Origin of the sequence: uncultured Eudoraea sp. (genome assembly GCF_947258925.1) — a bacterium.
GTDB lineage: Bacteria > Bacteroidota > Bacteroidia > Flavobacteriales > Flavobacteriaceae > Eudoraea.
Genome location: NZ_CAMYKG010000035.1, coordinates 1 through 41717 on the forward strand (window position 1 = coordinate 1; position 41717 = coordinate 41717).

A 41717-nucleotide genomic window follows, 5' to 3' on the forward strand; every position below is an offset into this window, starting at 1 on the left:
GAAAAAATAAAATAGAAATAATTTCGGGATGTGGCGCAGTCTGGTAGCGTACACGGCTGGGGGCCGTGTGGTCGCAGGTTCAAATCCTGTCATCCCGACGAACTGCTATTCCGGCAATGTCAAAACCCTGCTAATTTATTGATTGGCAGGGTTTTTATTTTTCTTGCAATCAAATTTTATCTTTTAAGATCAGACATTTTATGGGACAACAGCTTTATTCTTTATTCCGTTCTTTAAATCGACCTTTTTAAAGGACCTTAAAAATCGTATTCAATAATTCATATAGGCAGGATCTGATCATTAACTATATATCCCTATATTAGTTAATAACTATATGCAATTGTGGTTTTTAAAAGGACAACATGGAAACATTAAGGAAATTTTTGGAATTAGAGATTATTAGTGTAGGAGAATATAAGATTCGGGTTTATACATTAGTGACCATTTTAATAATTTTTCTGATTACTAAATTAATATTATGGTTAATTAAGAAAACAGTTTTTCGTAAAGGTAAGTTCAGAAAACTTGACAAAGGAACCGCTTATGCCTTATTTCAAATCGTTAGATATGTGATATGGGTAATTGCGATCGGGTTTATTTTAGAAACTATTGGTGTTAAAGTAACTGTATTAATAGCCGGTTCCGCTGCGTTGCTTGTTGGAATAGGATTAGGATTACAGCAAACATTCAACGACGTCATATCAGGAATTATTTTACTTTCAGAACAATCTATAAGAATAGATGATGTCTTGGAAATTGATGGCGATATTGTAAAAATCCAAAGTATTGGATTAAGAACATCAAAAGGCCTAAACACAAATGATATTTCTATTATAATACCAAATTCATTAATTACAACCAATAAAGTAATTAATTGGAGCCACCAGACAAAGAAAACCCGCTTTAGAGTTGATGTTGGTGTTGCTTATGGCAGCGATGTAGATTTGGTAATAAGAATTTTGGAAGAAAGTGCTTTTGAACATCCGGATATATCTAACCGGGAATTAACTGAAGCACGATTGGTAAATTTTGGTAATTCCTCACTGGATTTTCAAGTTTTGTTTTTTAGCAAAAATATATTCAGGATAAATAAAGTAAAAAGCGATATCCGTAGAATTATTAATCAAAAATTTGCCGAAAACAGGATCGCTATACCTTTTCCTCAAATGGACTTACATTTCAAATCAAATCATACCAACTTATTTAAAGAGGATAAATAACCTCACTACATTACCCTTGTAAGAAATCATAAACACCTTATCAATCGGATTGTTGTCTGCAGGAGTCGCAATTACACATCAGGAATTGATTCTTAGTATTACACTATCATTTTGCATCTTTATAGTGAAGCTCTCTAAACCGGGAGATCGAATTGAGATCTATGGGATCAGGTTAGATTTGATCGATTTGGAAAGTATTTACCCCACCGCATCGGAACTTTTTAAACTTCCTGAAATAAAAATTGACTTTAAAGACCATCAGGTTGATGAATAGGCTATAACCATTTTTTCCTTTTAAAGTAAAATAGCATGCCCAGGAATATTAGAAGCATTACTCCCAAAAGCACAAAATATCCTTTTTCAAACTTTAATTCCGGAATATTGTCAAAATTCATTCCATAGATTCCTGCGATGAAGGTCAAGGGTATAAAGATGGTAGCGATAATGGTCAATACCTTCATTACTTCGTTCATTTTATTGCTAATTGAAGTCATATACATATCCATCAAACCCCAGATCATTTCTCTATAAAGATCTATATTTTCGGATAATTGAATAATATGATCATAAACATCTCTATAGTAATGCCGTGTTCTATCCTGTATCAATACATTATCGCTTTTCTCTATGCGATTTACAACCTCCCTGAGCGGAAACACCGCTTTGCGGATCCTTAAGATTTCGCGCTTCAAATCCTGAATATTAGCGGCAATATCATCATTCTGTTTTTTCTCAAACAAATTATCTTCCAATTCTTCAATCTTGTCACTAATAACTTCGATAAGGTTAAAATAATTATCTACAATGGAGTCTATAAGCGCATATAACAAATAATCCGATCCCATTGTCCTTACTTTTCCTTTGCCCGAGCGCAATCGTTCTCTTAATGGATCAAAAACATCACCATCGGTTTCCTGAAAAGATAGTACGTAATTCTTTCCTAGGATGAAACCTATGTGTTCTATATAAAGGTTCTCGTTCTTGTCAAAATGGAGCATCTTAGCCACAGTGAAAAAGTATGATTCATACTCATCAAATTTAGGTCGTTGCTTTGTGTTTACGATGTCCTCCAATACCAACGGATGTATTTTAAAGTTGTTTCCAATTTTTTCAATTGCCTCGGTATGGTTCAGCCCATTAATATTAATCCATGTAATGGAATTGGAATCCACATAGTTAAATGCATCCTCTATATTTTTTAGTTCCTTTTCTTCAATGAAGTCTTTATTGTACTCAAAGACATCAATATATAGCTCACTGGAAGCTTTGTCTCCTACATAAATTACTGACCCAGGGGATAGACCTGCTTTATTTGCGTAATTGGATGAAGCTTTCTTTCCCATAATTTATGTGGTTTTCAATACAACAATTTAAGGTAATTATGATAGAATTTCCAATAGCCGCATGACTAATTCAAGATTAACTTTGTCCTCAGCGGTTTGGAAGCACCAAGCTCTATTGCTCTTTCTGTTGGTAAACTACCTGATATACCAAGGGTAAATTCGCCCTTCTCCAGAATCGCATCACCTTGGGTATTTATCAACTTGAGCATATCTGTAGAAATGTTGAAAACTATAGTTTTGCCCTCTCCTGGTTCCAAATGGACAGATTTAATTCCTTTTAAAGAAAATAGGGGCGCCTCAACACTGGCTTTATCATCAGTAATGTAAAGTTGTACTGTTTCAAGTGATGGATACTTGCCGACATTTTCTATCCGGCAACTTATCTCAACTATTTCTCCCTCTTTAATTTTTGAAGCCGATTGTTTTAGATCACTATATAAGAATGAACCATAACTTAATCCAAATCCAAATGGATACATAGGTTCCTTTGTCATATAGCGATAGGTCCTGCCTTTCATTGTGTAATCTTCGTATGGAGGTAATTGATCAAGTGATCTTGGAAACGTAATAGGTAATCTACCTGAGGGAGAAACCTTTCCAAATAGAATATCAGCAACTGCATTACCCCCCTCTTCACCCGGATACCATGCTAATAATACCGCATCAGCTATCTCATGGACTTCTGAAAGGTTCATTGGAGATCCTCCTGTGATAATTGCAATAACAGGTTTGTTGTGACTTTTAATTTTTCTAAGATAATCCAATTGATTTTCAGGAATATTGTAGTCTAATCGATCACCATAATACGGAGATGAGATAGATTCCCCCTCTTCTCCCTCAATATGTCTGGTTAGCCCCATTCCAACAATAGTTACATCCGATTCAGCAGCTTCTCCTGTTGACCAATCCACAGGATTAATATTCTTTCTGTCGAGCGTAGTTCCCGGACTATACTGAACCTGGCTACCGGGAGCAACTGCCGATGTGATACCTTCTAAAAACGTGACAATATTTGAATTAACACCAAAATAGTTACCCAGAAGGGCATCAATGGAGGCGGAATTAGGTCCCACTACGTAATACCTGTCCAGATCATTTTTCAAAGGAAGCACCCCATTGTTTTTTAGTAGCACAATAGATTTGGCTGCTGCTTCGCGAGCCAGAGCCCTGTTTTCCTTGCTATCAACAACATCATATGGAATTGAGTTATATGGATTAAGATCCTTAGGGTCAAACATACCAAGCTTAAATCTTGTTTTAAGCAAAGGTTTTAGTCTTTCATCTATAAGCGATTCGTTCACAAAACCCTTCTGTACAGCTTCTGCCAGAGCTGTATATGTATTTCCACAGTTAACATTAATACCACTTTCCAAAGCAAGTGCAGCAGCTTCAACCACATTGGAAACGGTGCCATGACCAATATCTGAATAGAAATCTACCAAAGCCCAACAATCACTTACTACATGTCCCTTAAAGCCCCATTTTTCAAATAATACTTCTTTAAGCAGATAATTACTTGCGCAACAGGGTTCACCATTGGTTCTGTTATAAGCACACATTACAGATTCGACACCTGCATTAACAAGGGCTTCAAAAGCCGGCAAATACGTTTCGTTTATATCTTTTGGACTTGCCACAGCATTAAACTCGTGCCTTAATTTTTCAGGGCCACTGTGAACAGCAAAATGTTTTGCACATGCCGCTGTTTTAAGATAATTAGGATCATCACCTTGTAATCCATTAACAAAAGCCACTCCTAATAAACCTGTTAAATAGGGATCCTCTCCATAAGTTTCCTGTCCACGTCCCCAACGTGGATCTCTAAAGATATTGACATTGGGAGTCCAGAAGGTTAATCCGGCATATCTCTTGTAATTTCCGGCAGCCTGGGCTGCGTTATACATGGCGCGAGCTTCATCAGATATAGCTGATGAAACCCTGTATATCAGATTGTTATCAAAAGTAGCCGCTAAACCAATAGCTTGGGGAAAAACAGTTGCTTTGCCAGAACGTCCAACACCATGAAGAGCCTCATTCCAATAATCGTAAGGAGGTATATTGAGGCGGGGAATACCGGAGGTATTCATCAGCATCTGATCCACCTTTTCCTCAAGGGTGAGCCTATTGATTAGATCATCTACTCTGCTATCCAGATCAACTTCAGGATTAAGATATTTGTATTGTGCACTTAAGGTTGAAATTCCTGGAATAACAAAGATGAGAATTACTAATAGTTTTTTCATGGCTAGCTCAATTGTTGAATTGTTATTAAAATTATGACTAACGGTTAAATTAAAAAACGTAGTAATATGTTGTATACATAGTTATAAGCTTTTTTGCCTTTTGAGTATTTTAATAATTCTATTATTTATGATTTCTGACAAGTTCCAATTGTATAGTTTAGGATCGGTTGTGCTGTAGAACTCAATAACAACAGCATTAGGGTCTTTATGATATTTTGCAAAACTCTGGTATCCCGGAACCCAACCGGAATGTTCATACTCATAAATAGAGGAGTATATTTCCTGTTCTCCCGGTTCAAACAATGTTCCGTCGTTCAATGCCCTCAGGAAAGTACCTACGTCTTCTGCTGTGGCATGCATGCCATAATCGTTTGTCTTTAAATCAAGGGGATATCCTACATGATAGCCACTCATCACATCATCTATATTCACTTCACTTAGCGAACTAAAGGTGCTGTTAAGATTTAACGGGATTAGAATTTCTTCCCGAATGAATTGAAAGTTCGGATAACCTAGCACATCATCCATTATTTTATTGATTAATAGATAATTAGTATTACAATATTCATAATCTTCACCGGGTTCAAAATTCGATGGCTTGTCCAGAATCAATGCAAGACTTTCCTCATAGGTCTCTGTAGGAGCTGCCCAAAAGTTCGGAGCGTCGGTAAAATTGGGAATGCCACTTCTATGTTGTATCATCAATCTCAAGGTAATTTTCTCAGCATTTTCAATTCTTCCCACAAGTTCCGGTAAATAATCGGCAATAGTTTTATCCAAAGAAAGACGTTTATCAATTACTAACTTGGTGACCGCCACGGCATCATATAACTTGCTGATGCTCGCAATCTTAAATAGGGCTTTAGGTTTGGCAGGGATCTTGGCTTCTCGATCGTGCCAGCCGGAAGCAAAATACTGAGGTGGTTTACCGGCCTGGTCTACATAAACAATCATTCCTTCAAATCCATGACCTATGGCCTCATCTAACTGTTCTTGAATTGTATCCGGTAGCGGAAGTATCCATGCCTTAACCAAAAGCCAAGGTACAAAGAACAGGGAGGATATGGATGTAATGATTAACGCTATTCTTAGAATTTGTTTTGTTTTTTTCTTGTCCATGATACTTTAGATTGGAGTTATTAATAATACAAATAAAGCTAGGAGTCCATTTTTCATTCTTTATAATTGATTGAGATTTATATAGGACTGTATTTAGGAGAGAATGTTACAGTAATTATGAATTGATGACAATGTTTAGGCTATGATTTTGGCTTGTCAGCCGTCCGGGTTATCGGTAGTGCGGATGGCGCCCTGGCCATAGAATTTTCAAGTATTGAAATTAAGCAATCTAAAAGTAAGAATTTTTAGGTTAGGAGAAGGGCAACAATGAATTATAACAATGACACGAAAATGTAAAAAACGTTGTTTGCAATAGTGCTGTTATTCCAAAATTAATCGATAGATTTTATCTGCAATCTCCTTTGAATAATACTGCAAACCATTACTGTGCAAACCATCTATTTCATAAAATTCCCTGGGATCATTTGCATTGCTGAATAGTTTACGCCCCTGCGATATAGGAACCATTTTGTCTTCCCTACTATGAATTACCAATAATGGTTTTTGGTTTTTATGTAGTTCTTGGTCTGCCGGAATTCCTTTTTTAACAAAGTTCCCAAAAATTCCTGCTTTATACCTTGCTTCTTCCCGAAATGAAGTAAACGCCCCTTCAATCACTATCCCGTCGATGTCTTGCTGGCTGTTGGCACCAATAATCGATGCTAAATAGCCGCCATACGATTGTCCATAAAGGATTAATTTACCATTATTGACACCAGCTTGTTCCTTTATGTATTCCAAAGCTGAATAGGCATCCTGCATTGCGTTCTTGTGTGTTGCGACTCCTTCAGAACACCCATAACCGCTATAGTCAAACAAAAAAATCTGGTATCCGTATTTTGTGAGGGGTGATATTAACTGATACTGGGTCAATAAATTTCCTGCACTTCCGTGTAAATGGAGTATGGTAGCTATTGATTTTACTTTCTTGGGGACCAAAAGCCAACCATTCAACTTGTTTCCATTGGAACTAGTAAAAAAATGGTTTCTGATGCTATAATTTTGGTTTAATACCTCAGGTCCTGCACCGTCAAACAATATTATTTCCTGATTTGCTGCGGTATATTCAATATGGATGGTATCCTTGGCAGAATCATAGCGGGTTAATTCTTCAAAAGATGCAATTTGATCCGGTTTATGAAAAGTACTATTAAAAGAACAAGACGACAGAATCAACCCAACAACCCCACAAAATATGGTTTTAAAATGATTCATTTTCAATTTTCCGATACACGTTTAAATTATTGACAACGGTTATATGTATAGTTTTTGTGGCAACTTTGGCATAATAAACCTCTTCTTCTTTGCAAGATCACAGGTCAGATAAGCAGGTCTTATTCTTTAATTATGCGACTAATGTTCATCATTTAGCAATTACTCGGGGAGTCTGCTTTGTACCAGTGCTATTTGGCCCATATGACTGGCAGAATGCTCTAAAACATGAAACCATGCCCAATGGTTGTTAACACCCTCATCTATATTTGCTGCAAACCATGCGTCATCTTTGGCTTTTAGACCTTGGAGTGTTTTTGATCGAACCTCATCCCAGAGGTCCAAATAATACTGTATCGGTTTTCCTTTTATTTTGTCTCTGGATTCTGTTCCCAATCCACCTGCAATTCCCCAAAATTTTCCTTCTTCATCTGTCCAACTGCGTTCTTCTATAGTTTCCACGTGTGTATATGATTCGGTGGCTATTATATGCATTAGCATAGCTCCAATACTATTGGCTTTTTCGTCGAACAGGTAATCTGTTTCCTCCCGGTTTAAATCCCGTGTCATGTCTGAAATACGATTTTTCAGATCCTCGAGCATATCCACCATAGTACCAATTTGAGGTGTATATCCTTCTTCCGGTTTAATTTCATATTGCGCGTTCACCAATGAATATGAAAAACATAGAACGACTAAGGAGACTATTTTCTTTATAGGCTTCATAATACTAGTTATAAGAATTAGAGCTTTATTTATAAAGGCTTTCAAGCCAAATATACTAAATTGAATCTAACATAAAATTGGGTGTAAAATGGGTTCAGTATATCTAATTTCTTTTCAATCAGGATTTATAGCAATATTGCGTTTAGGATTCCCAACCCAGACTTCTTATATTGTAATTATTAATAAAAAAGAAGACGTCATATCATATTTATTAGGGTAAATCCTCAATAATCTCATTAAGCATTGTTAGAATTAGTCTCATTAGAAGTTATCAATTTCCGATCCATTGAATATGCGTCGCTCAAGTTTGATGAGACTACACTTCTTATAGGGGAAAATGATTCGGGGAAATTTATCCTTATGGAAGCCCTTTCAGCTATACTTGATCCCCAATTAGAAGATAAACTCCCGGAATTTAGCACCTTTCAGTTTTATAAGGATCCCGAAAAAGAGGTCCCGGAAGAAAAACTGCAAATCAAGCTCTTATTTCAACTGAATTATAATAAAGCACTCAATGCATCTAAAGAACTGGAGTTGCTCATGGTAGACCCGCAGGAAGCGTTGAAAAAGAAACCGAAGTTGGAAGTTTCGTTTGTTTCGCACCTATCCGGTTCGGTAGGCACTTCAGAATGGAGCTGTACCAACTTGCAAAAAGGAACAGTTACTAAGGACACTCGAGCCCTTGGTGCTATCAGAAAGATCGTACCTGTGATTCATCTCCGGTTCGGGATTTTGACAGGGTTTTTAAATATGCCGGAATCTATAGAAGGTGATACCCATGTTGAAACGGATCATGAAAACCAGCTAAGGCATCAGATTTTCACATCGGTGAATGAAATAATTCTCGGCACTACGCAAGACACTGATATGTCTTTGAATAAAGGATTTGAAGCTGTGGAAACATTATTACAGTTCTATAGGCAACCCAATGAGGTACAGGAAGGTGAGGACGGTGTTATGCTAAGGATCAGGGAGATCCTACAGATGGTGGCCCTATCTGAGCAAGAGCATATAGCAGATACCCTAAAGCGATTTCACAGGCCTACGGAAAAACTCGCTGCATTGATGTTGGTCCATGCACTTCTTAAATCCAATAGCACAAAATTTGAAAAGTATACACGACCGATACTTATTTTGCAACATCCGGAAGCTTTCCTACATAAAACTACCCTTGCTACGATTGGCATTTTACTAAGTAGAATCCAATGGCAAAAGATTTTAACCACAAATTCGGGTATATTATTGAGCAGGGTTCCCTTAAAATCAATCAGAATGTTAAGGAGGAAGCAGGGTATTATCCAAGAAAGTCATATTGATTCACAGCTTTATACCAATGAAGATTTGCGCCGCTTATCCTATCATCTCAGGTCCAAGTATAGTTCAGCCTCATTTGATCGCTTCTGGATTTTAGTTGAAGGAGAATCTGAATTCTGGATTCTCCCACACCTGGCAAGGATTATGAACTATGAATTTTGGCAGGAAGGAATATCAGTTATCGATTTTGCGCAATCAGGACTAAAACCTTTATTAAAATATGCTACAGATCTAGGAATCGGCTGGCATGTGCTGGTAGATGGTGATGAAGCCGGTCTGTATTATGAAAAACAAATACAGGATTTCGCCAATAAGCACAACCTCAAGAATGTGATTACAAGGTTGAAGGAAAAGGATATTGAGCATTACTTCTGGCATCATGGCTTTGAAAAAGTGTTTATTAAAGCTGCCAAATCCAAATATGTAGTGGAGAATGAACTTAAGCCGGGAGTTACAATTCGCAAGGCCGTAAAGAACAAATCTAAACCCTACCTGGCCCTGAGCATTATTGAAGCTATTGCAGCCAAAGGCTCCTCTTCGATTCCGGATATGCTATACCAAATGATAGAATCCTGTATTGCTCTAGCCCGTAAAAACTAAACCCTGGATTGTTTTTATTTTCCTGTTAGGATTTGGCCAGTGTTTTCATAATCATATCACAACCACCATTTACTATAAAGTTCGTGTGTTCATCTATTGTATTGAAATTTAGTCCAGTAATGTCATTACATCGTATTTTTGATCCCGTAGCCTGGTAAAACGTTTCGAGTGTTTTTTTTGCATCCGGATTTTTCAATGATGATTTCTTGGATTTTTCCCGGCACCAGGAAAGTGATTTCATCCATATGGCGGCACTCAATGCCCCACAGGCAGCACCGCTTAAGCCCAACCCCCCTGCAAAACCTGCAACCATAATCATCTCTTCGGCGCTGGCGCCCATTTTTCTGGCTACTTCTGTTGCACAACTGATTGAAACAGGATACTCATCAATTTCGTTGTATGACAAACCATTAATAGCCGCTTCTACGGCCTCCGGAGCCCATCGGTCTGCCATTTTAAAACAGTATAAGAACCTGCCTGATATCATGTACTTTGCAAAACTCAGCTTACTTGAAAAGTCACAATGTGTAATATCCCTGCAATTGACGGTATGCTCATTTTTCATAAATGAATTCATTATATACTGAGTGGCTTTGATGGCTACTGCAATGGCCTCATTTGGATCCTTACACTTTCGATGGGCCTCTGCACCAACAGCCAGTGAAGCACCCCAAAGCATTCCACATTGATGCCCTTCCTGTAGTATGCCACCTGCTAATGAATCAGCCGCGCGCTCCTCAAGTTCTTTTGGGTGGCCAAATTCATTATTCAGAATATGAAAAAAAGTCCTTGAGCAGGTACGCAATTTTCTGAAGACTTTGCTTGCATCTTTAGTGCCAGATCTTGTATGGTGAATTGTTTTTTTCATAAATGACGAGGAATTGTTTTGTTTCACGAAATTTATGAATGAAAGGCGTGGTAACAAATGACTTGTATCAGTTTAAAAAGTCATCAGCCGTGGCCTTCAAATTAGGATGTTGCTGAGGAAGTTTTCGAAATGAGATATAGTATAAACGATCTGATTGCTAAATAATCTATTGCAAATATCAGGACAAAAATACTACCGAATAATATGGGTAAAATTCCACCAAAAGTATATGTCATTCCAAGCACAAAACCCAATACGCACTCCGCCCTGTAGATAGGAATAAAAAATGAAAGGATAAAAAGACCTATCATCATATATCCCGGGACATCACTGCCGATGGTAAAAAAGAATGATACCAGTACTCCAAATAAAAATGAACCAACTAAGCCATAAAGAATATTGTTTAAGTTTTTGGGGTCTCCATTTGAATCTTTATTATGGATTCTCTTTTTAATTCGATAGAGTAGAAACCAGGTCAATAAAGGGATTGCTATTCCTCCCCACCAATTTGATATCCCCGGTAAATCCTTGCGATGCAAAAGATAATGGGTTGGTACACCATCGTGAAAATAGTCCCATGCTAAATTTGTCCATATTAACAAGGTTACTATTGCTGTGAATATTATTCGGTTTTTTAAAGTTAAGGTTGCATTCATGTGATTGAATTATCAGTGGTATGTTAAGTTATTAGACTCATAATTCAATTATTTGTTACAATCCATCTTTGGGAATGAACCATACATTTTTTTCCAGGTCTGTACCACCGCCCATTTCTTCCTGCACCACCCGATCAATGATATAAATGCCCTTTTTAGCCATTTCATCAAAAGTGTCTAAACCGTCATTCGGGAAGTTTACTCGTGTTCTATGGATATTAAACTTGTTTGAAAATGTGCGACCAAAAGCAGCTTCAACACCTTCTTTACCGAGCATAAAACCTAAAAGTCCACCCCAGGTAGCTGTGGGGTTATCAGAATCCCATCCTGCCAATGCCCCAATTTTAATTGTCTCTTTAATGTCTCCTTCTCCGTATAATAGACTTACTAAACTGGCACCAAAATTTATTCCTGCCGCAAAGCAACCATTGCAGAAGATATTCTTTGAGGTGATGGTATACCCATCTTCCTGGTTTACCTGATAACGTTTATATAAGTCATCCCTTGCTTGTTCCCATGGGATATCATCATCGTATTTCCCTTTCACAAAGTCGTACATCTTTGCAGCATAGGAATCATTAGGCAGGTGTTCCCTTGCTTGTCCGGCCATCCAGGCTATCTGTTCTTTTTTTGATAATTTTTCGTCAACATCTGAAGCCAAAGAATGCATGATTACATAGAATTCTGAGATCCATTGGGCATTTTCCCTTGCGGTGGTTTGTATGGGCAGTTTGGCCATTTTTAATGCAATATCCGGTCTGGACGGGGCAAAAAGACCAAATATCTCTGTAGTTAATTGCGCATCTATCATCTCATGATAATTATCGTAAATACTGTCGCGGGTTAAATTTGGGTCACTTGTTTCAGGGGGTACTGCGCCATTGAGCATCATATCAAGCGCTTTTTGATTGGACACCCACAGGAAATTTTCTTCTTCATGTTTTATGTGCTTCAGCCAACCTTCTTTAATCTGCTTACCAGATAACATACTGGTTTTATTGGTGTACAATAGATGCTGGTACATGTATTCAATATCCGTATCATCATCTGCACCCCATACCTCATCTTCGCCCCTGAATACAAAGTCTATGTTGTCTGATAATTCACTCGGAAGACCTTCTCCCCAAATACTTGGTTGGTCTGGTGTTCCCCAATCTTCCCTGGTATAGAAGGGCCCGGTTTTTATTTCCCCTATGTTGCCTATTTTATCCATTTCCGTAACGAGTCCGGTCCAATTAGCGATGCATTGACCCAACCAAAATCCATAGAGTTTGTTTGAATATTCAGCACGAGAAATAATCTGGTCGTTGGTTTTTGGTGTATATGTACTATATTCCAGTTCAGGATCGATCAATGCATTTTTGGCCTGTTTTACCGGCTGCTTATTTGCATCCTTGCACGCAATAATCAATAAAACAAATATGAGAGTAATTCCTGCCGAAAATAGATTTTTAATTATGCTATTCATTTTAAACCATTTTTTATTAGTGAACAAATCCAAGTAAGTATATTTTAATAAAAGTCCTCAACTTTTAACTGTTTTTCAAGCCAGTAGGCATCATCCCGGAATTCATAAGCTGTCGGTTCAAAATCACCTACAATTCCTACATCAGCCTTTTTGGGTACCTCCATCTCCAGACTCCAGAAAACACTATTAACCAATAGTCTGCGTACCCCCTCGTTCAGCATATCCGTGGCCGCTCCTATTGTAGTTGTGAATGCTTTGCCCTCTATACCACCGGGTATCTGATAATTTTTTGTCCATGCAATAGGCATCATTGGATCATTAAGCAAAACACCATTATCATTCCTTGTGGCCGGAATTGTATCGGTAAACCTCATTCCATAAAAGAGATCTTCCTCATTAAAGTCTTCTATACGTTCCATAACTTCTCCCAATATAATGGGCTGTGAATTTCCCGGTAGTGGCAACCGAACCCCATAAACATCAGTAGGTCCCCAGATATCACCATCTTTAATTCCATTGGTAATTGGATGCGATTTACTTACTACATCTATTACACCCCGTGTACTTTGGTGCTTATGGTGTCCATGGTGCGCAATCCATTTCTCACCTAATACCATACGCCCAAAACCATCGACCCACTCTTTTTTGGCGCCCGAATACCCGTTACTGTAGTGTTTAAAATTAGAATCGGATTCCATATCAAAATTAAAGGCGTGGGTAGCCGTACGTATGCCTATCACAGGTTTTCCACTTCTTAAATAATTATCTATGAATTGCATTTGTTCATTTGGGAGAGCTCTGAATCTGGTAAAAATTATCATCAGGTCTGCTGAATCCAGAGCATCTAATCCCGGGATGTTGTAAACATAATTTGAATTAATAATTCCTGGTTTTGATGGGTCCTGTGCAAATAATACCGTACATCTAAAACCGTGTTTGGCAGATAAAATTTTGGCTAGTTGTGGTAAGGCCTCTTCAGATCTGTACTCTTCATCACCTGAAATTAGAACGATATGTTTGGCTTTGTTTGCTTCAGTATTAAATGTGAGCCACTGTTTTGGACTTGTTTCAGGCTTTTCTGAATTTTCTTGTTTTGATTTTTGTCCGCAAGCAGTTATCAACAGGCAACCGATCAATAATACTAGTACATTTTTCATTTGTTAGGTTTAATTGCAAACTGCTTATTTGTATTCCATACCTTTTTTAATAAAAGAATATCCCCTGGAATATACTTCCTCCATTGGCGAATAATCCCGCCATACATTAATGGCATTGGCAAATTCAGGAATTATGGTACTAAAAGCCTCAATGGTAAGCCAGCCTTGATAATCTATTTCCTTTAAAGTTCTGAAAACGTCAGACCAGTTTACCTGTCCGCTTCCGGGAGTGCCGCGGTCATTCTCGCTAATATGTACATGCTTTAAATATGGAGCAATGGTCTTAATTGCCTCGGTCTGACTTTTCTCTTCAATATTCCCGTGGTGCGTATCATACATTGCGCCAAGACTTGGATGTCCCACTTGTTCAGCTAAGGTCTTTAAATCAGCCATGGTGTTATAAAGGTAACATTCAAACCTGTTTAAAGCCTCGGGAGCAAGCATAATGTTAGCCTCGCCTGCATATTCTGCTGCTTTTTGCAACATTTCAATACTCCATTGCCTTTCTTCCTCCCGGGGGGGCTGACGTGTAAAGAAGGCAAAACTGGAATGGAACGGGCCACAAATAACTTCTGCATTTAGTGCTGCACCCATATCAATGGACCATTTTAACTTTTCCAGGCCCGCATTTCTTGTTTTTTTATCCGGACTGGCAATATTCTCTTCAGGGGCCAGGGAGGCAACACAAGTAACCCCCATTGGGATATCTGAGAAATGTCTACCGAGCTTGGCATAGTGCTTAGCATCACCTTCGCCTAAAAATAATTCAATTCCATCATAGCCGGTTTCTTTTAAAGTATCGATTATACCATAGTGTTGATCTGTAACATGATTAGTCCAGAGCAACATGTTCATTCCAATTTTCATTTCAAAAGTTTATTGATGTCATTAAGAAACAAAACCACACTCAATATCAGCGACTGCAGTTTACTGTTCAAGTTAGTAACAAATTAGTGCCTAGGCCAGCACAGGCTCATTCTTCCGCTTTTTCATCCAGAACCATAAGATGGTAAATAATACGATAAGGACAGCTGGAAAAATCACCATTGTTCCCAGGGTTTCCTGTCCGGCTATTAATTCCAGTTCATCGCCTGTAACTCCTCTGGCAGCCGCTTCGGCCCTGCCAGAATCGATCCAGTTACCTATGATTGGTTGAAATATAGAAGTTGAAAACATACCGACAGCTCCAATAACTGACATACCAAGAGCACCACTTTTTGGAATTTTGGTAGCCGTAAAACCAATCATATTAGGCCAGAAATAGGCAATTCCCAACGCAAAAATTACAGCAGCAACATAGGCCATTCCACCAGTTTGTGTACTAAAAAGATAAATACCAATCGTCGCTAAAACCGAGGATCCCAGCAGAACACCCGTTTGATGGAATTTTTTAACTATCGTACCCCCAAAATACCTTGCAACTGCCATCAGTCCGGTAACCAGAGCTAATATAAGCATAGGTTGCGCCCCACTTTTGGATAAGATAAGTCCAACCCATTGTTGCGGACCAAACTCAGTTATTGCGGTAAAGGCCATACATACCATCATAAAAATAAATAAAGGAGAGAACATCGCCTTAAAATTGCCTGCAATCGAGGCCGCCTCACGCATTTTGGCTTTTGGCCAGGTTTGTCCAAAGAATAAATAAGCATAAATGATCGTAGGTATCATAATAATCCAAATCTGGGATTCCCATCCGAAGCCTGCATCGGTCATAAATTTGGAAACCAGACTACCTATAACAATACCCCCGGGAAACCACATATGAAATCTGTTCAACATTTTACTTATCCTGTTACTCTCATAGGCATCAGCGATCATTGGATTACATGCCGCTTCTGTACAACCATTACCCAGACCTATAAGCAATGTGGATAATAATAGACCTGTATAACTGCCCGAATAAATAGTCATAATTACTCCAACTGCATGGGCAAAAAAGGCAAATTGCATAATTCGTTTTCCACCGACACTATGATAAATCAATCCGCCAATGACCATTGAAATAGGAAAACCTAAAAACCACATGGAGTTAATAAAACCCAATTGTTCAGCTGATAAACTTAATTCTTCGCCCAATTGTGGTAGAATACCGGCTCTTATACTAAAAGATAACGCAGTAGTGATTAAGGCAAAACAACTACCATAAAAAAGTCGTTGAGAATTAACCTGGGGGGCGTTAGACGTATTTTCCATTTGTTTGGTTAGGTTGATTTACAAACTCATATTGGTAAAAAAGTGCTGGTTTGAATTTATAAGATTAATGTCTTTTTTGCTAAAATCATAATTAATTTGCAATTGACTTATCTGATCTTTGAAAAATCTATTAATTTTTTGCCCAATTGATAAATTTTATTGATAATTGATTTTTAGCTAATTTAGGACAAAATACAGGCGCCCGCTTATTAGAATGCGGAAATCACAAAAAGAATAAATAAATACATTCATGCAACAAAACAATTATCCTAAACTGCACAATGCCTCATGGCCGGGTGTTGTTGGGAAAGGTCCTGATTCTGAACCACCAATAGCTATCGATACCATGATAGAGCTCACGGCAAATGCTGAGGTTGATGGTGTTAAATTTGATGGATTTGATCTTTTCCTTTTCGATCCCCATATGAATATTGATGCATCAGATGATGAAATTAAGGAAATGGCTGATAAAGCTTTCGCCAAAGATCTGGAGATAGGAAGTTTGGTAGCTCCTGTCTGGACACCTACAGGCGGAGGTTCTGCTATGGGCAGTAAAGAAGAAAGAGCTCAATTTGTTACCCAGGTCAGAAAGTCTTGCATTATCGGCCAGAAATTAAGGGAGATTGGTATCAGGCCTAATGGGATTATCCGGATAGATTCATCCATAGATCCGGAGACCTGGGCCGGGGATCCGGTTGGTAATACAAAACTAATTGCCCAAACCTTTCGTGAGGCTTGTGATGTGGCAGCTGATTATGGAGAATCTCTTGCAGCTGAGGGAGAGATTTGCTGGGGTGGGATGCATGGATGGAAATCGATGTTAAATACTCTGGAGGCAGTTGACAGGCCTAATATTGGGTTTCAGGCAGATATGGCACATACGCTCTTATATCTTTTAGGGTATAACAAACCCGATGAAAGAATTTTACCGGACGATTTTAAATGGGAAGACAGAGATACTTTAACAGCCGGACTGAGAACACTTACAGCCGCACTCAGGCCATGGACTATAGATTTTCATGTTGCTCAAAATGATGGAACCGTTTTTGGTGCCGGATCTCATGATAAAACCGGTAGGCACTGTCAGGCTTCTGATCCAAATGGCAAATTAAATATTCCTATTGATGCAGGACACTGGCTTAGGAATGAAGATGGTAGTTTAACAAAGAAAATCAGGCATATATGCTGGGACGGGTGTATGTTTCCCAATGAAGTAATGATGCAGCCAAAAACATGGAACGATGTTTTGGATGCCATGGTAAAAGTTCGTGAAAAACATGGATGGTACGAATCTTCATAATAGATAATCAAAAAAGCTGTTACCAATAATGGGAAGTAAAAAACAAATAAGAATTGGTTTAATCGGGTACGGATTTATGGGAAGAACCCATTCCAATGCCTATAAGAGGGTAGGGGACTTCTTTCCGGAATTAGAATATCAACCTGTACTCAAAGCGGTTTGCGCTCGAAACAAAGAACGTGTTAATGCCTTTGCCGAACAATGGGGTTATGAATCTGTTGAAACGGATTGGAAGGCATTGGTCATGAGGGATGATATTGATGCAGTAGATATCTGCACCCCAAATAATATGCATGCACAAATTGCCATCGCTGCTGCTGAAGCAGGTAAGATGGTACTTTGTGAAAAACCGCTGGCCAGAACAGTTGCTGAGGCACAACCAATGGTAGACGCTGTAGAAAAAGCTGGGGTTAACAATACAGTTTGGTATAATTATCGGAGGGTTCCGGCTGTAACTCTGGCCAAGCAACTTATAGATTCCGGTAAACTGGGTAAAATATTTCATTACAGAGCTAATTTTTTACAGGATTGGACCATAAGTCCGGAACTACCCCAGGGAGGAGAAGGCTTATGGCGTTTAGACAATGATGCCGCTGGTTCGGGAGTAACCGGGGATCTTTTGGCACATTGTATTGATACGGCAATGTGGCTGAATGGCGGCATAAAAGATGTTTCTGCAGTTACTGAGACTTTTATCAAAGAAAGGGTACATAGTGCCTCCGGAGAGATGCAAAAAGTAGATATAGATGATGCATGTATCTTCCATTGCCATTTTGATAATGGTTCATTAGGCCTTTTTGAATCTACGAGATATGCCAGAGGTCATAAAGCACTTTATACTTTCGAGATTAACGGGGAACACGCCTCAATTAAATGGGATCTGCATGACCTTAATCGCCTGCAATATTTTGATCACAGAGATGAATCAATAGAACGTGGTTGGCGATCCATACACGTAACGGACGGGGATCAGCCTTATATGGATAAGTGGTGGGTACCCGGTTTATCTATAGGATATGAACATAGCTTTGTACATCAGGTCGCGGATTTTTTTAAAAGCTTAGAAAATGGAACCCCTTGTTCACCAACTTTCAAAGAGGCACAGGAAACACAAAAAGTCTGTGAGGCCGTTCTTGCATCTGCAAAATCCAGAAGCTGGAAAGATACAGGTGTCTCGTGGTAAGTTTTTTTAATTAATATAATGAAACAGAATGAGTGAATCAATTAGGGGGTTTTGCCTGCATGGAAGAGAAAAGATAATCCCCAATTCGGGCATCTCGGTAACAAGCAATACCTCTGTTGTAGATATGGAGATACCCGAATTAAAGGAAGGTGAAATAAGGGCCAGAACCTTGTATACGGGTATTTGTGGATCGGATAATAGTGCCGCCCTGGGCAAACCTAACTTTGATTGGGTAGAACGCCCAAGAATTATCGGTCATGAATTTAGTGCGGAAGTGTTGGAGTTAGGACCCGGGACTCATGGCGAAGTGAAAGTAGGAGATGTGTTCACACCTCTGGCCATGCTGGGCTGCAAAGATGAGGACTGTCCGGCATGCAGGGTGGCAAAGTGGAATTTGTGCCCGTCGAAACAAATTATCGGATTTCATAGAAATGGGGGTTTTGGGCAACAAGTTATTCTGGAGTCAGATCGAATAGTCCCTTTATTGGAGGGTTTAACTCCGGAGCAAGGCGCTTTGGTTGAACCATTGTCTGTTATAGTGAATGCACTCCATAATAAGTGCAATATAAAACCCGGACAGGATGTCGTAGTTACAGGCTGTGGTATCATAGGTTTAATGTCTGCCGAGTTGGCCAGAGCCGCAGGTGCAAGGGTTGCAGTAACAGGGATAGAACATGATATCAATGTTCGATTAAAAAAAGCTGCTGAGCGAGGATTTATTACCATAGTTGTATCTCCCGAGAATTCTTTGAAAGCTCAATTGGCCGATGGGATAAAGGATGCTAATGGTATTCCATTTGGAACTAATGGCCAGGTAGATTTACTCATTGAGTGTTCAGGGGTACCACAAGTACTTGGGGAGGCAATTTCGGTGGTCAGGCCTGAAGGCGATATTTGTGTTATTGCTACTTATCCCGGGGATGTAGAGATAAATGCTACACATCTCACCCGCACATCTTTGAATATGAGGGGTTCCATGGGTTCTTGCAGAGAAGATTATATGGTGGCACAAAAACTAATGGCAACAGGAATATTTCCATCAGAATATTATATTAACCCCTATGAGTTTAATGAAATTACTCAGGCCTTTGAAGATTCAATCCTGGCCAATAATGTAAAAGCGGTCATAAAAATGAACTAATGGGTAGCGAACTAAAGATTTAAATCAACTATTTGTAAAAAACGATATGCATACAATTTTTATGACCGGTGGAACGGGTTGTATAGGTTCTGTTACTATTTATAAACTTTTGCAATCGGAGGAAGTTTCAAAAATTGTAGTTGCTTCAAGATCTGGAAATCCGGAGACATTGAAACTATGGTTGGGGGATGAATTGGATAAACGCCTGGAGTTTGTTAATCTGGATGTATCGGAATATGAATCATTATCCGAGTTACTAACACAGGTTGATCCAACACATATTATTCATTTGGGTGCTTATCAGAGCCCTGACTGTTCAAAACACCACATTCGTGGAATGGAAATAAATACAGGTGGGACAATGGCTCTTTTTGATGCCGCTGAAAGATTACCTGATTTAAAAAGGTTTGTATTTGCAAGTTCAGCCGCCGTTTATGGAATGAGATCCATGTACCCCGAAGCTGATATTACGGAAGACGTACCTCTGATGCCTCCAAATCACTACGGGATCTGGAAACTGGCCGGAGAACATCTGGCCCGTTTATTTTATGATAAAACGAAAGTGCCTACAGTATGTCTAAGAATTAATACTACTTACGGGAAAGGACGGGATAAAGGAAAAACTTCGTCACCAACAAATGCATTAAAGGCAATTGCCATGGGATCTGTAACTGGTGATGTATTGCCATTTGAAATGCCGTATTCCGGTAGGGAGAATTACCATTACGTGGAAGACGTAGGCGCACATTTTGCTTCATGCACGCTTCAGGATTTTCAGGGTTTTGGCGCATTTAATATTAAAGGTGAAACTATAGCCATTGAGAAGTTTTTAAGCATTGCAAAGGAAGAGGCTATTAAACTGGGTATTGGTGGGTATGCGGTACTTTCCGTAGCTAATGGAGCACCACCAAATTTGTTTGCTCATGATTTAAGTCATGAAAAAATTGAGCGTACCTTTAATGGTTTGCCTTTGACCTCTATTTCCGAAGGGGTCCGGATCTCTCTGGAGGAATTCAGGAATATGGCGCATAATGGAGTTTTGAAATATTAAGTTGAAAGCACATGAATACAATTAGAATCGGATTAATTGGAGCTGGTGATATCGCGGATTTGCATGCTGAGGCTATTAACACCCTTGAGGGGGCCGAGTTGGTTGGGTTATGGAACAGAACCCCTGAAAAAGGTATAACCAAGGCAAAACAGTTCAAGTGTAATGTCTATTCCTCGGTGGATGAATTGCTCAATGACGCAAAAATAGATGCCGTTTTCGTCCTTACGAATATGGAGACACATTGTGAATATACCATAAAGGCTGCCCGGGCCGGGAAACATATATTGGTTGAAAAACCGGCAGCATCAAGTATTAACGAGTTGGTAATGATGCAAAATGCAGTATCTGAAGCTGGGGTAAAATGTATGCCTGTGCATAATTATATTTATGAGCCTGGAATTTTGAGGACAAAATTGATGATTCAAAATGGTAGTTTAGGGGATATTACCCAGTTTTATATGATGTATAACATCCATCATGCCGATGAAATTAGGGTACGTTACCCCGGGGTAATTCGACAAATATTGACCCATCATTGCTATACCATGCTTTACCTTGCAGGAAAGCCCGAAACCATTTCCTGTATGAAACATACTGTAGACAGTTCTCTTGCACCACAGGAGAATGTCGCTATGGCTACTATAAAAATGGAGAATGGAACACTAAGTCATCTATCGGCCAGTTTTGCTAATGACGAGCATTCGGGAGATCCCTGGACATGTATTATTAAAGTTATTGGAACCAAGGGTAGTACACGTTATAGCTATCGCGATTGGGTCATCAATGAACGAAAAGGGGCACATTCTCAAACATATTTCAGTTACCCTGAATCCATTAAAAATACAGCTACACATTTTATTAATAAGGTATTGCGTTCGGGTGAGGCACCCCTATCTACCCTGGAAGATGCCATTAGTTGCCAAAGAATTATAGAAGCTTGTGAACGCTCTGAAAAAGAAGGTATTCACGTAGTTTTTGAGTAAAGAAATAGTTGAACTTTTTTATATAGAAATAGTATGAGTCTTAGGAATAGAATGGCAATAGTAAAAATAAACGTAATATTCCTTTTGTTACTTATTCTGGCATCATGTGGTAAAAAGGACAGTACTCTTGAGTTAAAAAAGGGGAGTCATATAGTACTTATAGGCAATAATCTGGGTTCAAGAATGATGAACTATGGTCACTTCGAAACAGAAATGCAATTGCGCTACCCGGATAGTCTGTTATTCATCCGTAATATGTGTGATGGTGGAAGTACTCCGGGATTCCGGCCCCATTCTGCACGAAATTCACCCTGGGCATTTCCCGGTGCTGAAGAATTCCAGACAGAATATGGCCAGAAATCAGGAAGTATAGGGCATTTCGAATCCCCCGATGAATGGTTAAGCAGGCTTAAAGCGGATATAATAATAGCATTTTTTGGGTATAATGAGTCCTTTCAGGGGATAGAAGGTTTGGAGAATTTCAAAGCAGAACTTCAAGCTTTTATTCGGCATACGAAGGAACAAAAGTATAATGGTACCAAACCGGCACAGCTGGCACTTGTTTCTCCTATTGCTTTTGCAGATTTGTCCTCGCATAAAGACCTGCCAGACGGAGTTCGGGAAAATCAGAATTTGTCTTTGTATACTGAAGCAATGAGGGAGATAGCAGCAGTTGATAGTGTGTTATTTGTGGATGCTTTTAGCCCAAGTACAGTATGGTTTAACAATGAGGCTTTTAAATTTACTTCAGATGGGTTTCAATTAAATGATTTGGGCTATCAGAAGTTTGCAAAGTTACTGAGCGACCATATATTTGGGAAGAGTAAGAGCATGGCGGAAGAAAATCGCAACCTGGTGCATGAAGCTGTCTTGGATAAAAATTGGTATTGGCACAACGACTATAAAATGCCAAATGGTGTACATGCCTTTGGGAGGCGCTATGATCCTTTTGGACCCGATAACTACCCTTATGAAATAGAAAAAATACGTGAAATGACCGCTATTCGCGATTCCGCAATATGGGCAGCTGTAAAGGGCATAAAGACAGATGTAATAGCTGCCGATGCTAAGACTAAAAAGCTTCCGCCCGTAGAAACTAATTATGATCCCGGACAGGGAGATGTTGAAGCAGGTTATGTTTATGGAAATAATGCTTTAGAAAAAATCAAAGTTGCCGGGGGTTATAAATTGGAATTGTTTGCTTCTGAGAAGGAATTTGAAGACCTGGCTAATCCGGTACAGCTATCTTTTGACAATAAAGGAAGACTTTGGGTGGGCGTAATGCCCAGCTATCCGCACTATAGACCGGGGGATCCAAAGCCCAATGATAAGTTATTAATTTTAGAAGATACCAATGGAGATGGCAAAGCAGATAAGCAAACTACCTTCGCAGATGGCTTACATCTTACGATTGGTTTTGAATTTGCACCAGAAGGTGTTTATCTCTCACAGGGGACAAACTTGGTTTTGCTGACAGATACTGATGGTGACGACAAGGCCGATACAAAAGAAATTATTTTAAGTGGATTTGACGATCACGATACGCATCATGCTATTAGTGCTTTTACGGCAGACCCTTCCGGGGCGCTATACATGGCAGAAGGAGTGTTTTTACATACAAATGTTGAAACAGCCTATGGTCCTGTACGTGCTACCAATGGAGGATTTTATCGATACAGTCCGCAAAGGCATCATTTGGAACGCACAGCACAATTACCAATTCCTAACCCCTGGGGGATTGCCTTTGATGAGTGGGGACAAAATTTCTTTGCGCATACGTCCGGTCCTGATGTTACCTGGATGATGCCCGGAACTATTAAACCGAGATACGGACAGGCTTCCCCACTACCTAAAAATTTGATAGAAGAGGAGCACCGGGTACGACCAACTTCTGGCCTGGAATTTATTTCAAGTCGCCATTTTCCCGATGATGTCCAGGGCGATTTAATTATCAATAACACTATCGGTTTTCTGGGGACTAAACAACATACTATGGTTGATGATCCTCAATCTGCTGGTTATATCAGTAAGCACAGGCTGGATTTGGTGACATCGGATGATACTAATTTCCGACCGGTAGATATGGAGTTCGCCCCTGATGGTTCTTTGTATCTGATAGATTGGCATAACGTATTGGTTGGGCATATGCAGCACAATGCCCGTGATCCATTGCGCGATCATGCGCATGGTAGAATATACAGGATTACTTATCCATCCAGACCATTGGTAGAGCCTGCAAAGATTGTTGATGCCAGCATTGATGAACTACTGGATAATTTGAAACTCCCCGAATACCGTTCAAGATATCGTACAAAAAGAGAGTTACGTGCACGGGATTCATCTGAGGTGATGAATAAATTGCGCGAATGGGTGAAAAGTTTAGACCAGAAGGATGAAAGATATGAACATCATTTAGTGGAGGCACTATGGGTAAGCTGGGGCTTAAACCAAATTGATAGGGATCTTTTAAAACAACTTTTAAATGCGAATGATTATCGGGCTAGAGCTGCTGCTGTCCGGGTATTAAGATATTCGGGTCATCAAATTCCTGAACAGTTGGATCTGTTACTTGAAGCTGCTAAAGATGATAATCCACGTGTGCGCCTCGAAGCTTTTGTAGCAGCTTCCTGGTTGGATAGAGAATCAGGACTTGCCGTGCTCCGGGTTGCTGGAGAAAAACCGCTTGATGAATGGATGAAACTGCCATTTGAGGCTGCAGTGGCTCATTTAAACAACCATAATCTGGGACAGGATCCGGAAACAAAAGGAATAAAAACGGATCTTGAAGGAAAAGAACGGGAGTTGTTTGTCAAAGGCCAAGAAATATATAATAGAGAAGGTTTTTGTGCTACTTGTCATCAGCCGGATGGAAGAGGTTTAAGTGCATCTCAATTTCCACCACTGGCCGGGGTTGAATGGGTGACAGGGAGTGAGGAACGTCTTATAAAATTAACCCTCAAGGGAATTATGGGTCCCATGACTATAAACGGTAAAACATATCCGGGACAGGTGCCTATGACCCCATTCGGCGGCATGCTAAACGACGAAGAAATAGCCGCTGTATTGACTTTTGTTAGAAATGCTTTTGGTAATAAGGCAACTGCAATTTCAGCCGAAAAAGTTAAAGAAGTAAGGGAAAAGACTAAGGATAAAGAAGGTTTTTATACTGCGGAAGAGCTTTTAAAGGAACATCCAATTAATTAAGCACCTGCACCAAATTCAAATATTTTGTCCATTGGAAGCCACTTATCACCAGGTTTGGCGAAAGGCAATGCCTGCTGATAGTTCCACATTAAAACCTCCCATTCCTGTACTTTTTCGTTGCCGGCATCAAGTTTTGCTTTTCTATCAAAAGAAAAATGGTCTTCTACTTCAATAATCATAAATAAACGGTTTCCAACCCGATAGATTTCCATGTGATTAATACCAGAGTTTTTGAGGCTATCCAGTACTTCGGACCATACATTAGTATGATACTCCTCATATTTTGCTATTAGCGCATCATCATCTTTAAGATCTAATGCGAGACAATGTCTTTTCATGATTTTGTTTTTTCTTAATATTGATTTTTAAAGGTCAGAATCAAAAATAAAGCTATCTAATTCAGCAGAAGACCATGGTGTTATCTTGCCTTGAGTCCGAAACCTTATTTTTCCAACTGTGCCGTTTGAAATGGCCTCACCGGAATTTCCCCAGCTATTTCTAATATAGGTAGAAATGGCAGCTATGTCTTCATTTTGCAGTGTGGAGAATGAAGGCATATTAGGTAATATTTCAGGAATCGAGGAGCAAACCGCGACATACCTTCTCCCTGAGTACCATGACAACTAGCACAAAGGTTTATATATTTTTGTCTGCCTGAAGCCATAACCATCTGATCAATTTCTATTAAATTTTCCTTAGAATCGGCCACCTCTTTTGGTTTTCCCGGCCATGTGAATAATTTTTCAAGTTTATCCGCAATATATGGATCTGAACTTGCTGAGGTTTTTAATTTTTCAAAAACCAAAGGGGCACTGGTAAGTTCAATTTTAGCATCATCTTGTATGGCCGTACTGTTTAGGATTCCATTTGTAATTGCGTTGGTCACCCATTTTGTTTGTTGATTTTGATTGAAATTCAATCTATTTAAAACAGCAAGAATTTCCTCTTCAGAGCCCTTTACGGCTATAGCACTAACAAGCATTTCAACAAATATCTCCCTATTCTGATCATAGGTTTTCCATTTGTCATCAGACATTATATTGTTAAAAAAATCATACTCTTTATTGCCTAAACTACTCATAACAACATCACGAGACACAGGATGCTGATTGTAGTGTTCAAGAAACTTCTTTGAAATATTAAATGCCGTTTCTGTGTTTAATAAATCTGAGGTTAAGACCATTTGCATCTGTAAAATCGGGTCTGCGCTATCGTATTCATTAATTATAAAATCCTGAATTTCCTTACGAACCTCAGGATGCTCATCAACCATTGCAGCCACAAGACGCAAAGCTGTCTGGGCGACAGTTGGATTTGAAGCATACATGGCAGAGAGGTAAGGTTCTGAATTAGAATTACCCAAACCTTCAAGAGTCCATAAAGCATGAAGTTGTCCTAACGGATTTTTGGAAGCAAGAATATCTTCTAATTCGGGGATAATAGTTAAATCCTTACTTTCCACAAGTAAGCGTTGCGCCATATCCCTGGTCCAGCCATTTGGATGGTTTAGTAGATTGACAAGCTCAACTGGACTTAATTTGGAGAAGTCCTCTGGTTTTTCTGTTTTATTATTTTTTGTGGTTATACGCCATATTCGTCCCATATTTATGGGTTTGTCTAGTTTCCTTTTTAAGGTCACTTCCCGCAGATAATCTGTCATGTAGGGTCCGTGCTGAATTATTCCTTTATACATATCCACCACATAGAGGGCTCCATCTGGTCCTGAAGCTAAAGAAATAGGTCGAAATCGCTCGTCTGTAGAAGCCAGAAATTCCAGGTTCTTATAAACGCTTTCAGCACTTAACATAAAGCCATCTTCAAGAACTGAATTTCTTTTGATAAGGTTACCGGTGGGCTCACAAACAAAGGCATTACCCAAATATGAATCAGGAAGGACATTCCCACGGTATATTAATGGACCACAGGCCGATGCAAATTCAAGTAGTTTACCCTCTTTATCTAAAGTGCCTGGCACATAACCCCGGTTCACTGCAGTATTGCTTCTAATTGGATATATTTTACGATCCAGGGTAAGACCGTGGTCTATACCACTGCTGCTCTTATGGTTTTTATTTCTTTGAAGCGCATTTGGAGGTACTAGATCTGCATGTAATTGTGACCAGTTGTAATTATAATACAGGCGTCCTGAATTATCGTGGCAAATTCCCCATTGCCCTCGGAACTCAGTTTCTTCTTTGATCCATTCCGAATCAATTTTCCTGTAGCGACTTTTAGACTTAGCGTTGTAATACCAATTGTCCATTCCTCTCCATAAGCCATTGGCCGAATGCTCGGGCATTCCCTGCCCTCCGTATCTTGAATCTATAAGGGTGCGTTTATCTGCCTTTAGATCCCCGTCGGTGTCTTCAACATACCACAGTGGTATATTTTCTGCAACAAGGGCTCCTCCATTTACGATGGCAATTGCTCTTGGAAGTACAAGGCTGTCCAGAAATATGGTACTCGTATCCATTTGTCCGTCCCCGTCATTATCAAATAATACACTAACTCTTCCTATGGGATCATTTTCTCCGGTACCATCAATATCCTGCATAAAACCCAGCATTTCAACAACCCATAACCTACCAGCCTCATCAAAAGTAATCGCCACCGGATCTTGTACCAGAGGTTCAGCTGCCACCAGTTGAATTTCAAGCTCCGGATCAGCCAGTTCAAAAGATTGAAGCGCCTGAAATGGCGTTAAAGGAGGAGAAGGCTCTTGTTTACAACTATAGTGCATCAACAGTAACCCAACAATCCCAATAAATGTCAAAATCCTGAAAGATGATATATGTTCTTTAAACATAGCCATGGAAATACAAATTATAAGCTTTTCAAAAATTAACCATGAACGGGTCTTGTTTTATTATACTATAAAAGAAGCAATATAGACCAATAATGCTGCAAATGACCCAACTACAAATGTGCCAAGTGTATAAACCTTGTAGCCGGTTTTCACATCTATTCCGGAGAATTGGGTTAGGATCCAGAATCCGCTGTCATTTGCGTGAGAAACGACCATGGCACCTGCTCCAATTGCTGCAACAACCAATGCTTTGTCCACTTCAGTTACAAAACCCATTGATAGCAATAATGGTGCTATTATTGAAGCTGTAGTGATTAAGGCCACAGTAGATGAACCCTGGGCAGTTTTAATTGCCGCGCATAACATAAAGGGTAGCCAAATCCCCAGATTTGCAGTAGATAAAGTGTCCGCCAGCGTAGTAGCAATCTCACTATTCTGTAAGATGGTACCAAAAATTCCTCCGGCTCCTGTAATAAGGATAATATTAGAGGCATCGGTTAGGGCATTCCCTACCCAACCTGAGGTGGATAATATGGTTTTGTCCCATTTCTTAGGAAGTAAAAAGGCAAAGAGCATTCCTATTATTAAGGCAATCACCGGGGTGCCGACGAAGGAAATAAATTTAACCCATGCCGTTTCTGCTTGCCCTTCTTCTAAGTTAAATTCCACCAGGGATTTTCCAACAATCAATAAAATGGGGATCAATATGGGTAAAAATGACTTAAATGCACTTGGAGCTTTTTTAATTTTCTCCTGGATTTCATCTTCTGAAATGTCCGGGTTTGGATCGATATAATGCTTTGCGCCCATTTTCTTGCAATAAAAAATAGCTACGATTAGTGAAAGTAAACCTATGATCAGACCTATGAGCATCACCAAACCGACATCTGCACCTATAATTCCTGCGGCTGCAATAGGGCCAGGTGTGGGCGGTACCAGAACATGGGTTATCATAAGGCCGAGAATTAAAGCTGTTGCCGTACCAACTACAGATAAACCAGCCCTTTTAGAAAGGCTTTTATTTAACGGGTTGAGGATAATGAACCCGCTATCTGCAAATACAGGGATAGATACCACAAAGCCAACAAGGCCCATGGCTTCATGAACCCTGTTCTTTCCAATAATTTTTAGGATAACCTCCGCCAGTTTGAAGGCACCTCCTGAATGTTCAAGAAAGGCACCTATGATTACGCCTAACACAATGACCACTCCAATCTTTCCCAGCGTAATCCCAAACCCGTCATTTATAGATTGCACAATCATACTTAGATCCATCCCTGATAACAGGCCAAAGAATACTGCCGCTCCTAACAGGGCCAAAAATGGATGAACATTGAATTTAGCGGTTAGTAATACAATGAGTATAACACTCAATAAGAGTAATAAAATAGCTATCATGACAGTATTGGTTTAATGTGAATCTCGTTTTACCACAGAACTCGATTTTCCTACTAAAAAATCCAGATCTGCACCCAGATGAGCCTGCTGCACCGTATTAATATATAAGTTAGTATATCCTCTGTCCGAGGCTGGATCAGGAGGTATCCATGACGCTTTTCGTTTTTCCAGTTCAGACTCTTCTACCTCTAAATGTAATTTCCTGTTAGGAACATCAAGTACGATATGGTCTCCAGTCTGTACTAATCCCAAAACTCCTCCAATTGAGGATTCCGGGGAAACATGTAAAATAACCGTGCCAAATGCAGTGCCACTCATTCTTCCGTCCGAAATACGTACCATATCCTTTATACCTTTTTTTAATATTTTTTCAGGCAAATCTACATTGCCAACTTCAGGCATTCCGGGATAGCCAACCGGCCCAGCACCTTTAAGGACAATTACGCTGGATTCATCTATTTCCAAATCTGGTCTGTCAATATTGGCATGGCAGTCCTCAATATTCTCAAATACAACTGCCTTACCTCTATGCGACATAAGATCGGGGGTGGCAGCAGAAGGTTTTATAACAGCCCCATTTTCACATAAATTGCCATATAATACAGCACTATCGGCTTACCATTAACCGTTAAGGCATCATTATGGAGATGTGCTTTCATCTGATTAATAACTACAGGCAAACCACCTGCATCAAAAAAATCCTCCATAAGGAATTTTCCCGAGGGCATTAGATTTACCAACAGCGGCATTTTGCTGCCCAGTGTATCAAATTCTTTTAAGTTAAGGGGAACGCCAATCCTCCCGGCAATGGCTTGTAAATGAATAATAAAATTGGTTGAACCACCAATAGCTGCATTTAATTTAATAGCGTTTTCAAAGGCTTCACGGGTGAGGATCTTTGATAATCTTAGGTCTTCTTTTACCATTTCAACTATCCTTCTTCCAGATAATTGTGCCATAACCTTCTTACGCGAGTCTACCGCAGGTATTGCCGCTGCACCCGGTAAAGTAAGGCCAAGAGATTCTACCATACAAGCCATAGTGGAGGCCGTTCCCATGGTCATACAATGTCCGGCACTTCGTGCAGAACAGATCTCTGCTTCTATCTGATCCTCAGGTGTAAACCCTTCGTTCTTAATCTTGTCTTTTAAAGTCCACACAAAGGTGCCTGACCCTATTCGTTCTCCTTTGTATTTTCCATTCAACATGGGCCCTCCAGGCACTACAATTGTAGGGAGGTCAACGCTACAGGCGCCCATTACGGTGGATGGGGTTGTCTTGTCGCATCCTGTGAGGAGAACAACACCATCAAGGGGATTAGCCCGAATGCTCTCTTCGGTATCCATACTAGCCAAATTCCGAAATAGCATCGCCGTGGGCCTCATTAAAATTTCTCCCATACTGGTTACCGGGAATTCATAGGGAACACCCCCTGCTTCGAGCACTCCTTTTTTGACAAACTCGGCAAAATCTCTTAAATGCCCGTTACAGGGAGTTAATTCTGACCATGTATTACAAATACCAATTACAGGTCTTCCATTGAAATAGTCATTGGGATAACCCTGATTACGTAGCCATGACCTATGAATAAAAGCTGATTTTGGATCTCCGGGATTAAACCAATCTTCACTTCTCAGTCTTTTTTGCTTGTCTTTTTCCATGGGTTGCCAGTTCTAATGAAGGAACGATTTTGATTTTGTACCTACTTTAATCATTGATACGGAAATCAAGGTATTATCTTTAATGCAGTTAACAAAATGGATTTCGTATTTATTTCCATTCTAAGTTCTTTTATGTAATATATTTTAAGGGGCTATCAATCTTTTTGTTACTTTTAAATACATAGTTTTAGTTAGAAGAAGAAACCAGTTAATTGGATTTTGGATAGTAAAACCAACCATGAAATAAATTTACTTTATGAAGCGAAGGAGTTTTGTTAAAAAAAGTGGATCAGCGGCATTATTGACTGTTTCCCTTCCCATTATTCCTTCCTTTTCACCTATAGTTGCCGAAATGCGTTTTGGGATTGCTGAGGCTTCCTATGTACAGCGGAGGTATGCCAATTTGGAGAGCACCACCTATCCGGCATTCACTGACACTTTACAAATGGTAGAACACTGCAGTTCTAAAGGGTTTGGAGGAGTTCAATTCAGTGTAAGTGGTTGGGATAAGACTTATGCGAATAACTTAAAAAAAAGGGTTGAGGAATTGAATATGTTCCTTGAAGGCCAAATAAGGTTGCCAGAGGACGATAAAGACCTTCAACGGTTTACTTTGGAGGTATCGGCAGCAAAAGAAGCCGGTGTAGATGTTCTGAGGACTGTCTGTCTTTCCGGTAGAAGGTACGAATCATTTGATACCATGGATGCTTTTAACGAATTCAGGACAAAATCTATAAATTCATTAAAACTGGCCGAACCGGTTGTTCGTAATATGGGTGTAAAGCTTGCTATAGAGAACCATAAGGATTGGCGAACTGCCGAAATGATTGAACTGTTGAACACCATAGATAGTGAATGGATAGGGGTGACACTGGATACGGGTAATAATATTTCATTGCTCGAGGATCCTATGGAAGTAGTTGAGGCGCTTGCTCCTTATGCATTTACGGTCCATTTAAAGGATATGGCTGTTGCGGAATATGAAGATGGCTTTTTACTGGCCGAAATTAATTTAGGACAAGGATTTTTGGACCTTGATAAAATGATTACTGTTATAAAAGATCATAATCCGGATATTAGGTTTAATTTGGAAATGATTACCAGAGATCCTTTAAAAGTTCCTTGTCTGACAAAGGGATACTGGGCAACATTGGATCAAATTTCCGGTAGTGAATTAGCTTCTTTTCTACATAAGATCAAAAAGAAAAATAGTACTTCACCCTTAATGGTGATCTCCAAAAACCCGCCCGATGATAAATTGGCACTGGAAATAGCAAATAATAGCGCATCACTTAAATATGCCAGGCAGCGCCTGGGCTTCAATTAAAAACAAAAACTAAGGATATGTCAAATACTATCTTACCCGGAATAAAACAATTTAATATGGATGGTCGGACGGCCATGATTACCGGAGGTTCCAAGGGCCTCGGTTTAGCTATGGCTGCCGGGTTGGCATCTGCTGGTTGTTCCGCAGCATTGGTCAACAGAAATGTGGATGAAGGTAATCTCGCAGCAGAAGGGCTAACTAAGGATTTTGGAATAAAGGCCAAAGCCTATTCAGCTGATGTTACTAATTTAAAACAGGTAGAGGCCGTAGTAAAGGAGATTGAAAAAGATTTTGGAAAAATAGACATATTAATCAATAGTGCAGGGATTAATATCAGGGGAGCAATAGATGAATTAAATCCGGAGGATTTTAATGAGGTGATGAAGGTTAATGTGGAAGGTACCTGGAATACTTCAAGGGCAGTGACTCCACAAATGAAAAAGAATAATTACGGAAGAATTATAAATATGGCAAGTACCCTGGGATTGGTTGGTCTGGCTAACCGCACGCCCTATGCTACGAGTAAAGGAGCAGTAGTTCAAATGACCAGAGCTCTTGGGTTAGAGCTGGCACCCTTCAATATTGCTGTGAATGCCATATGCCCCGGTCCATTTTTAACAGAAATGAATATTCCAATAGCCGATACCGAAGAAGCCAAAAAGTTTATTGTAGGAGCTACTGCCGTTGGCCGCTGGGGAGAGTTGCGTGAAATTCAGGGTGCGGCTATTTTTTTAGCCAGTGACGCAGGAAGTTATATGGTGGGGTCTATGCTAACCGTAGATGGAGGCTGGACAGCTAAATAATGTAAACCTATATAGTACTGATAAAGAGCGAAATACGATCAAAAAATATAATTTTACTTTCAAAGTAACCCTTGTTACATAAGCCTTATTTATGACTTTTGTCATGTTTTTCAGCACCTCAGATAATTAATTTTACATCATAATTTAAACACAGGTAGTCTATTCCTGTATATCATTTAAAAAAGATAAATATTGATGAAAAATTTAGTCATATTAGGAGCAGGAACTTCCGGAACAATGATGGCCAATCATTTGGTATCCAGCCTGCCTAAAAAAGAGTGGAAAATATCAATCGTGGATCAATACAAAACCCATTATTACCAACCGGGATTCTTATTTCTTCCATTTGATATTTATACTACAAAGCAGGTTAAGAAAAAAGGATCCAAGTTTTTACCAAAGGGTGTAAACTATATCCAGGAAAAAATAGATTTAATAGTGCCAGAGAACAATAAGGTGCTTCTGGCGGATGGACAAGAGCTGCAATATGATGTATTGATTGTAGCTACAGGTACGAAGACCGTACCAGAAGAAATAGAAGGGATGAAAGGACCAAAATGGTATGAAAATATTTTTGATTTTTATACCTATGAAGGAGCCAAAGCCCTTAGGAATAAATTCAGAACCTGGGAAGGTGGAAAATTGGTAGTCCATATTACCGAAATGCCTATAAAGTGTCCGGTAGCACCTTTAGAATTTGCTTTTTTAGCAGATTCCTACTTTAAAAATAAGGGAATGAGAGACAAGGTAGATATTACTTTTGTAACACCACTGGATGGCGCATTTACTAAACCTAGGGCTACGGAGGCACTTCATTATCTATTAGAAGAAAAGAATATTAAAGAGGTTACCGATTTTAATATAGAGCGCGTAGATTACGAGAATAATAAGATCATAGATTATGCAGATACGGAGGTTGATTATGACCTTCTGGTAACTGTTCCAACGAATATGGGTGACCCACTACTGGAACGCTCTGGTTTGGGAGATGATCTTAATTATATTCCTACGAATAAAGCGACTTTACAATCCACGGATCATGAGAATATATTTGCTATTGGTGATGCTACAAATTTACCGGCCTCAAAAGCAGGTTCAGTAGCCCATTTTGAAGCAGAAATTCTGACGGATAACATATTGCGATATATTAATAATGAGGAATTAAAAGAGGATTTTGATGGTCATGCCAATTGTTTTATTGAAACCGGTATTGGAACATGCTTTTAAAGGGTGTACCCATACCATTTGTTGATGCCAAAATGTCTGAAAAAGGAAAACAATTAGAAAAAGTAAAATAGATAAAATTAAATTAGAAAATATGAAAAAAATTATAGCAGATCGTGAAATTGATGTTAACGAAGAAGGTTATCTTGTCGATTTTAACCAGTGGGATAAAGAAGTATGTCGTTCTCTTGCAGAAGAGCAGGGTATTTCCATGACTGATAGACATTGGGATGTTATAGAGTATCTACAGGATAAACATCAGAAAGAAGAGCCACTATCAATAAGAGGTATTAAAAAGAGTGGTGTTATAAACATTAAGGAATTCTATAGTCTGTTTCCTGGAGGCCCACTTAAAAAGTCTACTTTGATAGCCGGGATCCCCAAACCTAAGAGTTGTATCTAAGGAGTTATAAGATAATCTAAGAAATTAGTAAAAATATAAAAATATAGAGATGAGCGAAACTAAAGTAAAAGAGATGGGTGAAACCCAAGTACAAAAGAAAGATGGAACTAAAGTAAAAAAAATGCTTTTTATTTTGTCCAAAGGGACTTTGGAAAATGCGTATGCAGCATTTGTAATGGCAAATGGGGCCAGGATGGAAGGTATTGAATCGGAAATATTTTTTACATTTTTTGGACTTGAAGCGATTCAAAAGAAGAAATTGGAACATTTACATACAGCTACAGTAGGTAATCCAGCATTGCATATGCCAACGATGCTTGGCGGTTTACCCGGAGTAGAAGCATTGGCTACTAAAATGATGAAGAAAGAAATGGAGAAATTAGATATGCCACCCGTCAGTGAGTTTCTCGAAATTTTATCAGACTCAGGTTGTAAATTATGGGGTTGTAAATTGGCCGTTGACATGTTCCACCTGGAAAAAGAAGATCTTATTGATGAGCTGGATGGGATATTGACTATCGGAGACTTTTATGGAAGGGCAAATGAAGAAGGCACCCATTTATTATTCATTTAAACTCAGATATACGATTAGATAATATAGTTTCTAATGATTGATTGTTATAGACCCTGCTGAATTCGTTTGGCAGGGTTGTTTTATGGGTTAAATTAAGTCTCAGGACAATTAGGTTTTGGTTTGCTCCAGATGCAGGGATGGAAATTATGAGAAGGACTTCGTTCTTGTTTAAGACTTTATCAAGTCGTTGAGCTTAAGGGTACAATATTCAAAAAAACCTCCTTTATATGGGTCGTACCAATGAAAATATTTCCGGCTGTCCCCTTTTGTATAGTCACCTGCCAACTACATAAATTGCCTATTTTTAAATGATATTAACTAACCTGCCTTATTTAAAGGGTTAAGGCAATCAAATACCATTAAAAATTATTGTCATATTGTAACCAACCATCTTTGGTAAATTTTTTGAAAAAGATGAGACACTTAATCTGCTGGCAGGAATAAGCATGCGAAGGAGGGTTTTTAGGCTTTTTAATTCTTTGGGCATATAATTTAAGTATTCAAACCCATCTACATGCGGATGAAGCGTTTATAAGATTTATTACTTCCCGAAACATTTTACTGCAAGCTTTATTATTTAGTATTGTCCATATCTTTTTTATGGGTTACTCTCGCCGGATGAACCTTTCCGCATGGCATGGTGGCCTTACTCCGATAAGCTTAGTAACCTTTGTATCGTATAGAGCAGGTTTTATTATTAATCTCTTTGGGAGAAAATAACGGTATTAGTTTTATCTTCTATTAAATAGTTAACTTGGAATCAATAAAAACGACGCCTGCGAAGGCGTCGTTTTTCATTAGCTCGGGTTTGTAGCCAGATTATTTTTTAATGAACTTATAACTCGCTCCAACCATAATCATGGAAGTAGTCATATCATAGGAAACTTCACTACCCGGAATAGCTCCGTAAGGTGGAGAAACTCCAATAAATAATGGGTTAAGCAAAGGACCTGAAGTTGCTTTGCCACTAAAGCCCATATGATAAACTCCATCAATTGCCCAACGATCACTTATTTCATAACTAAGACCTATTTGAAATGCATTTTTAATGATGGCTGTTGCGGGTACGTTGAAAAACGCGACATCACTTTCTATTGGATTTGAACTATAAGTGTATCCAAGTCTTAATGGCAGTCTGTTCACACCTTTAAACTGGACTCCGAAGGAAACTATACTGATGTTCTTCCAGCCAAATCCGGCTACAGATGCGGTAGGTGTCCAACCCACGGAAGAAAATCCGGCTGCGTTTTCATATTCGACATATCTGTAATCCAAAGCCAGGTCGAATTGTCCGGGAGAAAAACCAAGGCCTATAGACCAGATACCAGGGTAGTCTATTTTGAATTCATTTTCACCTGTACTTGAATCCAGGTAAGTGTTATCTAATTTAAAATCGCCAAATGATTGTTTGGTTTTATAAGAGGCCCCGGCAGAAAATCCGTTACCCGAATCAAAATACACACCTAATTGTCCTCCAAAACCAAAAGCCGAAGAGTTGTCCGTTGATGGATATCCGACAAACGTAGGATTAAAAGGGCTAGCTGTAGGGTTAGGAATTAATTTTAGAGTGGCATAATTAAATGTAGGTTGAACGCCTATTGAGAATTTATCGGATATTTCATAAGCGTAGGTAAAACCTAATTGAAGTAAACTGTAATTAGATTCTATTCGGCCAAATCCGCCCATACTTTGCGGCATATTAATAGGATTGGTAGTACTTTCAGGAAAAGTAACCCCAAATCCGCTTATACCAAAAGCAGAAGCACCAAAAGTATGCCGGCTGCCTTCTTTACCCCAAACCATAGCTATAGCTGGTAGCGGTGAAACACCACGATCATCTTCAGTTGTGCCGCTAAAAAAGTTACCAGTTGGATTCCCGGTTAAATCAAACTCGGGAACGGTAGAACTCAATTCCGGTGAGGAGAAGAAGAATCCAATATCAAGTTTTAAGATCTTCTCATCAAAAGTGGAAATAGAAGCTGGGTTCCATTGTATTGCACCCGATATGTCTAATGGCTGTCCGGTAGCGGCACCACCCATTGACATATTTACGGCACCTACACCCTGCATGATGTGGCCTGCCTGTGAAAATGCAGCGGTTGCAAATAATAGAAAACAAAGTTTTAAAAAATATGCTTTCATCTTTTAGTGATTTATGCAACTAAAAACAAATCCTAACCACTTTATTCAAAGGTTATTTTCTATTGATAATTGCTGGTTAATATCTCAATTTAAAAGCAAAGGTATATTCAGGATTTTCGTGGATTTATGACAATTATCATAGTTTGAATTTGCCAAACAAACCTGATGAGATAGCCTGTTATTTAGGTTAAATATCTATTTTTATACCTGTTGTAAGCTCAATATTAACAGGGGTTTAGCAGATAATTACTAAAGTATATAACTAAGCCTTCAGTTATGTAACAAATGTTACGTTCAGCTAAAAATTCGTATAAGAGATATTTTTCTAATTAATTTGTCGATGATGGATAAGTACTATTGAAATAATTGGGTGTTTTTGTTCATTGTCATAGGTTACCTGATAGATACACTCGTAGTGTTTTAGTCTTAATCTACACATGGGTTATACCTATGTTTCTATAAGTATAGTCGGAATTGGTTTCTGATCTGAAACTCGGGGGGAAGCCATTAAAGCCGACCATGACAAAAATCATTATTTGTTTTATGGACAAAGAGGACCTTTGTAACCTTGGTTACTGTAAAAGTGCCAAATGCTTAATACTTTTATACTATAGATTTAATTATTTGAAGAATGAAAATAGAACAAATTTATACTGGTTGTTTGGCCCATGCAGCATATTATATGGAGAGCAATGGTGAAGCTGCAATATTTGATCCATTAAGGGAAGTAGAACCATATATAGCGCGGGCAAAAAAAGACAAAGCAAAAATAAAATTTGTTTTTGAAACGCATTTTCATGCAGACTTTGTAAGTGGCCATTTGGACCTGAAGAAAAAGACCGGTGCAGAAATTGTATTTGGACCTACTGCTAAACCTGCTTATGAAGCAATTGTTGCGAAGGACAATCAAATTTTTACAATTGGGGATTATAAGGTTAAGGTACTTCACACCCCGGGGCATACAATGGAAAGTACAACATATCTGTTAATTGATGAAAATGGAAAAGAGCATGGATTAATTACAGGTGATACATTATTTATTGGTGATGTTGGAAGGCCGGATCTTGCTCAGCACGTAATTTCTGAACTTACCGAAGAGAAATTGGCAGGACATTTGTACGATTCGCTTCGCAATAAAATTATGCCTTTAAATGATGATCTGATTATATACCCCAATCACGGAGCAGGTTCGGCCTGTGGTAAAATGATGAGTAAAGAAACCACAGATACACTGGGTCACCAGAAAAAAGTAAATTATGCTTTGAGGGCAGATATGACCAAAGATGAATTTATAAAAGAACTACTTTCAGGATTGACGGCACCTCCTGGTTATTTCCCGAAGAATGTCTTGATGAACATTCAAGGTTATGAAAGTCTGGATACCGTTATTAAAAGAGCTGAAAAACCATTGTCACCCGAAGCCTTCGAAGTTATTGCCAGCGAAACAAATGCCTTAATGCTCGACACACGTAAGGCCGAGGATTTTGCCAAGGGACATATTCCTAATAGTATTAATATTGGCCTGGATGGCAGTTTCGCACAATGGGTGGGAGAACTGATTTCCGACATAAAACAGGAAATTTTAATTATTACTTACCCAGATAAGGTGGAAGAAACCATAACACGACTTTCTCGGGTAGGTTATGACCATACCATTGGTTTTTTGGATGGAGGGTTTGAAAGTTGGCTTAAAGCATCAAAAGATGTTGAGAGAATTAAGAGGATCACTGCTGAACAGTTCGAAAAAGCATATTTTGGAGAAGGACCGCTTGTTTTTGATGTAAGAAAGAAAAGTGAATTTGACTCTGAACATGTTATGGGGGCCATTAATGTTCCATTGAATGAATTAAATCAACATCTTTCTCAATTTCCAATTGACAAACCATTTGTGCTCTATTGTGCAGGTGGTTACAGGAGTATGACCGCTGCGTCTATCTTAATGCAAAGAGGATGGGACGATTTTGTTGATGTAATTGAAGGTTTTGATGAAATTAAAAAATCGAAAGTTAATAAATCGGACTATATCTGTCCGACCACAATGTTATAGAAAATTGTTTTAAGATTTGTTTTGGTTGATTGTTATGGGAACGTCCAAATAATTATTGGCCGTTCCCTTTTTCCGGAACTATAAAATTTAATAAAAAAAATATACCAATGTCTATATTTAAAACACTATTCGGGTCAAGATTGGAAGAATCCGATAAATTTGAAATTTTAGAAGTCTCAAAATTCAAAGAAGCTATTAAAGATCCGAAAGTGCAGTTGGTCGATGTTAGAACAGCCAGGGAATATCAAAAATGGCACATTGGGAAAGCCATTAATATTGATTTTTTTAATGCGGGTAATTTTCAAAAATCATTTGAAAAGTTACAAAAAGATAAACCTGTTTACCTCTATTGCCAGTCCGGAAACAGGAGTCAGAAAGCGGCAAGAAAACTTATCGAAATGGGATTTGAAAGAATCTATGATCTCAAAGGAGGAATTTTGAGATGGCATTAGCAGCGCGGATATTAAAACAAAAAAACAAAAATTATGAAGGCCTCAGTAATTGTCCAGAATCTCAAATGTGAAGGTTGTGCAAAAACAATCACAACTAAATTATCAGAACTCAACCAGGTTTCAGATATTGATGTTGATACAGAAACTGCTACAGTTCATTTTACTTACGAAACTACAGACGATGCAATTTTGGTTAAGGACAAACTTAAATCGCTAGGTTACCCTTCTGTTGATCGCAAAAATAGTTTAACAGCCAAGGCACGATCATTTGTAAGTTGCGCAAGCGGTAAAATGTCAAAGTAATGAAGTACCTATTACTTCTCTTTACAGGCCTATTCTTTATGGCCTCATGTAAAGACGTGCCTAAAACGGACCTCCGGGTTATTAACGAAACTTCAGGCGGTGCAGTGACTTCTGAAAAGACCCATCCGGGGAAAGAGCTCTTAGAGAAAGAATGCTACAGTTGTCACAACCCCAGGGCTGCTCAAAGCGAAATGATAGCACCACCAATGATTGCAGTTAAGAAACACTATCTTAATGATGCGACCTCAAAAGATCAATTTATTAATCTTATTGTGAACTGGGTGAAAGATCCAAGCGAAGAAAATTCCAAAATGCAAGGAGCCCTGAGAAAATTTGGGACAATGCCATACCAGTCTTTTCCTGAAGAGATGGTGGTGAAAATCGCGGACTATTTATACGATAATGAAATTGATGCACCAGATTGGTTTAACGGGCATATGAATATGAAGGCTAAGGGGCACGGTAAAGGTAAAGGTAAAGGTAAAAATATGCAGAATTGTTCAGGAAACTGTAAGGGTGATGGACAGTGTAAACATATGGGTCAGGTATCTGTTGATACCATTGAGAAATATAAGAAATTAGGCAAGAAGTACGCATCTAATGCAAAGGCTACCTTAGGTAAGAAATTAGTACAGGCTATTGTTGAAAAAGGCCCGGATGGGGCAGTTGAATTTTGTAATTTAAATGCAATTCCACTCACAGATAGTCTGTCTATAGCACAAGGTATTAAAATAAGGCGTGTTACTGATAAGCCCAGAAATCCTTTAAATAGGGCCAGTGCAAAAGAGTTAGTTTATATAAACGACTTTAAAGTAATGGTATCATCGGGGGAAACCGTAGATCCAATCCTGAATGTAACAGAAGAACAGGTAGATTTCTATTACCCCATTACAACAAACGCTATGTGCCTGCAGTGTCACGGAGTACCGGAAAGGCAGATAACTACTTCTACTTTGGCTGCATTAGAAAATCTTTACCCAACCGATAAGGCCCGGGATTATCAGGAAAATCAAGTCAGGGGGATGTGGGCCATTAGCTTAAACCGAACAAACTTAGAGGATTAAACTTTTATTTTTCGGTCTTAGGCTTGACAAAACCATATATTTCCTGATGTAAAAAATCATCTGGAAAGTTCTCATCTCCGGGGAAACCAAGTTCTATTGTTCCACTGTCTTCCGGGACGTAATTTGTTTTAAAAATATAATCCCAAAGGCTTAAACTAATACCAAAATTCACACCGTATTTACCTTCTGGTAACTCCATTGCATGATGATACAGATGCATTACCGGGTTGTTAAATATATATTTTAATGGACCCCATGTAATTTTAATATTGGAATGATTTAAATGTCCTATCGTAATAGCCAGGAAATGAACTACATATGCCTGCTCTGGCTCAAATCCGCCAAGTATCATTACCCCAAAAACTTTTAAGGGTTTGTATAAAATATTCTCCATCCAGTGATATCTCAGATGTGCTGCGAAGCCCATTTCCTTAACAGAATGGTGTACTTTATGAAAATTCCATAAGAAGGAATATTTGTGAAGGAGTATGTGCGTAAACCATTGTACAAAATCCAGAACAATAAAAAA

The 41717-nt window shown here is 38.9% G+C and carries 37 protein-coding genes and 1 tRNA gene; 19 read left to right on the forward strand and 19 right to left on the reverse strand.

Features of this window, described 5'->3' with window-relative positions; all coding sequences use genetic code 11:
• Positions 1–24 precede the first annotated feature (24 nt).
• The 3 genes from Q0X77_RS12030 to Q0X77_RS12040 all read left to right on the forward strand — a co-directional run bounded on the left by Q0X77_RS12030 (position 25) and on the right by Q0X77_RS12040 (position 1494).
• Positions 25–98, forward strand: a tRNA-Pro gene (locus tag Q0X77_RS12030).
• Positions 99–383: 285 nt separating this feature from the next.
• Positions 384–1220, forward strand: a complete 837-nt coding sequence (locus Q0X77_RS12035) for a mechanosensitive ion channel domain-containing protein (protein ID WP_297797680.1) — start codon at positions 384–386, stop codon at positions 1218–1220.
• Between the two features lie 52 nt (positions 1221–1272).
• A complete protein-coding gene (locus Q0X77_RS12040) occupies positions 1273–1494 on the forward strand; it encodes a hypothetical protein (RefSeq protein WP_297797682.1) in 222 nt (73 codons plus the stop codon).
• 1 nt (position 1495) lies between these two features.
• Here the strand turns inward: Q0X77_RS12040 and corA are convergent, their stop codons facing one another.
• The 5 genes from corA to Q0X77_RS12065 all read right to left on the reverse strand — a co-directional run bounded on the left by corA (position 1496) and on the right by Q0X77_RS12065 (position 7863).
• Positions 1496–2563, reverse strand: a complete 1068-nt coding sequence (corA, locus tag Q0X77_RS12045; RefSeq protein ID WP_297797684.1) for a magnesium/cobalt transporter CorA — start codon at positions 2561–2563, stop codon at positions 1496–1498.
• Positions 2564–2628: 65 nt separating this feature from the next.
• On the reverse strand, positions 2629–4806 hold the full coding sequence (locus tag Q0X77_RS12050) for a glycoside hydrolase family 3 C-terminal domain-containing protein (RefSeq protein ID WP_297797686.1): 2178 nt from the start codon (positions 4804–4806) through the stop codon (positions 2629–2631).
• 81 nt (positions 4807–4887) lie between these two features.
• Entirely contained in the window at positions 4888–5925 is a 1038-nt protein-coding gene (locus Q0X77_RS12055) for a serine hydrolase (RefSeq protein ID WP_297797688.1), read from the reverse strand.
• 321 nt (positions 5926–6246) lie between these two features.
• Positions 6247–7140 carry an alpha/beta fold hydrolase gene (locus Q0X77_RS12060; RefSeq protein WP_297797690.1) on the reverse strand — a complete coding sequence of 298 codons (894 nt, stop codon included), beginning with the start codon at positions 7138–7140 and terminating at the stop codon, positions 6247–6249.
• A 159-nt stretch (positions 7141–7299) separates the two neighbouring features.
• Entirely contained in the window at positions 7300–7863 is a 564-nt protein-coding gene (locus Q0X77_RS12065) for a DUF664 domain-containing protein (RefSeq protein WP_297797692.1), read from the reverse strand.
• 243 nt (positions 7864–8106) lie between these two features.
• Between Q0X77_RS12065 and Q0X77_RS12070 the strand changes: the two genes are divergently transcribed.
• Entirely contained in the window at positions 8107–9777 is a 1671-nt protein-coding gene (locus Q0X77_RS12070; protein WP_297797694.1) for a DUF2813 domain-containing protein, read from the forward strand.
• A 25-nt stretch (positions 9778–9802) separates the two neighbouring features.
• Here Q0X77_RS12070 and Q0X77_RS12075 read toward each other — a convergent pair whose 3' ends face one another.
• The 6 genes from Q0X77_RS12075 to Q0X77_RS12100 all read right to left on the reverse strand — a co-directional run bounded on the left by Q0X77_RS12075 (position 9803) and on the right by Q0X77_RS12100 (position 16122).
• Positions 9803–10645 carry a C-GCAxxG-C-C family protein gene (locus Q0X77_RS12075; RefSeq protein ID WP_297797696.1) on the reverse strand — a complete coding sequence of 281 codons (843 nt, stop codon included), beginning with the start codon at positions 10643–10645 and terminating at the stop codon, positions 9803–9805.
• Positions 10646–10746: 101 nt separating this feature from the next.
• Positions 10747–11301, reverse strand: a complete 555-nt coding sequence (locus Q0X77_RS12080) for a hypothetical protein (protein ID WP_297797698.1) — start codon at positions 11299–11301, stop codon at positions 10747–10749.
• Positions 11302–11356: 55 nt separating this feature from the next.
• Positions 11357–12769, reverse strand: coding sequence for an ADP-ribosylglycohydrolase family protein (locus tag Q0X77_RS12085; RefSeq protein ID WP_297797700.1), 1413 nt, complete (start codon positions 12767–12769; stop codon positions 11357–11359).
• A gap of 44 nt (positions 12770–12813) precedes the next feature.
• Entirely contained in the window at positions 12814–13926 is a 1113-nt protein-coding gene (locus tag Q0X77_RS12090; protein ID WP_297797702.1) for a ThuA domain-containing protein, read from the reverse strand.
• Between the two features lie 24 nt (positions 13927–13950).
• The gene (locus Q0X77_RS12095) at positions 13951–14793 is read right to left on the reverse strand and encodes a sugar phosphate isomerase/epimerase (protein ID WP_297797704.1); all 843 of its coding nucleotides are present in this window, start codon (positions 14791–14793) and stop codon (positions 13951–13953) included.
• 90 nt (positions 14794–14883) lie between these two features.
• The gene (locus Q0X77_RS12100; RefSeq protein ID WP_297797706.1) at positions 14884–16122 is read right to left on the reverse strand and encodes an MFS transporter; all 1239 of its coding nucleotides are present in this window, start codon (positions 16120–16122) and stop codon (positions 14884–14886) included.
• A 250-nt stretch (positions 16123–16372) separates the two neighbouring features.
• Here Q0X77_RS12100 and Q0X77_RS12105 point away from each other — a divergent pair, with 250 nt between their 5' ends.
• From Q0X77_RS12105 to Q0X77_RS12130, 6 genes are read left to right on the forward strand one after another with little or no spacing between them, the layout of a single operon-like run.
• Positions 16373–17422 carry a TIM barrel protein gene (locus tag Q0X77_RS12105; protein WP_297797708.1) on the forward strand — a complete coding sequence of 350 codons (1050 nt, stop codon included), beginning with the start codon at positions 16373–16375 and terminating at the stop codon, positions 17420–17422.
• A gap of 28 nt (positions 17423–17450) precedes the next feature.
• Complete coding sequence (locus Q0X77_RS12110; protein ID WP_297797710.1) at positions 17451–18605, forward strand: Gfo/Idh/MocA family oxidoreductase; 1155 nt, start codon at positions 17451–17453, stop codon at positions 18603–18605.
• A 28-nt stretch (positions 18606–18633) separates the two neighbouring features.
• Positions 18634–19746 (forward strand): alcohol dehydrogenase catalytic domain-containing protein, encoded by a 1113-nt coding sequence (locus Q0X77_RS12115; RefSeq protein ID WP_297797712.1) that lies wholly within the window; start codon positions 18634–18636, stop codon positions 19744–19746.
• 46 nt (positions 19747–19792) lie between these two features.
• Complete coding sequence (locus Q0X77_RS12120; RefSeq protein ID WP_297797714.1) at positions 19793–20797, forward strand: NAD(P)-dependent oxidoreductase; 1005 nt, start codon at positions 19793–19795, stop codon at positions 20795–20797.
• 11 nt (positions 20798–20808) lie between these two features.
• The gene (locus tag Q0X77_RS12125; protein WP_297797716.1) at positions 20809–21780 is read left to right on the forward strand and encodes a Gfo/Idh/MocA family oxidoreductase; all 972 of its coding nucleotides are present in this window, start codon (positions 20809–20811) and stop codon (positions 21778–21780) included.
• Positions 21781–21813: 33 nt separating this feature from the next.
• Positions 21814–24984, forward strand: coding sequence for a PVC-type heme-binding CxxCH protein (locus tag Q0X77_RS12130; protein ID WP_297797718.1), 3171 nt, complete (start codon positions 21814–21816; stop codon positions 24982–24984).
• Here Q0X77_RS12130 and Q0X77_RS12135 read toward each other — a convergent pair.
• Genes Q0X77_RS12135 through Q0X77_RS12160 form a run of 6 tightly spaced genes read right to left on the reverse strand, consistent with a single transcriptional unit; the run spans position 24981 to position 30849 of the window.
• On the reverse strand, positions 24981–25322 hold the full coding sequence (locus Q0X77_RS12135; protein ID WP_297797720.1) for an L-rhamnose mutarotase: 342 nt from the start codon (positions 25320–25322) through the stop codon (positions 24981–24983). The genes Q0X77_RS12130 and Q0X77_RS12135 overlap by 4 nt on opposite strands.
• Before the next feature lie 27 nt (positions 25323–25349).
• Positions 25350–25541, reverse strand: a complete 192-nt coding sequence (locus tag Q0X77_RS12140) for a hypothetical protein (RefSeq protein ID WP_297797722.1) — start codon at positions 25539–25541, stop codon at positions 25350–25352.
• Positions 25505–27790 carry a dehydrogenase gene (locus Q0X77_RS12145; RefSeq protein WP_297797725.1) on the reverse strand — a complete coding sequence of 762 codons (2286 nt, stop codon included), beginning with the start codon at positions 27788–27790 and terminating at the stop codon, positions 25505–25507. Before Q0X77_RS12145 ends, Q0X77_RS12140 begins: the two co-directional genes overlap by 37 nt.
• Before the next feature lie 60 nt (positions 27791–27850).
• Positions 27851–29188 (reverse strand): gluconate:H+ symporter, encoded by a 1338-nt coding sequence (locus Q0X77_RS12150; protein WP_297797727.1) that lies wholly within the window; start codon positions 29186–29188, stop codon positions 27851–27853.
• 12 nt (positions 29189–29200) lie between these two features.
• Positions 29201–29755: a dihydroxy-acid dehydratase gene (locus tag Q0X77_RS12155; protein ID WP_297797753.1), complete on the reverse strand. Its 555-nt coding sequence runs from the start codon at positions 29753–29755 to the stop codon at positions 29201–29203.
• Positions 29752–30849: a dihydroxy-acid dehydratase gene (locus Q0X77_RS12160; RefSeq protein WP_297797729.1), complete on the reverse strand. Its 1098-nt coding sequence runs from the start codon at positions 30847–30849 to the stop codon at positions 29752–29754. The genes Q0X77_RS12155 and Q0X77_RS12160 overlap by 4 nt, the downstream gene beginning before the upstream one ends.
• Before the next feature lie 256 nt (positions 30850–31105).
• Here Q0X77_RS12160 and Q0X77_RS12165 point away from each other — a divergent pair, with 256 nt between their 5' ends.
• From Q0X77_RS12165 to Q0X77_RS12185, 5 genes are all read left to right on the forward strand, one after another.
• Positions 31106–32176, forward strand: coding sequence for a TIM barrel protein (locus Q0X77_RS12165; protein WP_297797731.1), 1071 nt, complete (start codon positions 31106–31108; stop codon positions 32174–32176).
• 17 nt (positions 32177–32193) lie between these two features.
• On the forward strand, positions 32194–32979 hold the full coding sequence (locus Q0X77_RS12170; protein WP_297797733.1) for an SDR family oxidoreductase: 786 nt from the start codon (positions 32194–32196) through the stop codon (positions 32977–32979).
• A 195-nt stretch (positions 32980–33174) separates the two neighbouring features.
• Entirely contained in the window at positions 33175–34206 is a 1032-nt protein-coding gene (locus tag Q0X77_RS12175; RefSeq protein ID WP_297797735.1) for an FAD/NAD(P)-binding oxidoreductase, read from the forward strand.
• 91 nt (positions 34207–34297) lie between these two features.
• Positions 34298–34606 (forward strand): TusE/DsrC/DsvC family sulfur relay protein, encoded by a 309-nt coding sequence (locus Q0X77_RS12180; protein ID WP_297797737.1) that lies wholly within the window; start codon positions 34298–34300, stop codon positions 34604–34606.
• Positions 34607–34655: 49 nt separating this feature from the next.
• Positions 34656–35180: a DsrE/DsrF/DrsH-like family protein gene (locus Q0X77_RS12185; RefSeq protein WP_297797739.1), complete on the forward strand. Its 525-nt coding sequence runs from the start codon at positions 34656–34658 to the stop codon at positions 35178–35180.
• An 819-nt stretch (positions 35181–35999) separates the two neighbouring features.
• Here the strand turns inward: Q0X77_RS12185 and Q0X77_RS12190 are convergent.
• Positions 36000–37322 (reverse strand): outer membrane protein transport protein, encoded by a 1323-nt coding sequence (locus Q0X77_RS12190; RefSeq protein WP_297797741.1) that lies wholly within the window; start codon positions 37320–37322, stop codon positions 36000–36002.
• Between the two features lie 631 nt (positions 37323–37953).
• On the opposite strand from Q0X77_RS12190, the gene Q0X77_RS12195 reads away from it, so the two are divergent.
• The 4 genes from Q0X77_RS12195 (at position 37954) to Q0X77_RS12210 (ending at position 41188) form a co-directional block, all read left to right on the forward strand.
• Positions 37954–39369: an MBL fold metallo-hydrolase gene (locus tag Q0X77_RS12195; RefSeq protein ID WP_297797743.1), complete on the forward strand. Its 1416-nt coding sequence runs from the start codon at positions 37954–37956 to the stop codon at positions 39367–39369.
• 107 nt (positions 39370–39476) lie between these two features.
• A complete protein-coding gene (locus Q0X77_RS12200; RefSeq protein WP_297797745.1) occupies positions 39477–39821 on the forward strand; it encodes a rhodanese-like domain-containing protein in 345 nt (114 codons plus the stop codon).
• A 33-nt stretch (positions 39822–39854) separates the two neighbouring features.
• Entirely contained in the window at positions 39855–40124 is a 270-nt protein-coding gene (locus tag Q0X77_RS12205; RefSeq protein WP_297797747.1) for a heavy metal-associated domain-containing protein, read from the forward strand.
• The gene (locus tag Q0X77_RS12210) at positions 40124–41188 is read left to right on the forward strand and encodes a DUF3365 domain-containing protein (protein ID WP_297797749.1); all 1065 of its coding nucleotides are present in this window, start codon (positions 40124–40126) and stop codon (positions 41186–41188) included. Before Q0X77_RS12205 ends, Q0X77_RS12210 begins: the two co-directional genes overlap by 1 nt.
• 4 nt (positions 41189–41192) lie before the next feature.
• On the opposite strand, the gene Q0X77_RS12215 is transcribed toward Q0X77_RS12210, so the two are convergent.
• Positions 41193–41717: sterol desaturase family protein (locus Q0X77_RS12215; protein WP_297797751.1), on the reverse strand; the 525-nt coding region annotated here is incomplete at its 5' end.

Bases quoted from the DNA above. Each gene is read 5' to 3' on its own strand.
- corA (WP_297797684.1), bottom strand. From the start codon at position 2,563: ATGGGAAAGAAAGCTTCATCCAATTACGCAAATAAAGCAGGTCTATCC.
- Q0X77_RS12050 (WP_297797686.1), bottom strand. From the start codon at position 4,806: ATGAAAAAACTATTAGTAATTCTCATCTTTGTTATTCCAGGAATTTCA.
- Q0X77_RS12055 (WP_297797688.1), bottom strand. From the start codon at position 5,925: ATGGACAAGAAAAAAACAAAACAAATTCTAAGAATAGCGTTAATCATT.
- Q0X77_RS12060 (WP_297797690.1), bottom strand. From the start codon at position 7,140: ATGAATCATTTTAAAACCATATTTTGTGGGGTTGTTGGGTTGATTCTG.
- Q0X77_RS12065 (WP_297797692.1), bottom strand. From the start codon at position 7,863: ATGAAGCCTATAAAGAAAATAGTCTCCTTAGTCGTTCTATGTTTTTCA.
- Q0X77_RS12075 (WP_297797696.1), bottom strand. From the start codon at position 10,645: ATGAAAAAAACAATTCACCATACAAGATCTGGCACTAAAGATGCAAGC.
- Q0X77_RS12080 (WP_297797698.1), bottom strand. From the start codon at position 11,301: ATGAATGCAACCTTAACTTTAAAAAACCGAATAATATTCACAGCAATA.
- Q0X77_RS12085 (WP_297797700.1), bottom strand. From the start codon at position 12,769: ATGAATAGCATAATTAAAAATCTATTTTCGGCAGGAATTACTCTCATA.
- Q0X77_RS12090 (WP_297797702.1), bottom strand. From the start codon at position 13,926: ATGAAAAATGTACTAGTATTATTGATCGGTTGCCTGTTGATAACTGCT.
- Q0X77_RS12095 (WP_297797704.1), bottom strand. From the start codon at position 14,793: ATGAAAATTGGAATGAACATGTTGCTCTGGACTAATCATGTTACAGAT.
- Q0X77_RS12100 (WP_297797706.1), bottom strand. From the start codon at position 16,122: ATGGAAAATACGTCTAACGCCCCCCAGGTTAATTCTCAACGACTTTTT.
- Q0X77_RS12105 (WP_297797708.1), top strand. From the start codon at position 16,373: ATGCAACAAAACAATTATCCTAAACTGCACAATGCCTCATGGCCGGGT.
- Q0X77_RS12110 (WP_297797710.1), top strand. From the start codon at position 17,451: ATGGGAAGTAAAAAACAAATAAGAATTGGTTTAATCGGGTACGGATTT.
- Q0X77_RS12115 (WP_297797712.1), top strand. From the start codon at position 18,634: ATGAGTGAATCAATTAGGGGGTTTTGCCTGCATGGAAGAGAAAAGATA.
- Q0X77_RS12120 (WP_297797714.1), top strand. From the start codon at position 19,793: ATGCATACAATTTTTATGACCGGTGGAACGGGTTGTATAGGTTCTGTT.
- Q0X77_RS12125 (WP_297797716.1), top strand. From the start codon at position 20,809: ATGAATACAATTAGAATCGGATTAATTGGAGCTGGTGATATCGCGGAT.
- Q0X77_RS12130 (WP_297797718.1), top strand. From the start codon at position 21,814: ATGAGTCTTAGGAATAGAATGGCAATAGTAAAAATAAACGTAATATTC.
- Q0X77_RS12135 (WP_297797720.1), bottom strand. From the start codon at position 25,322: ATGAAAAGACATTGTCTCGCATTAGATCTTAAAGATGATGATGCGCTA.
- Q0X77_RS12140 (WP_297797722.1), bottom strand. From the start codon at position 25,541: ATGCCTTCATTCTCCACACTGCAAAATGAAGACATAGCTGCCATTTCT.
- Q0X77_RS12145 (WP_297797725.1), bottom strand. From the start codon at position 27,790: ATGTTTAAAGAACATATATCATCTTTCAGGATTTTGACATTTATTGGG.
- Q0X77_RS12150 (WP_297797727.1), bottom strand. From the start codon at position 29,188: ATGATAGCTATTTTATTACTCTTATTGAGTGTTATACTCATTGTATTA.
- Q0X77_RS12160 (WP_297797729.1), bottom strand. From the start codon at position 30,849: ATGGAAAAAGACAAGCAAAAAAGACTGAGAAGTGAAGATTGGTTTAAT.
- Q0X77_RS12165 (WP_297797731.1), top strand. From the start codon at position 31,106: ATGAAGCGAAGGAGTTTTGTTAAAAAAAGTGGATCAGCGGCATTATTG.
- Q0X77_RS12170 (WP_297797733.1), top strand. From the start codon at position 32,194: ATGTCAAATACTATCTTACCCGGAATAAAACAATTTAATATGGATGGT.
- Q0X77_RS12175 (WP_297797735.1), top strand. From the start codon at position 33,175: ATGAAAAATTTAGTCATATTAGGAGCAGGAACTTCCGGAACAATGATG.
- Q0X77_RS12180 (WP_297797737.1), top strand. From the start codon at position 34,298: ATGAAAAAAATTATAGCAGATCGTGAAATTGATGTTAACGAAGAAGGT.
- Q0X77_RS12185 (WP_297797739.1), top strand. From the start codon at position 34,656: ATGAGCGAAACTAAAGTAAAAGAGATGGGTGAAACCCAAGTACAAAAG.
- Q0X77_RS12190 (WP_297797741.1), bottom strand. From the start codon at position 37,322: ATGAAAGCATATTTTTTAAAACTTTGTTTTCTATTATTTGCAACCGCT.
- Q0X77_RS12195 (WP_297797743.1), top strand. From the start codon at position 37,954: ATGAAAATAGAACAAATTTATACTGGTTGTTTGGCCCATGCAGCATAT.
- Q0X77_RS12200 (WP_297797745.1), top strand. From the start codon at position 39,477: ATGTCTATATTTAAAACACTATTCGGGTCAAGATTGGAAGAATCCGAT.
- Q0X77_RS12205 (WP_297797747.1), top strand. From the start codon at position 39,855: ATGAAGGCCTCAGTAATTGTCCAGAATCTCAAATGTGAAGGTTGTGCA.
- Q0X77_RS12210 (WP_297797749.1), top strand. From the start codon at position 40,124: ATGAAGTACCTATTACTTCTCTTTACAGGCCTATTCTTTATGGCCTCA.